Origin of the sequence: Micromonospora sp. NPDC018662, assembly GCF_044391475.1 — a bacterium.
Classification (GTDB): Bacteria; Actinomycetota; Actinomycetes; order Mycobacteriales; family Micromonosporaceae; genus Micromonospora.
In genome coordinates this window covers 167,513-222,252 of record NZ_JBISAC010000010.1, presented here as the reverse complement: position 1 = coordinate 222,252, position 54,740 = coordinate 167,513, and the positions used below count along the sequence as shown (strand labels likewise).

59 protein-coding genes (2 of these 59 running past the window's edge) are annotated in these 54,740 nt (G+C 74.5%); 33 read left to right on the top strand and 26 right to left on the bottom strand.

Annotated elements, in window-relative coordinates:
• The 4 genes in view from ACH495_RS25810 to ACH495_RS25795 are tightly spaced (at most 13 nt apart) and all read right to left on the bottom strand, a layout consistent with a single transcriptional unit that may run on beyond the window.
• Positions 1-712 carry the 5' portion of an AAA family ATPase gene (locus ACH495_RS25810; protein ID WP_396860277.1) on the bottom strand. It extends 401 nt beyond the left edge of the window, so 712 of the gene's 1,113 nt are visible here — the first part of the coding sequence; it begins with the start codon at positions 710-712; its stop codon lies off the left edge, out of view.
• Between the two features lie 13 nt (positions 713-725).
• The gene (locus tag ACH495_RS25805; RefSeq protein ID WP_396860276.1) at positions 726-2,045 is read right to left on the bottom strand and encodes a VWA domain-containing protein; all 1,320 of its coding nucleotides are present in this window, start codon (positions 2,043-2,045) and stop codon (positions 726-728) included.
• Complete coding sequence (locus tag ACH495_RS25800) at positions 2,042-3,448, bottom strand: hypothetical protein (RefSeq protein WP_396860275.1); 1,407 nt, start codon at positions 3,446-3,448, stop codon at positions 2,042-2,044. The genes ACH495_RS25805 and ACH495_RS25800 overlap by 4 nt, the downstream gene beginning before the upstream one ends.
• Complete coding sequence (locus ACH495_RS25795) at positions 3,448-3,918, bottom strand: hypothetical protein (protein ID WP_396860289.1); 471 nt, start codon at positions 3,916-3,918, stop codon at positions 3,448-3,450. The genes ACH495_RS25800 and ACH495_RS25795 overlap by 1 nt, the downstream gene beginning before the upstream one ends.
• 250 nt (positions 3,919-4,168) lie before the next feature.
• Between ACH495_RS25795 and ACH495_RS25790 the strand changes: the two genes are divergently transcribed.
• From ACH495_RS25790 to ACH495_RS25780, 3 genes are read left to right on the top strand one after another with little or no spacing between them, the layout of a single operon-like run.
• A complete protein-coding gene (locus ACH495_RS25790) occupies positions 4,169-5,311 on the top strand; it encodes an acyl-CoA dehydrogenase family protein (RefSeq protein WP_396860274.1) in 1,143 nt (380 codons plus the stop codon).
• A gap of 9 nt (positions 5,312-5,320) precedes the next feature.
• The gene (locus ACH495_RS25785) at positions 5,321-5,536 is read left to right on the top strand and encodes a DUF433 domain-containing protein (protein ID WP_396860273.1); all 216 of its coding nucleotides are present in this window, start codon (positions 5,321-5,323) and stop codon (positions 5,534-5,536) included.
• A 59-nt stretch (positions 5,537-5,595) separates the two neighbouring features.
• Entirely contained in the window at positions 5,596-6,102 is a 507-nt protein-coding gene (locus ACH495_RS25780) for an Lrp/AsnC family transcriptional regulator (RefSeq protein ID WP_396860272.1), read from the top strand.
• On the opposite strand, the gene ACH495_RS25775 is transcribed toward ACH495_RS25780, so the two are convergent.
• Positions 6,032-6,643: a histidine phosphatase family protein gene (locus ACH495_RS25775; protein WP_396860271.1), complete on the bottom strand. Its 612-nt coding sequence runs from the start codon at positions 6,641-6,643 to the stop codon at positions 6,032-6,034. The two genes, ACH495_RS25780 and ACH495_RS25775, sit on opposite strands and share 71 nt — an antisense overlap.
• A 55-nt stretch (positions 6,644-6,698) precedes the next feature.
• Entirely contained in the window at positions 6,699-7,667 is a 969-nt protein-coding gene (locus tag ACH495_RS25770; protein WP_396860270.1) for a DMT family transporter, read from the bottom strand.
• 73 nt (positions 7,668-7,740) lie between these two features.
• Between ACH495_RS25770 and ACH495_RS25765 the strand changes: the two genes are divergently transcribed.
• Together ACH495_RS25765 and ACH495_RS25760 are read left to right on the top strand one after the other, a co-directional pair.
• The gene (locus ACH495_RS25765; RefSeq protein ID WP_396860269.1) at positions 7,741-8,607 is read left to right on the top strand and encodes a LysR family transcriptional regulator; all 867 of its coding nucleotides are present in this window, start codon (positions 7,741-7,743) and stop codon (positions 8,605-8,607) included.
• Between the two features lie 121 nt (positions 8,608-8,728).
• Positions 8,729-8,923 (top strand): CsbD family protein, encoded by a 195-nt coding sequence (locus tag ACH495_RS25760; RefSeq protein WP_091057359.1) that lies wholly within the window; start codon positions 8,729-8,731, stop codon positions 8,921-8,923.
• 62 nt (positions 8,924-8,985) lie between these two features.
• Here the strand turns inward: ACH495_RS25760 and ACH495_RS25755 are convergent, their stop codons facing one another.
• The gene (locus ACH495_RS25755) at positions 8,986-10,392 is read right to left on the bottom strand and encodes a KamA family radical SAM protein (RefSeq protein WP_396860268.1); all 1,407 of its coding nucleotides are present in this window, start codon (positions 10,390-10,392) and stop codon (positions 8,986-8,988) included.
• A gap of 156 nt (positions 10,393-10,548) precedes the next feature.
• Between ACH495_RS25755 and ACH495_RS25750 the strand changes: the two genes are divergently transcribed.
• The 9 genes from ACH495_RS25750 to ACH495_RS25710 all read left to right on the top strand — a co-directional run bounded on the left by ACH495_RS25750 (position 10,549) and on the right by ACH495_RS25710 (position 20,736).
• Complete coding sequence (locus tag ACH495_RS25750; RefSeq protein ID WP_396860288.1) at positions 10,549-11,598, top strand: zinc-binding alcohol dehydrogenase; 1,050 nt, start codon at positions 10,549-10,551, stop codon at positions 11,596-11,598.
• A gap of 4 nt (positions 11,599-11,602) precedes the next feature.
• On the top strand, positions 11,603-13,174 hold the full coding sequence (locus ACH495_RS25745) for an amidohydrolase (protein WP_396860267.1): 1,572 nt from the start codon (positions 11,603-11,605) through the stop codon (positions 13,172-13,174).
• On the top strand, positions 13,171-14,730 hold the full coding sequence (locus ACH495_RS25740) for a lysine 5,6-aminomutase subunit alpha (RefSeq protein WP_396860266.1): 1,560 nt from the start codon (positions 13,171-13,173) through the stop codon (positions 14,728-14,730). Before ACH495_RS25745 ends, ACH495_RS25740 begins: the two co-directional genes overlap by 4 nt.
• Positions 14,727-15,479, top strand: coding sequence for an OAM dimerization domain-containing protein (locus ACH495_RS25735; protein ID WP_396860265.1), 753 nt, complete (start codon positions 14,727-14,729; stop codon positions 15,477-15,479). Before ACH495_RS25740 ends, ACH495_RS25735 begins: the two co-directional genes overlap by 4 nt.
• Entirely contained in the window at positions 15,476-15,874 is a 399-nt protein-coding gene (locus ACH495_RS25730; RefSeq protein ID WP_396860264.1) for a hotdog domain-containing protein, read from the top strand. The genes ACH495_RS25735 and ACH495_RS25730 overlap by 4 nt, the downstream gene beginning before the upstream one ends.
• A gap of 58 nt (positions 15,875-15,932) precedes the next feature.
• Entirely contained in the window at positions 15,933-17,267 is a 1,335-nt protein-coding gene (locus tag ACH495_RS25725) for a glutamate mutase L (RefSeq protein ID WP_396860263.1), read from the top strand.
• 541 nt (positions 17,268-17,808) lie between these two features.
• Positions 17,809-19,344, top strand: a complete 1,536-nt coding sequence (gene lnt, locus ACH495_RS25720) for an apolipoprotein N-acyltransferase (protein WP_396860287.1) — start codon at positions 17,809-17,811, stop codon at positions 19,342-19,344.
• Positions 19,345-19,366: 22 nt separating this feature from the next.
• On the top strand, positions 19,367-20,143 hold the full coding sequence (locus tag ACH495_RS25715) for a polyprenol monophosphomannose synthase (protein ID WP_396860262.1): 777 nt from the start codon (positions 19,367-19,369) through the stop codon (positions 20,141-20,143).
• Between the two features lie 56 nt (positions 20,144-20,199).
• Complete coding sequence (locus ACH495_RS25710) at positions 20,200-20,736, top strand: FxsA family protein (RefSeq protein WP_396860261.1); 537 nt, start codon at positions 20,200-20,202, stop codon at positions 20,734-20,736.
• Positions 20,737-20,803: 67 nt separating this feature from the next.
• On the opposite strand, the gene ACH495_RS25705 is transcribed toward ACH495_RS25710, so the two are convergent.
• Positions 20,804-21,145, bottom strand: coding sequence for an RNA polymerase-binding protein RbpA (locus ACH495_RS25705; protein ID WP_396860260.1), 342 nt, complete (start codon positions 21,143-21,145; stop codon positions 20,804-20,806).
• Between the two features lie 196 nt (positions 21,146-21,341).
• Between ACH495_RS25705 and ACH495_RS25700 the strand changes: the two genes are divergently transcribed.
• Complete coding sequence (locus ACH495_RS25700; RefSeq protein ID WP_396860259.1) at positions 21,342-22,823, top strand: peptide MFS transporter; 1,482 nt, start codon at positions 21,342-21,344, stop codon at positions 22,821-22,823.
• An 11-nt stretch (positions 22,824-22,834) separates the two neighbouring features.
• Here ACH495_RS25700 and ACH495_RS25695 read toward each other — a convergent pair whose 3' ends face one another.
• Genes ACH495_RS25695 through ACH495_RS25685 form a run of 3 tightly spaced genes read right to left on the bottom strand, consistent with a single transcriptional unit; the run spans position 22,835 to position 24,797 of the window.
• On the bottom strand, positions 22,835-23,425 hold the full coding sequence (locus ACH495_RS25695) for a pyridoxamine 5'-phosphate oxidase family protein (RefSeq protein ID WP_396860258.1): 591 nt from the start codon (positions 23,423-23,425) through the stop codon (positions 22,835-22,837).
• A gap of 58 nt (positions 23,426-23,483) precedes the next feature.
• Positions 23,484-24,623 (bottom strand): hypothetical protein, encoded by a 1,140-nt coding sequence (locus ACH495_RS25690; RefSeq protein WP_396860257.1) that lies wholly within the window; start codon positions 24,621-24,623, stop codon positions 23,484-23,486.
• Between the two features lie 12 nt (positions 24,624-24,635).
• Entirely contained in the window at positions 24,636-24,797 is a 162-nt protein-coding gene (locus tag ACH495_RS25685; protein WP_396860256.1) for a hypothetical protein, read from the bottom strand.
• Here ACH495_RS25685 and ACH495_RS25680 point away from each other — a divergent pair.
• The 4 genes from ACH495_RS25680 to ACH495_RS25665 all read left to right on the top strand — a co-directional run bounded on the left by ACH495_RS25680 (position 24,796) and on the right by ACH495_RS25665 (position 28,000).
• On the top strand, positions 24,796-25,305 hold the full coding sequence (locus tag ACH495_RS25680; protein WP_396860255.1) for an NUDIX hydrolase: 510 nt from the start codon (positions 24,796-24,798) through the stop codon (positions 25,303-25,305). The genes ACH495_RS25685 and ACH495_RS25680 overlap by 2 nt on opposite strands.
• 117 nt (positions 25,306-25,422) lie before the next feature.
• Complete coding sequence (locus ACH495_RS25675; protein ID WP_396860254.1) at positions 25,423-26,664, top strand: histidine kinase; 1,242 nt, start codon at positions 25,423-25,425, stop codon at positions 26,662-26,664.
• A gap of 41 nt (positions 26,665-26,705) precedes the next feature.
• A complete protein-coding gene (locus ACH495_RS25670; protein ID WP_233219694.1) occupies positions 26,706-27,302 on the top strand; it encodes a response regulator transcription factor in 597 nt (198 codons plus the stop codon).
• An 8-nt stretch (positions 27,303-27,310) separates the two neighbouring features.
• Positions 27,311-28,000 (top strand): hypothetical protein, encoded by a 690-nt coding sequence (locus ACH495_RS25665; RefSeq protein WP_396860253.1) that lies wholly within the window; start codon positions 27,311-27,313, stop codon positions 27,998-28,000.
• A gap of 11 nt (positions 28,001-28,011) precedes the next feature.
• Here the strand turns inward: ACH495_RS25665 and ACH495_RS25660 are convergent, their stop codons facing one another.
• From ACH495_RS25660 to ACH495_RS25645, 4 genes are all read right to left on the bottom strand, one after another.
• Positions 28,012-29,025: a LacI family DNA-binding transcriptional regulator gene (locus ACH495_RS25660; RefSeq protein WP_396860252.1), complete on the bottom strand. Its 1,014-nt coding sequence runs from the start codon at positions 29,023-29,025 to the stop codon at positions 28,012-28,014.
• Positions 29,022-31,442, bottom strand: a complete 2,421-nt coding sequence (locus ACH495_RS25655) for a beta-glucosidase (RefSeq protein WP_396860251.1) — start codon at positions 31,440-31,442, stop codon at positions 29,022-29,024. The genes ACH495_RS25660 and ACH495_RS25655 overlap by 4 nt, the downstream gene beginning before the upstream one ends.
• 233 nt (positions 31,443-31,675) lie before the next feature.
• Positions 31,676-32,914 carry an ROK family protein gene (locus ACH495_RS25650; protein ID WP_396860250.1) on the bottom strand — a complete coding sequence of 413 codons (1,239 nt, stop codon included), beginning with the start codon at positions 32,912-32,914 and terminating at the stop codon, positions 31,676-31,678.
• Positions 32,915-32,996: 82 nt separating this feature from the next.
• Positions 32,997-35,330, bottom strand: a complete 2,334-nt coding sequence (locus ACH495_RS25645) for a TIM-barrel domain-containing protein (RefSeq protein ID WP_396860249.1) — start codon at positions 35,328-35,330, stop codon at positions 32,997-32,999.
• 115 nt (positions 35,331-35,445) lie between these two features.
• Here ACH495_RS25645 and ACH495_RS25640 point away from each other — a divergent pair, with 115 nt between their 5' ends.
• Positions 35,446-37,455 carry a beta-galactosidase gene (locus ACH495_RS25640; RefSeq protein WP_396860248.1) on the top strand — a complete coding sequence of 670 codons (2,010 nt, stop codon included), beginning with the start codon at positions 35,446-35,448 and terminating at the stop codon, positions 37,453-37,455.
• Between the two features lie 50 nt (positions 37,456-37,505).
• On the top strand, positions 37,506-38,054 hold the full coding sequence (locus ACH495_RS25635) for a GNAT family N-acetyltransferase (protein ID WP_396860247.1): 549 nt from the start codon (positions 37,506-37,508) through the stop codon (positions 38,052-38,054).
• Between the two features lie 4 nt (positions 38,055-38,058).
• On the opposite strand, the gene ACH495_RS25630 is transcribed toward ACH495_RS25635, so the two are convergent.
• On the bottom strand, positions 38,059-38,448 hold the full coding sequence (locus ACH495_RS25630) for a YkvA family protein (RefSeq protein WP_396860246.1): 390 nt from the start codon (positions 38,446-38,448) through the stop codon (positions 38,059-38,061).
• 116 nt (positions 38,449-38,564) lie between these two features.
• Between ACH495_RS25630 and ACH495_RS25625 the strand changes: the two genes are divergently transcribed.
• Complete coding sequence (locus ACH495_RS25625; RefSeq protein ID WP_396860245.1) at positions 38,565-39,047, top strand: DUF1992 domain-containing protein; 483 nt, start codon at positions 38,565-38,567, stop codon at positions 39,045-39,047.
• An 80-nt stretch (positions 39,048-39,127) separates the two neighbouring features.
• Complete coding sequence (locus tag ACH495_RS25620; RefSeq protein ID WP_396860244.1) at positions 39,128-39,415, top strand: hypothetical protein; 288 nt, start codon at positions 39,128-39,130, stop codon at positions 39,413-39,415.
• 88 nt (positions 39,416-39,503) lie between these two features.
• Here ACH495_RS25620 and ACH495_RS25615 read toward each other — a convergent pair whose 3' ends face one another.
• Complete coding sequence (locus tag ACH495_RS25615; protein ID WP_396860243.1) at positions 39,504-39,665, bottom strand: hypothetical protein; 162 nt, start codon at positions 39,663-39,665, stop codon at positions 39,504-39,506.
• Between the two features lie 19 nt (positions 39,666-39,684).
• Positions 39,685-40,386 carry a TetR/AcrR family transcriptional regulator gene (locus tag ACH495_RS25610; RefSeq protein ID WP_396860286.1) on the bottom strand — a complete coding sequence of 234 codons (702 nt, stop codon included), beginning with the start codon at positions 40,384-40,386 and terminating at the stop codon, positions 39,685-39,687.
• 60 nt (positions 40,387-40,446) lie between these two features.
• Between ACH495_RS25610 and ACH495_RS25605 the strand changes: the two genes are divergently transcribed.
• Entirely contained in the window at positions 40,447-41,328 is an 882-nt protein-coding gene (locus ACH495_RS25605; protein ID WP_396860242.1) for an NAD(P)H-binding protein, read from the top strand.
• Between the two features lie 21 nt (positions 41,329-41,349).
• Here the strand turns inward: ACH495_RS25605 and ACH495_RS25600 are convergent, their stop codons facing one another.
• The 3 genes from ACH495_RS25600 to ACH495_RS25590 are packed head-to-tail and all read right to left on the bottom strand — an operon-like array spanning position 41,350 to position 43,184.
• Positions 41,350-41,931 carry a hypothetical protein gene (locus ACH495_RS25600; RefSeq protein WP_396860241.1) on the bottom strand — a complete coding sequence of 194 codons (582 nt, stop codon included), beginning with the start codon at positions 41,929-41,931 and terminating at the stop codon, positions 41,350-41,352.
• Between the two features lie 32 nt (positions 41,932-41,963).
• Positions 41,964-42,743, bottom strand: a complete 780-nt coding sequence (locus ACH495_RS25595) for a class I SAM-dependent methyltransferase (RefSeq protein ID WP_396860240.1) — start codon at positions 42,741-42,743, stop codon at positions 41,964-41,966.
• Positions 42,744-42,764: 21 nt separating this feature from the next.
• On the bottom strand, positions 42,765-43,184 hold the full coding sequence (locus ACH495_RS25590; protein WP_396860239.1) for a nuclear transport factor 2 family protein: 420 nt from the start codon (positions 43,182-43,184) through the stop codon (positions 42,765-42,767).
• Positions 43,185-43,433: 249 nt separating this feature from the next.
• On the opposite strand from ACH495_RS25590, the gene ACH495_RS25585 reads away from it, so the two are divergent.
• Positions 43,434-44,540 (top strand): trypsin-like serine peptidase, encoded by a 1,107-nt coding sequence (locus ACH495_RS25585; RefSeq protein ID WP_396860238.1) that lies wholly within the window; start codon positions 43,434-43,436, stop codon positions 44,538-44,540.
• Between the two features lie 686 nt (positions 44,541-45,226).
• On the opposite strand, the gene ACH495_RS25580 is transcribed toward ACH495_RS25585, so the two are convergent.
• The 3 genes from ACH495_RS25580 to ACH495_RS25570 form a co-directional block, all read right to left on the bottom strand.
• Positions 45,227-45,535: a hypothetical protein gene (locus ACH495_RS25580; protein ID WP_396860237.1), complete on the bottom strand. Its 309-nt coding sequence runs from the start codon at positions 45,533-45,535 to the stop codon at positions 45,227-45,229.
• A gap of 39 nt (positions 45,536-45,574) precedes the next feature.
• Complete coding sequence (locus tag ACH495_RS25575; protein ID WP_396860236.1) at positions 45,575-47,041, bottom strand: hypothetical protein; 1,467 nt, start codon at positions 47,039-47,041, stop codon at positions 45,575-45,577.
• 74 nt (positions 47,042-47,115) lie between these two features.
• Entirely contained in the window at positions 47,116-47,934 is an 819-nt protein-coding gene (locus ACH495_RS25570) for a TIGR04222 domain-containing membrane protein (protein ID WP_396860235.1), read from the bottom strand.
• A 159-nt stretch (positions 47,935-48,093) separates the two neighbouring features.
• Here ACH495_RS25570 and ACH495_RS25565 point away from each other — a divergent pair, with 159 nt between their 5' ends.
• The 4 genes from ACH495_RS25565 (at position 48,094) to ACH495_RS25550 (ending at position 50,371) form a co-directional block, all read left to right on the top strand.
• The gene (locus tag ACH495_RS25565) at positions 48,094-48,582 is read left to right on the top strand and encodes a GNAT family N-acetyltransferase (protein WP_396860234.1); all 489 of its coding nucleotides are present in this window, start codon (positions 48,094-48,096) and stop codon (positions 48,580-48,582) included.
• A gap of 77 nt (positions 48,583-48,659) precedes the next feature.
• The gene (locus ACH495_RS25560) at positions 48,660-49,226 is read left to right on the top strand and encodes a cysteine hydrolase family protein (protein ID WP_396860233.1); all 567 of its coding nucleotides are present in this window, start codon (positions 48,660-48,662) and stop codon (positions 49,224-49,226) included.
• Between the two features lie 74 nt (positions 49,227-49,300).
• Positions 49,301-49,825 (top strand): DUF2087 domain-containing protein, encoded by a 525-nt coding sequence (locus ACH495_RS25555; RefSeq protein WP_396860232.1) that lies wholly within the window; start codon positions 49,301-49,303, stop codon positions 49,823-49,825.
• Between the two features lie 111 nt (positions 49,826-49,936).
• Positions 49,937-50,371, top strand: coding sequence for an Hsp20/alpha crystallin family protein (locus ACH495_RS25550; RefSeq protein ID WP_396860231.1), 435 nt, complete (start codon positions 49,937-49,939; stop codon positions 50,369-50,371).
• A gap of 21 nt (positions 50,372-50,392) precedes the next feature.
• Here the strand turns inward: ACH495_RS25550 and ACH495_RS25545 are convergent, their stop codons facing one another.
• Positions 50,393-51,409: a helix-turn-helix transcriptional regulator gene (locus ACH495_RS25545; RefSeq protein ID WP_396860230.1), complete on the bottom strand. Its 1,017-nt coding sequence runs from the start codon at positions 51,407-51,409 to the stop codon at positions 50,393-50,395.
• Positions 51,410-51,491: 82 nt separating this feature from the next.
• On the opposite strand from ACH495_RS25545, the gene ACH495_RS25540 reads away from it, so the two are divergent.
• The 4 genes from ACH495_RS25540 to ACH495_RS25525 are packed head-to-tail and all read left to right on the top strand — an operon-like array spanning position 51,492 to position 54,393.
• Positions 51,492-52,478, top strand: coding sequence for a tyrosine-type recombinase/integrase (locus ACH495_RS25540; RefSeq protein ID WP_396860229.1), 987 nt, complete (start codon positions 51,492-51,494; stop codon positions 52,476-52,478).
• Between the two features lie 42 nt (positions 52,479-52,520).
• Positions 52,521-53,147, top strand: a complete 627-nt coding sequence (locus ACH495_RS25535; protein ID WP_396860228.1) for a TetR/AcrR family transcriptional regulator — start codon at positions 52,521-52,523, stop codon at positions 53,145-53,147.
• Positions 53,144-53,518 carry a VOC family protein gene (locus ACH495_RS25530; RefSeq protein ID WP_396860227.1) on the top strand — a complete coding sequence of 125 codons (375 nt, stop codon included), beginning with the start codon at positions 53,144-53,146 and terminating at the stop codon, positions 53,516-53,518. Before ACH495_RS25535 ends, ACH495_RS25530 begins: the two co-directional genes overlap by 4 nt.
• A 29-nt stretch (positions 53,519-53,547) precedes the next feature.
• A complete protein-coding gene (locus tag ACH495_RS25525) occupies positions 53,548-54,393 on the top strand; it encodes an LLM class flavin-dependent oxidoreductase (protein ID WP_396860226.1) in 846 nt (281 codons plus the stop codon).
• Between the two features lie 5 nt (positions 54,394-54,398).
• On the opposite strand, the gene ACH495_RS25520 is transcribed toward ACH495_RS25525, so the two are convergent.
• Positions 54,399-54,740, bottom strand: the 3' portion of a protein-coding gene (locus tag ACH495_RS25520) for a VOC family protein (protein ID WP_396860225.1). Its footprint extends 30 nt past the window's final position; only the last 342 of its 372 coding nucleotides appear in the window; its start codon lies off the right edge, out of view; its stop codon occupies positions 54,399-54,401.

Below are 54,740 nucleotides of genomic sequence, written 5' to 3'. Positions count from 1 at the left end.
CGATCTCGGCTTCGCTGCGCTTGTTGGTGACGACCGGGATGCGGACGAAGTTGAACCGCCGCTTGAGCGCGGAGGAGAGGTCGTTGACGCCCCGGTCACGGCTGTTCGCGGTGGCGATGATCGAGAAGCCGGGCTGGGCGAAGACGATGTTGTCCTGGTCCAGTTCGGGGATGGCGACGTACTTCTCGGAGAGGATCGAGATGAGCGCGTCCTGCACGTCGCTGGTGGAGCGGGTCAGCTCCTCGAAGCGGCCGATGACGCCGCGCTCCATCGCGGTCATGATCGGCGAGGGGATCATCGACTCGCGGGACTGGCCGCGGGCGATGACCATGGAGACGTTCCACGAGTACTTGATGTGGTCCTCGGTGGTGCCGGCGGTGCCCTGCACGACCAGCGTGGAGTTGCCGCAGATCGCGGCCGAGAGCAGCTCGGCGAGCCAGCTCTTGCCGGTGCCGGGGTCGCCGATGAGCAGCAGGCCCCGGTCGGAGGCGAGCGTGACGATGCTGCGTTCGACGAAGCTGCGGTCGCCGAACCACTTCTGCGGGATCTCCCGGTCGAGGCCGTCGGCGCGTTCGGAGCCGAGCACGAACAGCCGGACCATGCGGGGGCTCAGGCGCCAGGAGAACGGCTTCGGCCCGGTGTCGACCGACTCGAGGTAGGCCAGCTCGTCGGCGTAGGTGACCTCGGCGGGGGCGCGGAGCATGTCGGACATCAGGGGTGCTCTCCTAGGTGAGGAAGTTCTTCAGCTCGACGACGAGCTTGCGGATGTGGCCGGAGATGACCGGGGTGCCCAGGTCCTTGAGGCGCTGCCGGAACCAGGGGTTGACGCTCTGGTGGCCGGAGCTGTTGACGGAGCCCACCGGGATGAACTTCACCCCGGAGCGGTGCACGGCCTCGATGCCGTCGAACAGTGGCTGGGAGCGGTCGAACTCGTAGAAGTCGGAGATCCAGACCAGCACCGTGTTGCGCGGCTCGACGATCTTGGGGCGGGCCAGCGCCATGGCGACCGGGCCGTCGTTGCCGCCGCCGAGGTTGGTGCGCAGCAGCACCTCGAACGGGTCGTGCACCCACGGCGTGAGGTCCAGCGCCCGGGTGTCGTACGCGATGAGGTGCACGTCGACCTTGGGCAGCCCGGCGAAGATGGAGGCGAGGATGGTGCAGTTGACCATCGAGTCGACCATCGAGCCGGACTGGTCGACGACCACGATGAGCCGCGACGGCGTGGTGCGCCGCGCGGTCTGCCGGTAGTAGAGCCGGTCGACGTAGAGGCGCTCGTCGTCGGGGCTCCAGTTGGTGAGGTTCTGCCAGATGGTGCGGTCCAGGTCGAGGTTGCGGTAGACCCGCTTGGGCGGCACCGACCGGTCGACCGCGCCGACGGTGGCCTGCGCCACCTGCGTGCGCAGCACCTCGGCGACCTGGTCGACGTAGCGGCGGATCAGCGACTTGGCGTTGGCCAGCGCCACCCCGGACAGGTTCGACTTGTCACGCAGGAGCTGCTCGATCAGGGACATGCTCGGGGTCAGCCGGGCGGCCAGCACCGGGTCGGCGAGCACTTCCCGCAGGCGCATCCGGCGGACCAGGTCGCCCTCGAGGCCGGCGAGCGTGGCGCCGAGGCCGGTTCCGTCCCGGCGCAGCTCCCCGGGGGCGGCGCCGCACGCCTGCTCGAACCAGCCGGCGTCGGCCTGCCAGCGGGCCAGTTGCCCGGCGCTGACCTCGCCGGCGCCGGTGGCGAACACGTTGAGCAGCAGCTTGGACGCCAGCGCGGCGCGGCGTACCTCGGCCCCGGTGGGCTGGAACGGCCCGGCCGGCGCGTCGGGGTCGGGGGTGAGCAGGCCGCGCAGCTCGTCGGCGAGCGCCGGGAAGCGCTGGACGACGGTGTCGACCGAGACGGCCGGGTCCAGCAGCGCGGCGGGCAGGCCGAGGTCGTCGACGACGGCGACGCTGGCGGATTCCAGCGCGGGCTGCTCGTCGCTGTGGAACAGGCGGGCGAGCAGCCGCCAGTAGAGCACCTGGCGGCGGTTGGCGTGGTCGTGGTCGGCGGTCATCGGCGCAGCAACCTTCCGGCGCGTTCGCGCAGCACGGCCACCGCGTCGCCGGCGCGCGCCTCGGCCTTTGCCACTTTCGCGTCGGTGATGCCGCACGCCCAGTCGCCGTTGTGCGCCTCGACGGTCTGGCGTTTGACGGTGGCCCGCACGGCGAGCGGTTGCAGCAGCCAGCGGTCGTCGTCCCAGCGCAGCAGGCCGAGGCACGCGGTGGCGGCGTCGATGAGCGTCGGGGTGAGCGGCCCGGCCGCGGGCAGCCGGTCGGTGGCCAGCGGGATGGTCCGGCCGTCGAGCTCGAGCACCGGGTGGCCGTCGCCGTCGCGGACGACCCGGCCCTCGACGAGGACCGGTTCGGCGATCGCGGTGGGGTGGCGTTGCAGCGGCGGGGTCGCGGGCGCGGTCGCGCCGGTGAGCAGCACCCGGGCGGTGGCGAACGGGTCGGCCGGGTCGCCGAGCGCGGCCCGCTCCTCGACCCAGTGCAGGTCGCCGCCGTGCGCGGGCAGGTCGGTGACGGTCACGGCGCGCCGCTCGGCGAGGGCCTTGAGCAGCACCGGGTACGCGTCCAGCAGCCGCCAGCCGGCCGGGCCGACGATGGTGGCGACCTTCGCCGCGACGACGGTGACCCGGACCAGCCGGGTCGGGCCGCCGCCGGCCGGTTCGAGCAGGGCGTGCAGTTGCGCCTGGAACGCGGTGTCGTGCTCGTGCACGTCGACGCCGAGCGGCAGCAGCCGACCGGTCACCGGCGCCGCCGGGGTGGCCTCGGTGGCGGCGCCGGCGGCGAGCAGCACGGCCCGGGCCCACAGGTCGGCCCATCTTCGGGCGGGCGCCGGTGTCGCGGCGGTCACCGGCAGGCCGGCGCGCAGCTCGGCGGCGAGACCGTCGAGCAGCACCGCGAGGCGGCGCTGGGCCGGCTCGGCGAGCGTGGCCTCCACCGGCCCGGCGGCGCCGGAGAGCAGCTCGTGGTCGGCGCCCTGCCAGCCGGCGAGCGTCAGCTCGTGCAGCCAGGCGCGTGCCCCGGCCAGGGCCGGGGTGGTGCCCGGCCCGGGGACGGCTGCCGGCGGCGCGGCGGGCCACGGGTCGCGGGACCGGTGCAGGGCCGCGTCGAGGCGGTCCCGCAGCGCGTCGTGGGCGGCGCCGAGCAGCGCGGAACGGGCGCCGGCGAGCACCCCCAGGTGTTCCTGGGTGAGCGCGCCGGTCGTCGCGGCGCGCACCGCCTCGGCGGTGCGGTCGGCCAGCGGGGTGCCGTCGACCGCGGTGGCCAGCGCCGCCCAGGCGGCGGCGTCCGGCTCGCTCAGCCGGGCCAGGCCGCGGGTGAGCGAGTCGTCGACGCCGTCGACCACGGCGAGTGCCTCGGCCAGCCCGGCGGGTGCGCCGTCGTCGAGCTGGGTGAGCTGCGCGGCGAGCATCAGCGCACCCCGGTGGTGGCCGGGAACCAGTGCAGCTCGGGCACCGGTGTGGTGCTCGGCGGGACCTCCAGGTAGGCCAGGTGGCGCAGGAAGCGGCTGAACACCATCGCCGCCGGCCCGGGCTCGTGCCGCGCGTCGGTGCGGGCCAGCAGGCCGGCGCCGTCGTCGACGCCGTCGCCGGCGTCGATGCGCAGGTAGCGGGCGACCTGCGCGAGGCCGTACTGGAGCACGGCCTCGTCGGCGAGCGCGTGCAGGTGCTTGCAGAGCAGGCTGCCGCGCAGGCCGCCGCAGGGGCGGTTGTTGTTGGTGCTGCAGTTGACCGCGTGGCTGCCGGCGGTCACCGAGGAGACGTAGACCCGTTCCACGTCGGACCCGCTGGACACCACTCCCTGCAACCGCCCGTCGGCCAGCTCCACGAAGGGGACCTTGGCCAGCTTGCGGGCCCGCGCCGGGGGCGCGACCCGCAGCACGCTCCGCCGTCGCCGCGCGGCGTCCGTCGGCTCCGTCATCGTTTCGACCTCCCCGCCGGCGGACCGGCCGCCGGGCACGCCGGAACGCCGTCGCCGGCCCGTGTTCCGTGCCGCTGTGACGACAAGGATCATGGACCACGGGTACGACAGCGCCGCGCACTCCCGCCGCCGCCCAAACGAGCGTTAAGCTGGCAGGGTCCGTACCCCGGACGCCGCACCGGCTCACCCACCCCACGGAGCTCATCGCGCTATGAACGTCGACCGGATCCTGCCCACCGACGAGGCCCACGACCTGCTGGAGCTCGCCACCGAGCTCGCCGACCGGGAGCTGGCGCCGAAGGCCGCCGGCTTCGAGGAGCGCGCCGAGTTCCCCCGTGACGTGCTGCGCACCCTGGGCCGGGCCGGCCTGCTCGGCCTGCCGTACGCCGAGGAGCACGGCGGCGCCGCCCAGCCGTACGAGGTCTATCTCCAGGTGCTGGAGATCCTCGCCAGCCGGTGGCTGGCCGTGGCCGAGGCGGTCAGCGTGCACACGCTGTCCTGCTACCCCCTCGCGCAGTTCGGCACCGACGAGCAGCGCAAGCTGCTGCCCGACATGATCGGCGGGGAGCTGCTCGGGGCATACTGCCTCTCCGAGCCGCAGGGCGGGTCGGACGCGGCGGCGCTGACCACCCGGGCGGTCCGCGACGGCGACGAATACGTGGTGACCGGCACCAAGGCGTGGATCACCCATGCCCGGGTCGCCGACTTCTACAACATCTTCTGCCGCACCGGCGGGCCCGGCCCGAAGGGCATCTCCTGCCTGCTGGCCGAGCGGGCCACGCCCGGCATCGCACCGCAGGCCGCCGAGCGCACCATGGGCCTGCACGCCTCCCCGGTCGCGCAGATCGCGTTCGACGACGCCCGGGTGCCGGCCGAGCGGCTGATCGGCGGCGAGGGCGCCGGCTTCACCATCGCCATGGCGGCGCTGGACTCCGGCCGCCTCGGCATCGCCGCCTGCGCGGTCGGCCTGGCGCAGGCCGCGCTGGACTACGCGGTCGACTACGCGCGCCAGCGGCAGCAGTTCGGCCGCGCGATCGTCGACTTCCAAGGGCTCGGCTTCACCCTCGCCGACCACGCCACCGGCATCTCCGCCGCCCGCGCGCTGCTGCTGGCCGCCGCGCGGCTGCGGGACGCCGGCCGGCCGTACTCGATCGAGGCGGCGAAGGCGAAGCTGTTCGCCACCGACCTGGCGATGCGGGTGACCACCGACGCGGTGCAGGTGCTCGGCGGCGCCGGCTACGTCGCCGACCACCCGGTCGAGCGGTACATGCGCGAGGCGAAGGTGCTGCAGATCGTCGAGGGCACCAACCAGATCCAGCGGCTGGTCATCTCCCGCGCCCTGGCGAAGGGCTAACCTGTCGCGGTGACCTTCCCCCGGATCACCGCCGACCCCGACGTGATGGGCGGCGCGCCGTGCGTGCGGCAGTCGCGCGTCCCGGTGGCCACGCTGTTGGCCATGATGGCCGACGGCATGTCCGTCACCGACATCCTCACCGATCTGCCGTTCCTCGACGAGGAGGACCTGACGGAGGTGCTGAACTACGCCGCCGACGCGGTCCGCGACCGGACGGCGCGCTGAGCGTCACGACGGCGGGGCGGGTACGGCGTGGGAGCGCTATCTCCGGTAGGTTGCACCGCGTGGAGGAGATCGACCGCGCGATCGTGGCCGCACTGACCGGGGACGGTCGCCTGTCCTACACGGACCTGGCCGAGCGGGTGGGCCTGTCGGTGTCCGCCGTGCACCAGCGGGTCCGCCGGCTGGAGCAGCGCGGCGTGATCAGGGGATACGCCGCCCGCGTGTCGTTCGAGGCGCTGGAGCTGCCGTTGACCGCGTTCGTGGCGATCCGGCCGTTCGACCCGTCGCAGCCCGACGACGCGCCGGAGCGGCTGGCCCACCTGCCGGAGATCGACTCCTGCTACTCGGTCGCGGGGGAGGATTTCTATCTCCTGCTGGTACGGGTGGCCGGCCCGGCCGACCTGGAGCGGCTGCTGCAGGAGATCCGCACCTCCGCGAACGTCACCACCCGCACCACAGTGGTGCTCTCCACGCCCTACGAGAACCGCCCGCCGAAGATCAGTGCCGAGCTGCCTGGTCGGGGGCGGGCCCGGTCGTCGTCGGAGCCGGCAGGTTCCACCGCTGGATGACCCGCCGGCCGTGCTCGTGACCGAGCACGCTGAGCGTGGCGGTGTCCAACCGCAGCAGCCCGCCGGCCGACGGCGGCAGCCCGATCCAGCGGGCCCCGAGCGCCCGCAGGCTGTGGCCGTGCCCGACCAGCGCGACGCTGCCCTGCGCCAGCAGCGGGGTGACCCGGTCCAGCACGCGGTCGAGGCGGGCGCCCGCCTGCTCCGGTGACTCCCCGCCGGGGCCGCCGTCGGTCCAGATCGACCAGCCGGGCCGTTCCTCCTGGATGTCCGCGGTGGTGCGGCCCTCGTACTCGCCGTAGTTCCACTCGGCCAGCTCGGGGTCGGTGGCGTCCACGGTGAGCCCGGCCAGGGCGGCGGTGCGGGTGGCGCGTTGCCGCGGGCTGGACAGCACCCGCACGAAGCGCCGGCCGGCGAGCAGGGGAGCGAGCGCGCGGGCCTGGCGCTCGCCGTCGGCGGTCAGCTCCAGATCGGTGTACGAGGTGTGCCGGTGGCTGGCGCTCCAGGTGGTCTCGCCGTGCCGGACCAGCAGGATCTCATTCACCGCCCCAGTCAACCATGCCGGGGCGGGCCCGGCCCGGCGACGGTTCGCAGCGGCGCTACCGGGCCGCCGGCGTCGGTTCGGTGTCGCGTGCCGCACCCGGTCGGCCGGGCGACTGTTCCCCGGGGCGTGCGCGGCCGGGGCGCAATTCCAGGACCGCGACGGAGGACAGCACCAGCGCGCCGCCGGCGAGCTGCGCGAGCGTCAGGGCCTCGCCGAGGGCGAGCGTGGCCAGCGCGGCGGTGACCACCGGTTCGAAGGTGGACAGGATGGCCGCGGTGGACGGACCGGTTCGCTTCAGCCCGGCGAAGAAGGCCAGCATCGCCACGACGGTGGAGATCACCGCGATGGCGGCCAGCCAGAACCATCCCCGCCACCCGAAGCTCAGGTCCACGCCTCCGGTGACCAGGGCACGGCCGCCGAGGGTGCCGGCGGCGCCGGTCATCACCAGCGCCGACAACGCTACGGGCGCCAGCCGGTGCACGACGGTGTCGGAGACCAGGATGTAGACCGTGTAGGTGACGGCGGAGGCGACGGCCAGCAACGCGCCGAGCGGGTGGAAGCCGGTGCTGCCGGCGCCGAGCAGGACCAGCAGCGTTCCGCCCGACGCGGCCACCAGCGCCGCGCCGCGTCTCGGGGTGAGCCGGTCGCGGCCGAGCAGCACCGCCGCCACGGTCACCATGACCGGGTACGTGTAGAGGATCAGCGCCAGCAGGGACGCGTCCATCAGCTCCAGCGCGGAGAAGAACAGGCTCGCCTGCGTGGCGTACCCGACCGCGCCCAGCCCCAGGGCGATGGCCGTCGTCCGGCCGCGCCTCGTCGCCGGCCCTCGGTCCCCGGTGTCGCCCGGCGTCGCGCCGCGCAGACCCGGCCGGGTGAGCAGGACGAGCCCGAGCAGTACGGCGGCCAGGCCGAAACGCACCAGCAGCAGCGCGGTGGGGGAGACCCCGGCGTCGTACGCGAGCTTGCCGAAGACGGCCATCGCGCCGAAGCAGGCAGCGGACAGGAGACACAGCGCGGCACCCATGCGGCAAGGATCACCGGCGTCGACTGCCCAGGTCCAGCGATGAGTTCCGCAGGTGAATCATGAGGATTTCCGCATGATCGAGCTGGACCTGCGGCGGTTGCGTTTCCTGCGTGAGTTCGAGGAACGCGGCACGATGGCCGCGGTCGCCGCGGCTCTGGGCTACAGCCCGTCGACGGTCTCCCAGCAGCTGGCCCTCCTGGAGAAGGAGGCGGGCGTCCGGTTGCTGGGCCGGGCCGGCCGCGGCGTGCGGCTCACCGAGGCCGGGCGGGTGCTCGCCCGGCACGCCCGGGTGCTGCTGTCGGCGGCCGAGGCGGCGGAAGCCGACCTGGCCGCCCTCGGCGGTGACGTCCGGGGGAGCGTCCGGGCGGGCGGCCTGCAATCGGCGTCGCGCCGGCTGCTCGTGCCGGCCGTGGCCCGGATGCGGGCGGACCACCCGCGGGTCCGGGTGGAGATCTTCGAGCTGGAACTCGAACAGTCCCTGCCGGGCCTGCGCCTGGGCGCTGTCGACCTGGTCATCGGCGACGAGTACGACAGCCATCCCCGCCCCCGGCCGGCAGGGCTTCGTTTCACCCGCCTGTTCGAGGAGCCCCTGCGGATCGTGCTCCCCGCCGCGCATCCCCTCGCCCGGCCCGGCGGACCCGTCGCGGTCACCGACCTGCGTGCCGAGGTGTGGACCGCCTCCGCCGAGGGCACCGGGCACCACGCCATGGTGGTCGGGACCTGCCGTGCTCTCGGCGGCTACGAACCCGACCTGCGGCACCGCTCCAGCGACGCGGACGTCCAGCTCGAGCTGGTCCGGGCCGGGGCGGCGGTCGCCCTGCTGCCGGAGCTGACCCTGCCCGACGCCGACCCGGCGCTGGCGGTCCGGGGCATCGCGGAGACCGCCCTCAGGCGCCGCCTGGTGGCCGTCACGGACCGGGTACGCGACCTAGACCGGTAGACAGACCTCCAACCTATTGTCCTAGGACGGACTACGCGATGTGCGCCGCCCCACAGCGTTTGCCACCACCGACACCGGGGACGCGACAAGAGCAAGGCGCAGCCGGACAAGGGAGGGCGACATGAGCTTCACCGACAAGGCGAAGAACAAGGCCCAGGAAATGAGCGGCATGGCCAAGGAGCGCATCGGGGACGTGACCGACAACGAGCGGTTGCGGGCCGAGGGCGCCAGCGAGCAGAGCACGGCGCGCGCCAAGCAGGCCGGCGAGAACGTCAAGCAGGCCGGTCGCGACGTCAAGGACGCGTTCGAGAAGTGACGACGAGCGAAGGCGGGCCACCTGTTACAGGTGGCCCGCCTTCGGGTGTGCGGTGGCGCGGGTCAGTCGTCGCGGTGCGCGTGCCACCAGGACTGGCCGGCCTCGGGCAGCGTGTCGATCGGGTCGTAGTACGCGTAGCGCTTGTTGAGCGCCTCCAGGTCGGCGGACTCGATCGAGGTGCGGTAGTTCTTCGTCCAGTAGGAGATGCCGCGCTCGCGGTCGTAGTCGGTGAGCATGTGCACCCACCGCTTGCCGACGAACGGCACGTCGCAGACGATGCGCGGGGTGGCGTAGCCGGGCAGGTAGCCCATGATGTCGTGCTGGAGCTGCTGGGCGTGCCAGACCGGGACCCGCCAGTGCTCGGCGTTGGGGATCATGTCGCACATGTAGAAGTAGTACGGCAGGATGCCCGTCTCGCCCTGGAGCGCGAAGCAGAGGTCGAGCAGGTCGGCGCTGGTGGCGTTGACGCCGCGCATCAGCACGCCCTGGTTGCGGACGTCCCGGACCCCGACGTCGAGGGCGGTCTGGGCGGCCTTGGCGACCAGCGGGGTCAGCGACTGGGCGTGGTTGACGTGGGTGTGGATGGCGAGGTTCACGCCGCGCCGGGCGGCGGTGCGGGCGACGCGTTCCAGGCCCTCGACGACGTCGGGCTGGAGCCAGTGCTGGGGCAGGCCCATCAGGGCCTTGGTGGCGAGCCGGATGTCGCGGATGGTCTCGATCTCCAGCAGGCGCATCAGGTAGGACTCGAGGTTGCGCCAGGGCACGTTGGCGACGTCGCCGCCGGAGACGACCACGTCGCGTACGCCGGGGTGGGCCTTGAGGTAGGCGATGTGGGCGTCGTAGCGGTCGACCGGCTTGAGGGTGAGCTTGAGCTTGTCGACGGCGGGGGTGGAGTTGCCGACGAGGTCCATGCGGGTGCAGTGCCCGCAGTATTGCGGGCAGGTGGAGAGCAGCTCGGCGAGGACCTTGGTGGGGTAGCGGTGGGTGAGACCCTCGGCGACCCACATGTCGTGTTCGTGGAGGCTGTCGCGGCTGGCGTAGGGGTGTGAGGGCCAGTCGGTGCGCCGGTCGGAGGCGACGGGGATCATGTAGCGGCGGACCGGGTCGGCGAGCAGCGCCTCGGTGGTCATCGGCGCGAACGGCACCATCGTGTTGATCATCTGGGGTGGCACCAGCATGGACATGGTGGCCAGGGCCTTCTGGTCGGCCTCGAGGTCGGCGTAGAACGTCTCGTCGACGAGGTCACCGAGGACGGCGCGGAGCTGCTTGATGTTCTTGACGCAGTTGACGCGCTGCCACTGGGCGTTCTCCCACTGTTCGCGGGTGACGTGGCGCCAGCCGGGGAAGCGGGTCCAGTCGGGTTCGACCAGGGGGGTGCGCCGGTATTCGTAGGGTTGTCCGGCGGCGGGGACGGCGACCGGCGTGGAGCGGGGCGTCGGGATGGTCTCCACCGGTTGGGTCTGGGTCACGGCCCCTCCTCGTCTGCGGGTGCTGGTTGATCAACCTTGCGAAGGCTACTGGAAAATCTGCGGTGAAGAAATTAGTCTGCCGTAAGTTTTCCCGCGACGCGAACCTCGGCCAGAGGTTCGGGCGGCTGGACATAGGGGGTCGGCGTGACGTCACCGGTGGGTCTGCACCGCGTCGTGGAACCGGCGGGGGTGCTGCCGCAGGCGGCCTGGCGGCTGGACGCCGACCCGCGGATCGCGGCGAACGAGGTGCGGATCCGGGTGGAACGGCTGAACCTGGACGCGGCGAGCTTCCGGCAGTTGGCGGAGAAGCACGGCGGGGACGGGGAGAAGGTCCGCGCCGAGGTGCTGGAGATCATCTCGACCCGGGGGAAGATGCAGAACCCGGTGACCGGGTCGGGCGGGATGCTGATCGGCACGGTGGAGGAGGCGGGGCGCCGCTCCCCGTTGGGGCTGCGCGCGGGGGACCGGGTGGCCACGCTGGTGTCGTTGACGCTGACGCCGTTGACGATCTCCGACGGGTTGGCCCGGTGGGACGGGCGCAGCGAGCAGGTGCCGTGCGACGGGTACGCGATCCTGTTCGCGCGGTCGATCGCCGCGGTGCTGCCGGCGGATCTGCACCCGGAGCTGTCCCTGGCGGTGCTGGACGTGTGCGGGGCGCCGGCGTTGACCGCGCGGGTGGTGGCCGAGCAGGTGGCGCGGCGGGCCCGGGAGGGTGATCCGCGTCCGGTGTCGGTGGCGGTGATCGGCGGGGCCGGCAAGAGCGGGTCGTTGTCCCTCGCCGCGGCGCGGCGGGCGGGCGCCGGCCGTACGGTCGGGGTGGTGCCGGTGGCGGCGGAGCGGGACGCGCTGACGGCGGCCGGGCTGGCCGACGCGGTGGCGTTGGCGGACGCGCGGGATCCGGTGGGCCTGTCGACGGCGGTGACCACGGCGTTGGGGGTGCCGGCGGACGTGACGGTGGTGTGCGTGGACGTGCCGGGCTGTGAGCATGGCGCGGTGCTGGCCACGGCGGACGGCGGCACGGTGATCTTCTTCTCGATGGCGACGAGTTTCGCGGCGGCGGCGTTGGGCGCGGAGGGTCTGGCGGCGGACGTGACGATGCTGGTGGGTAACGGGTTCGTGCCGGGGCACGCGGAGTTGGCGTTGGAGTTGTTGCGGGCCGAGCCGGGGGTCCGTGGTCTGTTCGAGGCGCGGTTGGCGGCAGACTGACACCATGACGAATCCCTCGACGCTGTACCGCGGTGGAGTGTTGCACTGTCCGGCCGAGCCGAGCGCGACGGCGCTGCTGGTGCGGGACGGGCGGATCGCCTGGTTGGGTGCGGACGCCGACGCGCCGGTCGCGGACCGGGTGGTGGAGTTGGACGGCGCGTTGGTGACGCCGGCGTTCGTGGACGCGCACGTGCACGCGACGGACACCGGCCTGGCGTTGTCGGGGCTGGATCTGTCGGGGGTGCGGTCGGCCGGTGAGTTGCTGGACGCGGTGTCGGCGTTCGCGGCCGGGTTGCCGGGTGACGCGGTGGTGCTGGGGCACGGTTGGGACGAGTCGTGCTGGGCGGAGCCGGTGTTGCCGGACGCGGCGGCGGTGGGTCGGGCGGCGGGTGGCCGGAAGGTGTATCTGTCGCAGGCGTCGATCCATTCGGCGTTGGTGTCGGCGGCGTTGCTGGGGGCGTGTCCGGAGGTGTCTGCGGCGGCGGGGTACGACCCGTCGGGTTGGTTGCGTCGGGACGCTCACCATGTGGTGCGGGCGGCGGCGTTCGGGTCGGTGACGCGGGCGCAGCGGGTGGCGGCGCAGCGGCGGGCGTTGGTTCACGCGGCGTCGTTGGGGATCGCGGCGGTGCACGAGTGCGGTGGTCCGGACATCTCGGACGAGGAGGACTTCACCGGGTTGTTGGGCATGTCGGGGGCCGGGGTGCCGGAGGTGTACGGGTACTGGGGTGAGCTGCTGGGCGCGGCGAGGGCCCGGGAGTTGGGTGCGGTGGGCGCCGGTGGTGATCTGTTCGCGGACGGGGCGTTGGGGTCGCGGACGGCGCACGTGTCGGCGGCGTACCTGGACGGGGAGCCGGGGGCGTGCGGGCACGGGTACGTGTCGGCGGAGCAGGTTCGTGATCACTTGTTGGACTGTGCGGCGCACGGGATGCAGGGCGGGTTCCACGCGATCGGGGACGCGGCGATCGGCACGGTGCTGGCGGGGTTCGCGGCGGCGGCGGAGAAGGTGGGTACGGAGCGGTTGCGGGCGGCGCGGCACCGGGTGGAGCACGCGGAGATCATGAGCAAGCGGTTGATCGCCGGGTTCGTGGAGTTCGGGGTGGTGGCGTCGATGCAGCCGGCGTTCGACCGGTTGTGGGGTGGCGCGGGTCGGATGTACGAGTCGCGGTTGGGGTTGGCGCGGTCGTGGGAGTCGAATCCGATGGGTGCGATGCACGGGGTGGGGGTGGCGTTGGCGTTCGGGTCGGATTCGCCGGTGACGCCGTTGGATCCGTGGGGGTCGGTGCGGGCGGCGGCGGCGCATCACAATCCGTCGCAGCGGATGAGTGTGCGGGCGGCGTTCGCGGCGCACACGCGTGGTGGGTGGCGGGCGGTGCATCTGGACAACGAGGGGGTGTTGGCGTTGGGTGCGCCGGCGACGTTCGCGGTGTGGGACGCCCCGGCGGGGGTGGAGCGGGGGTTGCCGGTGGTGCTGGCGGCGGATCCGGAGTTGCGGGGGCCGGATGATCCGACGCCGCTGCCGGTGTGTCGGGCGACGGTGTTGCGCGGTGACGTCATCTATCAGGAAGGGTCTTCGTGACAGGCAAGCTTGGGTTGGATCCGGCGCTGGTGGCGCGGGCGCGGGAGTTGGCGCGTCGGGCGGGGCAGCCGGTGGTGGATCTGGCGCGTAGCCACACCACGGTGTCGGTGGAGCGGGCGGTGCTGCGGCTGGCCGGGGTGTCGGGCGCGGACCCGGACGGTATTCCGTGGGTGAATCGTCTGGTGGACGCCGTGGTGGCCGAGGTGGGTCTGGGGCACGGGGTGGCGTTGCCGGTGTTCGACGCGTTGGCGCGGGAGGGCCTCGCGGATGTGACGTTGTTGGCGCAGAAGGCGGCGGCGGGGTCGGTGCGGTTCGAGGTGCCGTCGGGGAGGGCGGCGACGGCGGCGCGGCGGGCGTCGCGGCGGGCGGTGGCGGCGGGGGTGCGGCAGATCGACCGGCGGCGTGCGGAGCGGGCTCGTCTCGTGAAGCGGTACGGGGATCCGCAGCAGCGGCCGTGGATCTATCTGATCGTGGCGACGGGGGACATCTACGAGGACATTCCGCAGGCGCAGGCGGCGGCGCGGGCGGGCGCGGACGTGATCGCGGTGATCCGGTCGACGGGGCAGTCGTTGTTGGACTACGTGCCGGAGGGGGCGACCCGGGAGGGTTTCGCGGGTACGTACGCGACGCAGGAGAACTTCCGGTTGATGCGGGCGGCGTTGGACGAGTCGTCGAAGGAGTTGGGCCGGTACGTGCGGCTGACGAACTACGCGTCGGGGTTGTGCATGCCGGAGATGGCGACGCTGGCCGGCCTGGAGCGGCTGGACATGATGCTCAACGATTCGATGTACGGGATCCTGTTCCGGGACATCAACCCGATCCGGACGTTCGTGGACCAGCGGTTCTCCCGGCAGGTGCACGCGCGGGCGGGGATCATCATCAACACCGGTGAGGACAACTACCTGACCACGGCGGACGCGGTGGACGAGGCGCACACGGTGACGGTGTCGCAGTTGCTCAACGAGTTCTTCGCGCACGAGGCGGGGCTGTCGGACGGGTTGTTGGGTCTGGGGCACGCGTTCGAGATCAACCCGGATCTGCCGGAGTCGTTCCGCTTGGAGTTGGCGCACGCGTTGCTGGCGCGGGAGTTGTTCCCGGACGCGCCGTTGAAGTGGATGCCGCCGACGAAGCACATGACCGGGGACGTGTTCCGGGGCAATCTGCTGGACGGGTTCTTCAACCTGGTGGGCGCCATGACGGGGCAGGGCATCCTGCTGGTGGGGATGATGACGGAGGCGGTGGTGACGCCGTGGCTGTCGGACCGGGACATCGCGTTGCAGAACGTGCGGTACGTGTTGGGCGCGGCGGGTGGTCTGCACGAGGATTTCGTGCCGGCGCCGGGCGGGTTCATCCAGCAGCGGGCGCACCGGGTGCTCGGTGAGGCGGTGGAGTTGCTGGAGCGCATCGGGGAGCAGTCGTTGTTGACGGCGATCGCCGAGGGCACGTTCGGGATCATGAAGCGGCCGGCGGACCGGGGCAAGGGTCTGGCCGGGGTGGCGCGGCACGAGGGTGACTACTACAACCCGGCGACGGAGATCCTGGAGCAGCCCTCATGACGGGGAAGACGGTGGTGCGGCCGTACGGGGACACCACGGGTGACGGCATGGTGCAGGTGTCGTTCACGTTGCCGGTGCCGCACGACAAGCGGGCCGAGGGCGCGGCGGTGCAGTTGGCGAACAAGATGGGCATGGACCCGGCGATGCTGGTGCACGCCAAGCCGATCGGTGACGGGTTCACGTTCTTCGTCGTGTACGGGCGGGTGAACCACCTCGTCGACCTGGACCGGGTGCAGGTGGTGGAGCGGGACTTCCCGCTGCTGTCGGCCAAGGAGGTCAACGCGGTGGTGAAGCAGCGGATGCGGCGCAAGTTGTCGGTGGTGGGTGCGTGCATCGGCACGGACGCGCACACGGTGGGCATCGACGCGATTTTGAACGTCAAGGGCATCGCCGGGGAGAAGGGTCTGGAGTACTACCGGGAGTTGAAGGTCAGCAACCTGGGCGCGCAGGTGAGCGTGCCGGAGCTGGTCGAGGCGGCCCGGCAGGAGAAGGCCGACGCGGTGCTGGTGTCGCAGGTGGTGACGCAGCGCGACGCGCATCTGCACAACACGCGGGAGATGTCGGCGGCGTTCCGGGAGGCGATGCCGGCGGGGAAGCGGCCGCTGCTGATCGTGGGCGGGCCGCGGTTCGACGAGACGATGACCGCCGAGTTGGGTGTGGACCGGATCTTCGGGCGGGGCACGACGCCGGGTGAGGTCGCCAGTTACCTCGTGCACGCGTTGATCACGTCGAGGAAGGCGAGCAGTTGAGCGAGCAGGATCCCCGGCTGGGGTTGACCGTCACGCACCGCCGGTATGTGCCGTACTCGCATGCCCACTACGCGGGGAACCTGGTGGACGGGGCGTACGCGTTGGGGTTGTTCGGGGACGTGGCCACTGAGGTGTGCATCCGCACCGACGGTGACGAGGGCCTGTTCGCGTCCTACTCGGATGTGCAGTTCCGGGCGCCGATGAAGGCCGGTGACGTGTTGGAGGTGCTGGCCACGGTGACGCGGGTGGGGACCCGCAGCCGCACCATCGACTTCGAGGCGCGGGTGGTGTGCCGGGGCCGCCCGGACCGGGGTGAGTCGGCCGCGGAGGTGCTCGACGAGCCGGTGGTGGCGGTCACCGCGACCGGCACGGTGGTCGTGCCGCCATCCGCGTGAGCGCGAGGAGCGAGCCGGTCTTGCGAGCCCCGCAGTCGCGACCGAGAGGCGGCCCCGCGTGAGCACCGTGGTCTGCGCCGACGTCGGGTCGACGTACACGAAGGCGGCGGTGGTCGACCTCGACGGCGGCCGGCTGGTCGGTGCGGCGTCGGCGCCGACGACTGTCGGCTCGGACGTGCTGCACGGCCTGGACGCCGCGGTCGGCGCGGCCACCGCGTCGGCCGGGGTCGGTGACGTGCCCTGGTACGTGTGTTCGTCGGCCGGTGGTGGGTTGCGTCTGGCGGTGATCGGCTACGAGCCGCTCGTCACCGCGCAGGCGGGCCGGCGGGTGGGCCTGTCGGCGGGGGCGAACGTGGTGCACGTGGCGGCCGGCCGGTTGGGCGCGGCGGAGCTGTCGGCGTTGCGGGCGGCCCGCCCGGACGTGGTGCTGCTGGTCGGCGGCACCGACGGTGGGGACGCGGACACGTTGACGCACAACGCGACGCGGCTGGCGAAGGCGCGGTGGCGGGTGCCGGTGGTCCTGGCCGGCAACGTCGACGCCCGGGACGGGCTGTCGGCGGTGCTGGCCGGGGCGGGGGTGCCGGTGACGGTGGCGGGCAATGTGCTGCCGCGCATCGGGGTCCTGGATCCGGGTCCGGCGCGCGCGGCGATCCGGGAGGTGTTCCTGCGGCACGTCATCGGCGGCAAGAAGCTGTCCCGGGGGGCCCGGTTCGCGCGGCTGGTCCGGGCGGCGACCCCGGACGCGGTGCTCACCGGCGTGGAGGTGCTCGCCGGCACGCTCGGCGGTGACCTGGCGGTGGTGGACGTCGGCGGCGCCACCACGGACGTGTACTCGGTGCTCACCCCGGACGAGCGGGAGGACGGCCCGGGTCGGGAGGTCACCGGCACGTGGTGGCGGGCCCGCACCGTCGAGGGGGACCTGGGCATGCGCTGGTCGGCGCCGGGTGTGGTGCGGGCCGCCGCCGAGGAGCGGCTGCTCGCCCCGGGTGAGCGGGAGACGTTGGGCGCGGCGGCGGCGGTCCGGGCCGCCGACCCGGGGTTCCTGCCGGTTGGGGACGCCGACCGGGTCGCGGACCGGCGGATCGCGGCGTTGGCGGCGACCGTGGCGGTGCGCCGGCACACCCGTGGCGTGGCCACCGGGGAACGGGCCGGCCGGGACCTGCGGGAGGTGCGGCTGCTGGTCGGCTCCGGTGGGGTGTTGCGCCACGCCGAGCCGGCCGACGCGGCGGTGGTGCTGGACGCGGTGCTCGGCGACCACGCCGGCGGGTGGGCGGTGCCGCGGGCGGCGCGTCCGGTCGTCGACGTCGACTATGTGCTGGCCGCGGCGGGGCTGCTGGCCGCCGACCATCCGGGTGCGGCGGCGCAGGTGCTGCGGCGGCACCTCGGCGCCTGATCCCGTGTCCACCCATCGAGACGCGCCGACGCGACACGCCGTGGCGCATCACACGACAGGCCGGGGTGGGTTGACAGCGGCGGGGGTGCACGCCGTACCGTCTTTGAGTCCTACCACGGGAAGCGGCTGTTGTTCGTTTCGTCCTCTCGTCCGCTGGCCGAGCGACCGGAAGGTTGCGGCGGCCAGGTCCAGCGGGCGGGGGTCGGCGGGGCGGCGCGAACCGGTCGCGGTTACCGGTGTACGGGCAGGGTGAGAGGAACGGCCAGTAGACAACGGCCAGGCGGGGGCAGCCAGTCCACGTCCGGTCGGTCCGAAGGTCGGCGCCGATCGTCCTCGCCCCACCGGCCGGGAAGGGCCTGGGAGCATCGGGGCGCGGCTTAGGCCGCGCCCCGATTTCCGTCACCGGGGCGGCCGCGGGCCGCCGGTCGGGTCCGCCGGGTAGCCTTCGGCCCGTGATCGTGGTGAGGTGCCGGTGACGACGCTCGACCGGGAACAGCCGCGTGCCACCGACGGGGCACGCCGCCCGGACGCCGCGCGTCCGCTGCCGTTGACGTGGGCCGTGCCGGCCGCCGTGCTGGCCGGGGTGGCGCTGCTGCTGGCGTTCCCCCCGTACGGGTTGTGGCCCCTCGCGCCGGTCGGGGTGGCGTTGCTGGCCGCCGCGGCGCACCGGCGGCGGCTGCGCGCCGGAGCCGGGCTGGGTTTCCTGGCCGGGGTGGCGTTGTTCGCGCCGCTGCTGGAATGGACGAACCTGCACACCGGCTGGCTGCCGTGGGCGCTGTTGTCGCTGTTGCAGGCCGGCTACCTGGCGTTGCTGGGCGCCGCCACCGCGTGGGTGTCGCCGCTGGCCGACCGGTGGCGGGTGGGGTGGCCGCTGCTGACCGGTGTGCTGTGGGTGGGGCAGGAGGCGCTGCGCGACCGCACCCCGTTCGGTGGGTTCCCGTGGGGGCGGTTGGCGTTCAGCCAGGACACCTCGCCGCTGCTGCGGCTGGCCGCGCTCGGCGGCGCCCCGCTGGTCACGTTCGCGGTGGCGCTCGCCGGTGGGATCCTGCTCACCGTCGCCTGGCGGGACTGGCGCCGCCCGGCCGGGCAGTGGCGGCCGGTCGCGGGGCTCACCGCCGCGCTGGTCGCGGTGCTGGCCGCCGGGCCGGCCGTCCCGGCGGGGGTACGCGGCGGCGGTGACACCGTCACCGTGGCGATCGTGCAGGGCAACGTGCCGCGTCTCGGGCTGGACTTCAACGCCCAACGGCAGGCGGTGCTGAACAATCACGCCGACGCCACCCTGGACCTGGCCGAACGGGTCGGCCGCGGCGAGCAGACGCGCCCGGACCTGGTGGTGTGGCCGGAGAATTCCAGCGACATCGACCCGCTGCGCAATCCCGCCGCTGGCTACCGCATCTCCCAGGCCGCCGACGCGGTCGGCGCGCCGATCCTGGTCGGCGCCGTGCTGCTCGGTCCCGGCGCGGGGCAGGTCCGCAACGCCGGCCTGCTGTGGCGGCCCGGCAGCGGCCCCGACCTGGCCCAGGTGTACACGAAGCGGCATCCGGTGCCGTTCGCCGAGTACGTGCCGTTGCGTGCGATCGCCCGCCGGGTCAGCGCGGAGGTCGACCGGGTGCGCTCCGACTTCGTTCCCGGTGACCGGCCGGGCGTGTTGGACGCCGGCGCGGTCACCCTCGGCGACGTGATCTGCTTCGAGGTCGCCTACGACGGCATCGTCCGGGACACCGTCACCGGTGGCGCGCAGCTGCTGGTGGTGCAGACCAACAACGCCACGTTCGACGTGGCCGAGGCCCGCCAGCAGTTGGCCATGGTGCGGCTGCGGGCCGTCGAGCACGGCCGTGCGGCGTTGATGGCCTCGACGGTCGGGGTGTCCGGGTTCGTTTCCCCGGACGGGCGGGTAGACGGTGCCACCGGGTTCAACACCGCCGAGGTGGTGGTGCGGCAGATGCGACTCGGGGACGGGCGTACCCCGGCCACCGTGGTCGGGGTGTGGCCGGAGGTGGCGCTCGCGGCGCTGGCGGTCGCGGCCCTGGCCGGCGCGGCCGTGGCGCGCCGCCGCCGGGAGGTCATCCCCGGCTGAGCCGACGGGAGGCGGTACGACGGTGGGTGCGCAAGCCGGCCATCCCGGGGTGGGGCGGGTCCTGGTGGTCATCCCCACCTACAACGAGGCGGACAACGTGCGTCGGATCGTCGCCCGGGTCCGCGCGGCGGCGCCCGCGGTGGATGTGCTCGTCGCCGACGACAACAGCCCCGACGGCACCGGCGGCATCGCCGACGCGCTCGCCGGCGTCGACCCGCAGGTGCACGTGCTGCACCGGCCCGGCAAGGACGGCCTCGGCGCGGCGTACCTGGCCGGGTTCGGGTGGGCGCGGGAGCGCGGCTACGACGCGGTGGTGGAGATGGACGCCGACGGCTCGCACGCCCCGGAGGACCTGCCGGCGCTGCTGGCCGCCGCCCGCGACGCCGACGTGGTGATCGGTTCCCGGTGGACGCGCGGCGCGCGGGTGCTGAACTGGCCGTGGCGGCGGCTGCTGCTGTCGCGGGTCGGCAACCTGTACGCGCGGGTGGCGCTGGGCATGCCGGTCAGTGACGCGACCGGCGGCTACCGGGTGTACCGGTCGGCCGTGTTGGACGCCATCGACCTGGGTTCGGTGCGGTCCCAGGGGTACGCGTTCCAGGTGGAGCTGTCCCGGCTGGCGCACCGCGCCGGGGTGCGGATCGTGGAGGTGCCGATCACGTTCGCCGAGCGGGAGCACGGCGACAGCAAGATGAGCCCGCTGATCGTGGCGGAGGCGTTGTGGCGGGTCACCCGGTGGGGGGTGCGGGACCGGCGGGCGGCGGTGCGGGGCCGCCCGGACGCGTTGGCGCGGTGGCCGTGAGCGGGGGCGTGTCATGCTGGAGGGGCGTGACGACACATCCGGGCCGATGAGGTGAGATGCGCCGAGGACTGAGATTCGTACCCCTGGCTCTGCTGCTGCTGACGCTGCTGGAGTTGGCCGTTTTCGTCCTGGTGGGCCGCGCCGTCGGGTTCGGCGCGGCGCTGCTGCTGGTGTTCGCGGCGTCGCTGCTGGGTCTGGTGCTGCTGCGCCGGGAGGGCATGCGGGCGTGGCGGCGGTTCCGGGCCGCCGCGCAGGCCGGCCAGCCGCCGGGGCCGCAGGTGACCGACGGCCTGGTGGGGTTGGCGGGCGCGCTGCTGCTGGCGTTGCCGGGGCTGGTCAGCGGCGCGGTGGGGTTGCTGCTGCTGGTGCCGCCGCTGCGGCGGCTCGCCGGCGGCGGGGTGCGCCGCACCGCGGAGCGGCGGGTGTCGTCGATGGTCGCCGGTGACCTGTTCGGGCCGCGCCGGGTGCGGGTGTACCCGGGTGCGCCGCAGCCCACGCCGTCGCCGCAGGCCGCACCGTCGCCGCAGCCGCCGCCGGCCGGGCAGCCGCCGCAGCCGGGCCCGGCCATCGAGGGTGAGATCGTGGACCGCTGACACCGTCGCGGACGTGACGAAGCGCCCCCGGGGTGATCCCCGGGGGCGCTTCGCGTGTGTTCGGTGCTCAGGCGCGCCCGCGGCGGGTGCGGACCTCCTGCAGCCGCTCGGCGAGGATGTCCTCCAGCTCGGCGATCGAACGCCGCTCCAGCAGCATGTCCCAGTGGGTACGCGGCGGCTTGGCCTTCTTCTGCTCCGGCTCGTTGCCGTCGACCAGCCGGGCGACGCTGCCGTCGAACTTGCACTCCCAGGTCGCGGGGACCTCGGCGTCGACGGCGAACGGCACCTCGAACTGGTGGCCCTTGGCGCACAGGTACTCGCGGGTCTGACGCGGCGCGAGCTCCGTGTTGCGGTCGGATTCGTAGCTGACCGCGCCCAGCCGGCTACCGCGCAGCATACGCTCGCCCATGATCGACTTCCCCTCGTTCGTGGTGCTGGTCTTCAGGTGTAACGGCCGGTCACCGTCCGCCCATTCCCCACCCACGCCGGACGGGCCGTACGGGGTCGGGAGCGTCAAGGGTAACCGGCCGGGGCCGCCGCCCGAATCGGTGGAGTGTTTCGCCCGTCACCGGGGATGTTACCGACCACGCGTGCCGGAGGTGACGATGAGCAGTGACGCGCCGGTCGGGGCCCGACCGCCCGCGGGGAAGACCTTCTTCGGTCACCCGCGGGCGCTGTCCACCCTCTTCCTCACCGAGATGTGGGAGCGGTTCAGCTTCTACGGCATGCGGGCCATCCTGGTGCTGTACCTGACCGCGGCGGTCGCCGACGGCGGCCTCGGCATCGGCGAGTCCACCGCCAACGCCGTGTACGGCACCTACAACGCCATGGTCTACCTGATGGCGCTGCCCGGCGGCTGGGTCGCCGACCGGCTGATCGGGGCCCGGCGCAGCGTGCTGTGGGGCGGGGTGGTGATCGCCGCCGGCCACTACGTGATGGCGGTCCCCGCCGCGTGGAGCGTGTTCGCCGGCATGACATTGATCGTGTTCGGCACCGGCCTGCTCAAACCCAACATCTCCACCATGGTCGGTGACCTGTACGAGCGGGACTCGCCGCGCCGCGACGCCGGGTTCTCCATCTTCTACATGGGCATCAACCTGGGCGCGTTCATCGCACCGCTGATCACCGGCTTTCTCGGCGAGAAGATCAACTGGCATCTGGGGTTCGGCGCGGCCGCGGTCGGCATGACCTTCGGCGTGGCGCAGTACGTGCTCGGCCGGCGCACCCTGGGCGACGCCGGCGCCCGCCCCGCCGACCCGCTGCTCGGCGCCGACCGGCGGCGGGCGCTGACCCGCGCCGGCGCGGTCACCGGGGCGCTGCTGGTGGTCCTGGTGGTGCTGCTGCTGGCCGGCTGGTTCACCGTGAACACGGTGGTCAACCTGCTCACCGTGGTGACCGTGCTGGTGACCGTCGGCTACTTCGCGCGGATCCTCACCGACCGGGAGATCAGCGACACCGAACGTCTCCGGATGAAGGCGTACGTGTGGCTGTTCGTGTTCGCCGCCGCGTTCTGGCTGATCTACGACCAGGCCGGGTCGGTGCTGAACATCTTCGCCGCCGACCGCACCGACCGGAACGTGGCCGGCTTCACGTTCCCGGCGTCGTGGCTCCAGTCGGTCAACCCGATCCTGATCATCATCGGTGCGCCGCTGGCCGCCTGGCTGTGGCTGCGGCTCGGCCACCGGGTGTCCACGCCGACGAAGTTCGCCGTCGGCCTGGTCCTCAACGGCCTGTCGTTCGTGCTGATGGCCGCCGCCGCGCGGGCCGCCGTCGGCGGCGACCTGGTCTCACCGTGGTGGCTGGTCGCGGTGTACGCGATCCAGGTCGCCGGCGAGCTGTCGCTGAGCCCGGTGGGCCTGTCGGCCACCACGAAGCTGGCCCCGGTGAAGTACGCCAGCCAGATGCTGGGCCTGTGGTTCCTCGCCACCGCCGTCGGCGACGCCATCGGTGGTCAGGTCGCCCGGCTGGCGCAGAGCTGGTCGCAGTCGACGTACTTCCTGACGTTCGGGCTGGCGTCGGTGCTGCTGGGCGTGGCCGCGGTGATGTTCACCCGGCACATTCGCGGTCTGATGGCCGGCATCCACTGACCGTCGACGGCTCACCCCGCCGGTGTGGGCGGCAACGGCAGCGGCAGGCCGGGCAGCCCGTCGATGCTGGTCGCCACGTGCTCCTTGCCGGCGAAGTACGCCGACAGCGATGCGTCGTCCTCCCGGGCGAACCGCCGCCCGTGCAGCTCCCGGTCGGTGTCGTAGCTCATCAGCGGCACCGCGTAGCCGCAGGTGTCGCGGATCAGCTCGGCGCGCACCACGATCACCGCCCGCAGGCCGTGCGGGCCCGGGTCGATGTCGGGGAAGTGCCGCAGCAGGTCGGGCCAGCGCGGGTCGTCGCGGAACACCGGCTCGCCGCGCCCGTGCACCCGCACGATGGTCGGCGGACCGGCGAACGCGCACCACATCAGCGTGACCCGGCCGTTCTCCCGCAGGTGCGCGATGGTCTCCGCGTTGCTGCCGGCGAAGTCCAGGTAGGCCACCGTGTGCGCGTCGAGCACCGCCAGGCAGCCGCGCAGCCCCTTGGGGGACAGGTTGACGGTGCCGTCGCCGGACAGCGGGGCGGTGGCGACGAAGAACATCGGCTGCGCCTCGATGAACTCCCGCAACCGGCCGTCGAGGCGTTCGTACGTCTTTCCCATGCCGTGATCCTCGCCCGGCCGGCCGGTCCCGCGCTGCCCCGTCCCGGTGCGTGGCCGGTCAGCCGGCGCGGGTGCCGAGCCGCGCGAGCGCCCCGGCCAGGTCGCTGACCTGGTCGGCGAGCTGCCCGGCGCGGCGTTCGGCGGCGTCCCGGTCGGTTTCCGCCGCGGCCAGCCGCGCCGCCACCTCGGCGGCCCGCGCCTGCGCGACGCCCACCGCCCGCCGCGCCTCGGCCAGCTCGGCGGCCAGCGTCTCCCGCTCGGCGGCGCGGGCCGCCGCCTCGGCGCGCGCCGCGTCGGCGGCCGCCACCGCCTCGGCGCGCGCGGCATCGGCCCGGTCCCGGTCGGCGCGGGCCCGCTGCGCGTCGGTGGCCTGCGCGTCGGCCCGTTCGGCGGCGGCCCGCGCCGACCGGCGGTCCTCGGTGGCCTGCGCCCGGGCGGCCTGCGCGTCGGCGCGTGCCGCGTCCGCGTCGGCGCGTGCCCGCTGCGCCCGGTCCAGCGCCTCGGCGGCGGCGTGGGTGGCGCGTTCGGCGTCGGCGCGGGCGGTGTCCCGGTCGGCGGTCAGCTCGGCGACGCGCTGCCGTTCGGCGTCGCGTTCGGCCCGCACGGTCCGCAGTTCGGCGCGCGCGGCGTCCCGGTCCCGTTCGGCCTGCACCCGCAGCGCCTGCGCGGCGCCGGCCTCGGCGCGGGCGGCGTCCCGGGCGGTCTCGGCGGCGTCGGCCCGCTCGACGGCCGCGCGGGCCGCCGCCTCGGCGGTGTCGGCCCGCTGCCGGGCCGCGTCGCGGTCGGCGCGCGCGGCCCGGGTCTCCTGCCGGTCGCGGGTGGCCGCCGCGGCGGCGTCCTCGGCGTCGCGGCGGGCGTCGTCGCGTTCCGCGTGCGCGGCCGCGACCTGCGCGGACGTCTCGGCGCGCAGCTCGGCGAGCTGCCGTTCCACGCCGGCCGGGGACAGCTCGGCGTGCAGCGCCTCGGTGAGCGTCTCCACGACCTGGTCGAGCCGGTCCACCGCCTCCCAGGTGCGCGCCACCTGCCCGGGCAGGCCCGGGGCGTTGCGGTGCCGCATCCGCACGTTGCGGGCGGCCCGCTGGCAGGCGCCGTCGTTGTCCCGGCAGTAGCGGAACGGGCGGCCGGCGCCGACGCGCTGCGGCACCTCCCGGGCGCAGTGCGCGCAGGGACGGGTCTCGGTGGTGGGCTCGGCGTCCATCGGGGGCGAAGTCTAGTGGCCGGCGTCGGCGCGGGCCGAGCCGTCGAGCGTGAACCGGTCGAGGGCGTGGTCGCGGCGATCCTGCGCGCCGCCGCCGGCGACCTGGACGGCGCGGCGCTGGCCGCGGGGATGGTCCGCCGGCACCGGCAGGGCGGCCGGTAGCCTGCCCACCATGCCCGTGTCGCCGTACGTCACCCGGCTGCGCCAGCACGTCGGCCACGATCTGCTCATGCTCTACGGGATCAGCGCCGTGGTGACCGACGACGCGGGACGCGTGCTGCTGGCCCGCCGCGGTGACAACGGCCGCTGGTCGGTGCCCGCCGGCACCGTCGACCCGGGCGAGCAGCCCGCCGACGCGCTGGTGCGCGAGGTCCGTGAGGAGACCGGCGTCGAGGTGACGATCGACCGGCTGGCCGGCGTGGCCACCCACCCCGTGCGCTACCCCAACGGGGACGCCTGCGAATACCTCAACGTCTGGTTCCGCTGCCGGGCCGTCGGCGGGACGCCCACCGCCGACGGCGACGAGTCCCTCGCGGTGGCCTGGTTCGCCCCCGACGCGCTGCCCGACCTGGACGACTGGGCCCGACTACGGATCGGCACCGCGCTGGCCGACGACGCCGCACCCTGGTACGCGGCGCCGGGCGACCAGCACCCGGCGCTGTGCCGCCCGGACAGCCTCTGACCGGGCGACCGCCGTGCCGGCGTCGGGTCCGCGGACCGCCGCCGGTAGTGCCAGGTCTACCCCGAGGGTCGCCCCAGCGTGCTGTCCGCGGCGAAAGGCGGCCCCTAACCTGGGCACATGACAGACACGCTGCTCAGGGCGGTGACCGGGCGACGGTTCCTGGTCTCGGCCTGGCCATGGCGTGGGTTCGCCTACTCCGCCACGACGGCGGTCGCCGCCGGCCTGCTGTGGCTCGGCCTGGCGGTGCCGCTGACACCGCTGATCTCGGCCGCCGTGCTCCTGCACACCGGGCGGACCGGTGACTACCTGATCGTGGCGGCCTGCCTCGGACTGGTCGGGGTGGGCCTGCTCGCGCTGCTGGGGCCGCAGTTGGCGCTCTCCATGGCCCGGGCCGAGCGGTGGCGGCTGCGGCTCGCCGGTGACACCCCACCGCCGCCCGGGCGCCGCGGCGCGCTCTACACCGACCCGGCCACCTGGCGGGCCGTGGCCTACATGGTCCTGCTCGGCGTCGTCGGACCGATCTGGCTCGGCGTGCTCGGGATCGTCGGGCTGCTCGTCGTGTCGACGCCGCTGTCGGTGGAACACCGGATCTCGGTCGCCGACTCGCTGCCCGGCATCGTCGCACGCGCCGGCGGCGGCCTGCTCCTGATCCCGGCCCTGCTCTACCTGACCGCGCTGTTCGGCGGCGCGCACGCCGCGCTGGCCCGGGTGCTGCTGTATCCGGAGCCGTCCGAGGAACTGGTCGAGGTGGCCCGGTCCCGGACCCGGCTGGTGCACGCGTTCGACGCCGAACGGCTGCGCATCGAGCGGGACCTGCACGACATCGCCCAACAGCGCCTGGTTGCCCTGACCATGCAGATCGGGATGGCCCGGCTCGATCTGCCGCCGTCCTCGCCGGCCGCTGCCGCGATGGCTTCCGCGCACGACCAGGCCAAGACGCTGATGGCCGAACTGCGGAACCTGATTCGCGGCATCAGCCCGCGTACCCTGCGGGAACTGGGCCTGCGCGCCGCGGTGGAGGAACTGGCCGCGGCGAGTTGCCTCGAGGTACGCGTCGACGTCGCCCCGTCACGTCTGCCGGCGGAGGTGGAGGCGGTCGCGTACGCGGCGATCTCCGAGGCCCTGGCCAACGCGGTGAAGCACGCCGCCGCCAGCGAGGTCACCGTCACCGCCCGGCGCGCGGCCGAGCGGCTGGTGGTCGAGGTCCGCGACGAGGGCGGCGGCGGCGCCGACCCCGCACGCGGATCCGGGCTGACCGGACTCGCCGACCGGGCCGCGGCGGCCGGCGGCCGGCTGCTGATGTCGAGCCCGCCCGGCGGCCCGACGATCCTGCGGGTGGAGCTGCCGTGCGCGTCGTGATCGCGGAGGACTCGGTGCTGCTCCGGGAGGGGCTGACCGCGATGCTGCCCCGGTTCGGCATCGAGGTCGCCGCCGCGGTCGGGGATGCCCCCGCGCTGCTGGCCGCCGTCCACGAGCACCGCCCGGACCTCGTCGTCACCGACGTCCGGATGCCGCCGAACCACACCGACGAGGGGTTACGGGCCGCCGTCTCGCTGCGCGCCGAGGACCCCCGGCTCCCGGTGGTCGCCCTCAGCCAGTACGTGCAGCACAGCTACGCCGGGGAACTGCTCGCCTCGGGTTCCGGCCGGTCCATCGGCTACCTGCTCAAGGACCGCATCGGCGACGTGGCCGAGTTCGCCGGGCACCTGCGCCGGGTGGCCGACGGCGCCACGGTGATCGACCCCGAGGTCGTCCGGCAACTGATGCAACGCCGCCGCGACCCGCTCAGACAGCTCACGGCCCGCGAACGCGAGGTCCTCAGCCTGATCGCGCAGGGTCACTCGAACGCGGCCACCGCCCGGATCCTGTCCCTGACCGAGGCCGGTGTCGCCAAGCACATCGGCAACCTTCTCACCAAGCTGAACCTGCCGCTGAGCGACGACACCAACCGGCGGGTCCTCGCCGTGCTCGCCTATCTGCGCAGCCGATCCGACTAGGAGTTCCCTTGCCCACCACCACCGCCCGGCGTCGCGACGTCGGGCTCCGCACCATGGCCGTGCTCCTGGCCGCCGCGTTCTTCCTCGCCCCGCTCGCGCTGGGCCCCGACCGGCTCGACGACTTCCCGCGCGCCTTCCTCGCCTACTGGTCCGCGGGCGGCCCGGACTTCCCGCCCGACCTCCAGCACGCCGTCGACCACCAGTTCCGTTACCACCTGATCCGGGTGCTGATCGCGGTGCCGCTGCTCGCGGCGCTGGTGACGCTGACCTACCGGGCCCGACGGTTCCGGCTGCCGCTCGGGGCGCTCGCGCTCGCCGCGGCGGTGCTGCTGATCGCCAACGTCCAGGGGGCCGTGTCGCCGTTCGGCACGCTCCTGCCGCATCTGACGGCCGGCCCCGCCGACACCCGACTGGTCGTGCTGGCCCAGGTTCGGGACCAGCTCGACAACGGCCCGGTGTCGCCCGCGCTGGGCGTGATGCTCGACGAGTACGTGCGGTGGCACGTGGTGAAGGGCACGCTGGTCGGCCTCCTGGCCGCCGCCCTGACCGGCCTCGCGGTGCGGTCGTGGCGGCCACGCCGGTGGCTCGGCCTGCTGCTGGCCGTGCTGGCCGTGGCCGCGCTGGTGGTCGTGGCGGCCAACGTGAGCGTCATCGCGAACCCCCGTCCGGGGTTCCTGCTCCTGCTGCAGAGCGGCTGACCAGGGCCGGCTCACCGGCTGGTGTCGCGCACGGTCAGCGTGGGTTCCAGCAGTGTCACCTCCGGCACCGGCTCGTCGCCCAGCCGCCGCATCAGCAACGTCACCGCCTGCCGGCCCACCTCCTCGGCCGGCACCGGCACGCAGGTCAACCCGGACGGTTCGGCCAGTTCGTCGGGGCAGATCGCGACCACCGAGACGTCGCGCGGCACCCGCCGGCCCAGCGTCGGCAGCGCGGCCAGCACCGGCTCGACCGCCGACTCGTTCTGCACCACCAGCCCGGTGACGTCGGGGTGGTCGGTGAGCAACGCCGCCAGGTCCCGGCGTACCGCCGCCGGGCCCTCCTCGCAGGGCCGGGTCACCGCGTCGACGCCGAGCCGGTCGGCCGCGGCCACCACGCCGGCCCGGGTCCGGTGGGCGAAGCCGGTGCCCCGGTCGTAGACGGCGGCCGGGGCGCCGAGCAGCGCGATCCGCCGGTGCCCGGCCCCCGCCAGGTGCTCGACGCATACCTCCCCGGCCCGCCGGAAGTCCAGGTCCACGCAGGCCAGGCCGGTGCTGTCGGCCGGGTGCCCGATCAGCACGCCGGGCAGCGCCAGTTCCCGCAGCAGCGGCACCCGGGAGTCCTCCAGCTCCACGTCCATCAGCAGCACGCCGTCGACCAGCGCGCTGCCGGCGATGCGGTGCAGCCCGGCCGGCCCCTCGTCGGCGGTGACCAGCAGCACGTCGTGGTCGTAGCGGCGGGCGGTGGTGACCACCGCGGTGGCGAAGCGCATCACCACCGGCACCTGCATGCCGGTGCGCAGCGGCAGCACCAGCGCGATCACGTTGGCCTTGCGGCTGGCCAGGGCGCGCGCCCCGGCGTTCGGGTGGTAGCCGAGGGCGCGGACGCTGGCCAGCACCCGCGCCCGGGTCGCCGCCGAGATGGTGCGCTTGCCGCTGAGCACGTACGACACGGTGCTCGCCGCCACCCCGGCATGGCGGGCCACGTCGGCGATCGTGACCTGCTCGCCGGCCGGCCGGCCGCTCACCGGGCCGTCCCGGAGCGACCCGCCGCCGGCGCGGCGGCCTGGTCGCCGCCGTGCACGGCGACGGCGCCGACCAGCCGGATGTCCCGGGCGGAGCGGCCCACCAGCACCGAGTGGGTGGCGTCCTCCACCACCATGGCCGCGCGGGTCTCGTCCCACCAGGCCAGTTCGGTGGTACGCAGCCGCAGCGTCACCCGGGCCGAACACCCCGGTTCCAGGGTGACCCGGGCGAAGTCGCGGAGCTGCCGCAGTGGTTGCTTGACCCGGGAGCGCCGCTGCCGGGTGTAGAGCTGCACCACGTCGGTGCCCGGGCGGCGGCCCGTGTTGGTGACCGCGACGCTCACCTCCACCTCCTCGCCGGCGTGCGCCGTGGCGGTGCTCACCCTGAGGGCAGCGTAGTCGAACTCGGTGTAGCTGAGCCCGTGGCCGAACGGGTGGAGCGGCTCGCCCCGGTGGTAGAGGTAGGTGGTGTCGGCGCCGATCACGTCGTAGTCGAGCAGGTCGGGCAGCTCGGCGGTGTCGGCGTACCAGGTCTGGGTCAGCCGCCCGCCCGGGTCCTCCGCGCCGAGCAGCACGTCGGCCAGCGCATTGCCGTGTTCCTGCCCGCCGTGGGCGCTCCACAGCACCGCCGGCAGGTGCGCCGTCTCCCGGCCCACCGCGTACGGGTAGCTGCTGGTCAGCACCAGCACGGTGCGAGGGTTCGCGGCGTGCACGGCGCGCAGCAGTTCCCGCTGGCCGGCCGGCAACGTCAGGTCGACCCGGTCCTCGGTCTCCCGGCCGTTGACCATCGGGTGGTTGCCGAGCACCACCACTGCCACGTCGGCGGCGGCGGCCAGCGCGGCGGCCTCGGCCGCGCCGTCGACGCGCAGCTCCACCGTGAACGCGGCGGGTTCACCGGCGGCGACGCTCAACCGGCCGTCCGGGTCGACGCCGACGTGCCGGCCGGTGGCGAGGTGGTGCAGCAGGACGGTGCCGTCGGGCCGGTGGTCGAGGCGGAACGTCTCCCGGACCACCCAGCCGCCGGGGCCGGGACGGTCGTCGACCAGCGCCCCGGCGTCGTCCGCGCCCACGTACCGGCCGTGGTGGGCCGCGCGCAGCGCCACCACGCCCTGCCCCCAGTCGTCCACGTCGAACTCGGTCGGCGCGGCGTCGGCGAGCGTCAGCGGCCCGCCGTCGACGCACCGGACGGCCCGGTCGCCGACGCGCAGCGTGATCCGGTCCGCGCCGGGGTGGGTGGTGACCTCGGGCAGCCGCCCGAGCAGTCCGTCGTACGCGCTGACCGCGTACGGCAGGGTGCCGCTGTACCAGTCGGTGTGCACCGTGTCGGCGAGCGGGCCGAGCACCGCGACCCGCAGGTCGGCCGCGAGCGGGAGCAGCCCGTCGTTGGACAGCAGCACGACCGACTGGCGGGCCGACTCGCGGGCCAGTTCCCGGTGGGCCGGGCAGTTCACCACGTCGGCCGGCACGTCGGCGTACGGGTCGTGGCCGGGCGGGTCCAGGTCGCCCAGGCGCAGCCGGACCGACAGGATCCGCCGGACCGCGCGGTCCACGTCGGACTCGCCGATCAGGCCGCGGGCCAGCGCCTCGGTGAGCCGTGCGACGGTGGGGCCGGGGTCCTCGTCGTCCTCGGTGAAGCTGTCCACGCCGGCGCGCAGCGCGGCGGCGAAGCCGGTCACGTGGTCGGGCAGGTATCCCTGCATGCCGGCGAGGTTGCCGACTGCGCCGGCGTCACCGACCACCATCACCTCGTCGTCGGCCCAGCCGCGCAGCTCGCCGTCGATGAGCGGGCTCAGGTGCGCGGGCACGCCGTCGACCAGGTTGTACGACGCCATCACGGCGACCGCCGCGCCGGCGGCCAGCGGCGCGCGGAACGCCGGCAGCTCGTACTCGTGCAGCACGCGTGGCGGCAGGTCGCTGGAGGTGACCGCCCGGTCGGTCTCGTTGTTGTAGCCGAGGAAGTGCTTGAGCGTCGGCGCGGTCCGCAGCCGGGTGGGGTGCTCGCCGCGCAGCCCGGACGCGTAGGCGGTGGCGAGCCGGCCGGTGAGCCAGGGGTCCTCGGACCAGCCTTCCTCGTTGCGGCCCCAGCGGGGGTCGCGCAGCGGGTTGACCACCGGGGCCCACACGTTGAGGCCGACGCGGTGCGGGTCGGCCCGGTGCTTGGCCCGCACCTCGTCGCCGACGGCGGCGCCGACGGCCCGGATCAGGTCCGGGTTCCAGCTCGTCGCCAGGCCGAGCGCCTGCGGGAAGACGGTGGCCTCGCCGAGCCAGGCGACGCCGTGCAGCGCCTCGGTGCCGGTGCGGAACGCCGGCAGGCCGAGCCGGGGGACCGGTGCCTGCCACTGGTGCAGCAGGCCGAGCTTCTCTCCGACGGTGAGGCGGGTGAGCAGGTCGTCGACGCGGTGGGGCGTGGGGTGGGTCATGGTGGGCGCCTCCGGTGGGCGTGCGGGTCGCGCACCCGGTCGTCGAAGCGCTTCAACGACCGGGCCGGTGGACGGCGGCACGCACGAAGAAAGGGGTGGGGTGGTCGGCCGGCGGGTCGGCCCGGAGCGGTGGTGAAGCGCTTCGACAACCGCCGGAAAACATGCCGCCACGGATTGCCCGGTCCGGAAGCGGCGCTACCGAGGTTGGCACCCGGGGCCGGTGCGGTCAAGGGTCAGGCGGCGGGTAGTTGCCCGGCCTCCACGGTGGCCAGTGCGGCGGTGGCGCCGCCCAGCGCGCTGGCGGCCGACCCCAGCGTGCTGGGCTCGAGCCGAACCCCGCCCGGCGGCGCGAGGGTGCGGGCGGCGACTTCGGCGCGGGCGGCCGGCAGCAGCCACGGCGCGAGCGTCGCCAGGTGCCCGCCCACCACGACCACCTCCGGGTCGAGCAGGTCGACCAGGACGGACACCGCGTGGCCGAGCTGCCGGCCGATCTCGGTGAGCCCGGCGCGCACCGGCTCGTCCCCGGCGCGGGCGAGCGCCTGGATCCGTTCGATCTCCGGCAGGTAGTCGGTGACCGGGCCGTCCTGCGCGGCGTCGGGCAGCACGCGACGCACCACGGCGTCCACGCCGGCCACCGCCGCGAGGCAGCCGCGGCGGCCGCACCGGCACGCCGGGTCGGCGGTCGCGGACGGGGGACCGTCGGCCAGGACCGGCAGGTGGCCGATCTCGCCGGCGAAGCCCCGGCCGCCGCGCAGCAGCCGGCCGCCGCTGACCAGGCCGGCGCCGACCGCCAGCCCGCCGGTCAGGTGCACCAGGTCGGCAGTGCCGGCGTACGGGCCGTGCCGCAGCTCGGCCGACACGGCGAGGTTGGCGTCGGTGTCCACGCCGACCGGGAAGCCCGGCTCACGCAGCGCACGGCGCAGCTCGGCGGCGAGCGGCACGCCGCGCCAGCCCAGCGCGGGCGCCAGCGGGACGGCGCCGTCGGCGTCCACCAGGCCGGGCACGCCCACGGTGAGGCCGAGCACGGTGCGGCCGGCGCCGGTGACCCGGCTGGTCGCCCGACGGGCCAGCGCGGCGAGCGCGCGTACGGTCTCCTCCGGGCCGGCGGTCGCGGCGGCGAACGCGCGTCGCCAGGTGAGCAGCCGCTCGCCGCTCAGGTCGGCGGCGACCACGACCAGCTCGTCGGCGCCGATCTGCAGGCCGAGCCCGACGTAGCGGGCGCCGTCGAGCACCAGCATGGTGGCCGGCCGGCCCACCCGGTTCTCGGTCAGCCCGGTCTCGCGCAGCAGCCCACGCTCGATCAGCTCGCCGACCAGGCTGGAGACGGTGGCCTTGTTGAGCCCGGTGCGCGCGGCGACGTCGGCGCGCGAGCAGGGCGCGTGCAGCCGGACGTGCCGCAGCACCACGGCTCGGTTGGCGACCCGCACGTCGCCGAGGTCGGCCGTCTGGACCGACCGGTCGATGCTGATCACGTGCTGCCCCGCCTCCTGCGCCGCCGTCCCTCGGGTTCGGCTAAAGCTTAAACTAAATCGGCACGGTTCCCGCGTGGGCGGTTCAGCCGCCGAACCACGGTGCGAACGGGGTCACCGGGACCGGCTCGCCGTCGAGCACGATCCGGCGCGGCGCGTCCGCGCCGACCACGCTGACCCGGCGCACGTCCAGCGGGCCGTCCACGCGTACCCGCAGGGTGTCGCCGTCGCGGGTGGCGGTGACAGTGGTGTCGCCGTCGTCGTCGCGGACCACGGTCAGGCCGTGGGTCCCGCCCCACGCCACCAGCGTGACGTCGCGGAACGGGCCCTCGGCGACGGTGGTCGCGGGCGGCGCCACCGGGATCAGCGCGCCGTGCCGCACGTACAGCGGCAGCCGGTCGATCGGCGCCCGCACCCGCAGGTGTCGGCCGCCGGCGTGGCGCTGCCCGGTGGCGGCGTCCAGCCAGTCGTCGCCGGGCGGCAGGTAGACGGCGCGTTCCCCGGACGGGTCGAGCACCGGCGCCACCAGCAGGTCGGTGCCGAGCCGGTACTGCAGGTCGGTGGCCCAGGCGGTCGGGTCGTCCGGGGTGTCGACCAGCAGCGCCCGCAGCATCGGGCTGCCGGTGCGGGCCGCGTCCACGGCCGCCGACCACAGGTACGGCAGTAGCCGGTACCGCAGCCGCAGCGCCGCCACGGCGTGCCGTTCCGCCTCCGGGGGGAAGTCCCACGGCAGCCGGCTGGTGGTGCCGTGCAGCCGCACCAGCGGCGACAGCGCCCCGAACTGCGTCCAGCGCACGTAGAGGTCGGCCTCCGGCGTGCCGTGGAAGCCGCCGGTGTCGTGGCTCCAGAACGGCACCCCGGACAGCCCGTGGGACAGCCCGCCGCGCAGCGTGCTGGCCATTCCCGGCCAGGTGGCGTTGACGTCGCCGCTCCACTGGGCGCTGTGCCGTTGCCCGCCCAGGTACGACGAGCGCGCCCAGACCGTGCGGTGGCCGGCGACCTCCTCGGTGACGTCGGCGACCGCGTCGTTGAACAGCAGCGCGTACACATTGTGCAGCTCGACGCCGGTCATGCCGTTGTACGCCACCGCGTCGGCGGGCACCGCCTCGGCGAAGTCGGTCTTGAACACCGCGACGCCCTGCGCCAGCAGCGGTCGCAGCAGGCCCTGGAACCAGCGCACCGCCGCCGGGTTGGTCAGGTCCACGATGGCGCAGACCGGATAGCTGCCGTGCCAGGTGTCCGCGACGTACGTGCCGCCGTCGGGCCGGCGCAGGAAGTAGCCGGCGGCCTCGGCCTCGGCGTAGAGCGGGCTGTCGGTCATCAGGTAGGGGTTCATCCACAGGCACACCCGGAAGCCCTGCTCGGCGAGGTCCTTGAGCAGGCCGGCCGGGTCGGGGAACGCCTGCTCGTCCCAGCGCAGCTCCGACCAGCGGCCGGCGACCTGCCAGTAGCAGTCCAGGTGCAGCACGTCGCACGGGACGTCGCGTTCGCGGATGAGGCGGGCCCGCTCCCGCACGCGCTGCTCGTTGTCCGGGAAGAACCCGGAGGAGATCCAGGCCCCGAACGCCCACCTCGGCGGCAGGTACGGCCGGCCGGTCAGCGCGTCGAACCGGTCCAGGACCTCCGCCGGCGTCGGGCCGGCCAGCACGTAGTAGTCGAGCAGGTCGTCCGGGACGAGGAGCTGCACGCTGCTGTGGGTGCTGGCGCAGACGTCGAACTGCACCGGCAGGCCGCTGTCGACCAGCACGCCGTAGCCGCGGTCGGACAGGTAGAACGGCACGTTCTTGTGCGACCGGTCGGACTCACCGCCGAACGCGTCGAAGTTCCACATCAGCGGGCGCTGGCCGCGCTTGTCCAGCGGGGTGAACTTCTCGCCGAAGCCGACGAACCGCTCGTCGCCGGGCGCGACGAAGCTCTCGTGCCAGGCGACCGGGTCGCCGTCGACGGTGGAGCGTCCGAGCGGCAGCGTGCGCCGCCGGCCGCTGATGTCCCGGGTGCCGCCGTCGGCTTCCACCAGCAACCGGCCGTCGACGCCGAGGAAGCGCAGCCCCCACGGATCGAGGCGGACCTCGGCGCACACCCCGCCGGCGTCCACCCGGACGTACGCGTCGTCGACGGTCACCTCGGCCGGGCGCGGTGCGGGCCGGGTCAGCACCAGCGCCCGGGCGGAGCGGCTGCGCACCGAGAGGTCGTCGGTGAGGCGTACCCGGACGATGCCGTCCCCGGCGGCCTCGACGCGCGCGACCAGAGTGCGGCCGGAGGCGCAGGTGGCGGTGAGCGTGACGCCGTGCGGGTCGGTCGCGGCCACCTCGGCCCGCAGCACGTCGTCGGCGCCCTCCTCGCCGGGGGTGCGGACCGGCAGGTCGGGCGGGTCGGCCACGAACGTCTCGTACGGGACCAGGGGCGGGCGGTACGGCATGGGGCGTCTCCTCGCGGCCACACGGGCGGTCCCGCAAGTTTCTTGGGAACCACAACTAACTGTCAATGATCAGTCGCATTGACTTTCGTCCTCACCTGTTCTTATTTTGACGGGGATGACAACTAAAGCGCTGTGGAGCGACGGTCGGCTGAGCTACGGCGGAGACTGGAACCCGGAGCAGTGGCCACCGGAGGTGTGGCGGGAGGACGTCGCCCTGATGCGCGCGGCCGAGGTCAACCTGGTCACCGTGGGCGTGTTCGCCTGGTCCCGCCTGGAACCCGCACCCGGCCGCTACACCCTCGACTGGCTCGACGAGGTGCTGGACCTGCTGCACACCGCCGGCATCCGGGCCGCCCTGGCCACCCCCACCGCGTCCCCGCCGCCCTGGTTCACGCTGCACCACCCGGACGCGATGCCGGTCACCGCCGACGGCGTACGCCTGCACCACGGCAGCCGGGACACCTACTGCGCCGCCGCGCCCGCCTACCGCGCCGCCGCCCTCCGCATCGCCGGGGTGCTGGCCGAGCGGTACGCCCACCACCCGGCGCTGGCGCTGTGGCACGTGCACAACGAGTACGGCACCACCTGCCACTGCGCGCACGCCGACACGGCGTTCCGCCGCTGGCTCACCGACCGGTACGCCGACCTCGACGCGCTCAACGACGCCTGGGTGACCAGCTTCTGGGGCCAGCACTACTCGGACTGGGCGCAGGTCGGCGCGCCCCGCGCCACCCAGTACCTGGCCAACCCGGGCCAGCTGCTCGACGTCCGTCGCTTCTGGTCGGACACGCTGCTGTCCGCGTACACCGAGCAGCGGGACCTGCTGCGGGCGGCGAACCCGGCGGTGCCGGTCACCACCAACTACGTGCTCGGCGACTGGGTGCCGGTCGACCACGCCCGCTGGGCGCGCGAGGTGGACCTGGTGGCCGTCGACCACTACCCGGACCGCGTCGACGGCGGCGCGGAGGAGCAGACCGCGCTCGCCGCCGACCTGGCCCGCGGCTGGGCCCGCCACGGCGCCGGCCACCCCGCGCCGTGGCTGCTGATGGAGAGCGCGCCCAACCAGATCCACACCGCCGGGCGGATGCACACCAAGGAGCCGGGCCGGATGACCCGGCACAGCCTCGCGCACGTCGCCCGTGGCTCCGCCGGGGCGATGTTCTTCCAGTGGCGTGCCCCGGCCGGCGGCGCCGAACGGTTCCACTCCGCGGTGGTGTCCCACGCCGGCGCGGACACCCGCGTGTTCCGCGAGGCCACCGGCCTCGGCGCCACGCTCGGCCGGCTCGCCGGCACCGCGACCGGCCAGGTGGAGGCGCGCGTGGCCATCGCCCACGACGCCGCCAGCGGCTGGGCGCTGCGGCACCCGGGCATGCCCCGCGACGGCCTCGACCACCCGGCCGAGGTGGCCGCCGCGCACCGGGTGCTGTGGCACGCCGGCATCACCACCGACCTGGTGGTGCCCGGCGACCCGCTCGACGGCCACCGGCTGCTCGTGCTGCCCGCCCTCTACCTGGCCTCCGACGCCACCGCCGACTGGGTGCGCCGGCACGTCCACGCCGGCGGGCACCTGCTGGTCACCTGGCTCAGCGGCGTCGCCGACGAGCACGCCCGCGTCCGCCTCGGCGGCTACCCGGGCGCCTACCGGGACCTGCTCGGCGTGCGGGTCGAGGAGTTCCACCCGCTCGCCGACGACGAGCGGGTGCCGCTGACCAGCGGCGGGTACGGCCGGATCTGGTCGGAGACCGTGCACCTGGCCGGGGCGGAACAGATCACCGCGTACATCGGCGGGGTGCTGGACGGCCGTCCGGCGGTCACCCGGCACCGGGTCGGCGCCGCCCGCACCTGGTACGTCTCCACCCGACCCGACGACGACACGTACCGCCGGCTGCTCATCGAGGCGGCCCGGCTCGCCGGCGTCACCCCGACCTGCCCGGCCGCGCCGCCCGGCGTCGAGGCGGTACGCCGCCGCGACGGCGACCGGAGCTGGCTGTTCCTGCTCAACCACACCGACCGTCCGCAGCGGGTGCCGGCCGCCGGGCACGACCTGCTCACCGGCGAGCCGGTCGACGACCAGGTGATCGTCGCGCCCGGCGGCGTGGCGGTGCTGCGCGAACCGTCACCCTGACCCGCGTGCCGGCCTCGCGTTCACCCCCGGTGACGCGCGACACTCGGACGATGTCCGTCGTGTTGTCCGCCGCCGCCACCCCGACCGCGCCCGGCCTGCTGCTGCGACCGTGGCGCGACGGTGACGCCGACGCGCTGCTGGAGGCCTACCGGGACCCGGTGCTGCGCGCCTGGACCCGCCGGCCGGTGACCACCCGGGCCGAGGCGCGGACGTTCCTGCACCGCAGCCGGCAGGGCTGGGCCGCCGACCGCCGGTTCAGCTTCGCCGTGCTGGAGGACACGCCGGCGGGGGAGCGGCTGGTGGCCTGCGTGGTGCTCAAGGAGGTCCAGCCCGGGCGGCCGGCCGCCGAGGTCGGCTACTGGACCGCGGCCCCGGCCCGCGGCCGGGGCGTCGCGCCCCGGGCCGTCGACGCGGTCACCGGCTGGGCGTTCGCCCGCTTCGCCGCCGCCGGGCTGACCCGCATGGAACTGTTCCACCAGATCGACAATCCGGCCTCCTGCCGGGTGGCGGAGAAGAGCGGGTACGCGTTCGCCGAGGTGATGCCGGCCCGTCCGCCGTTCCCCCGCGACGGCCACCGGCACGTCCGTCTGCGGTCCTGACCGGTCACCGGCCGCCGAGCAGGCGCAGCAGCAGGCGCGGCTCGCCCGGCCACGCGTCGAGCAGCACCTGCCGGGGCACCTGCCGCCCGGCGTAGCGCAACGCGAGCGCCACCACGACGATGTCGTCCAGCGGACCGATCACCGGCAGGAACTCCGGGATCAGGTCGATCGGGCTGGCCAGCCACACCCCGGCGACGACGATCGCGATCCGGGCCCGGCGCGGCACCCGCGGGTCCCGGCGCAGCCGCCGCACCGTGGTCAGACAGTCGGGCACGAACGCGGCGAGGTCACGCAGCAGGCCGGGCGGCAGTCGCCGGGCCGCCAGCACCAGCACCGCCCAGCTCGCCACCATGCATCCCGCCGCCACGCCGAGGCCGATCAGCCAGTCGCGCACGCCGCCGCTCCCTTCCGTCGGCGGAACACTACGCGCCGCCGGGAACACCTCCGCACGCTCCGACGCTGACCATGGTCGGGAACCGACGGATACGGTGGGAGCGGGAGGTGACGGCGGTGACGACAGGCTGGGAGGCGGCGGTCGAGGCGCAGATCCGCTCGGCGCAGGAGCGCGGCGAGTTCGACAACCTGCCGGGCGCCGGCAAACCGATCCCGGGCCGCGACCAGCCGTACGACGAGGGGTGGTGGATCCGCAGCTTCATGGAACGGGAGCAGATCCCGTCCGACCTGATGCTGCCCACCCCGCTGCAACTGCGCCGCCGCGTCGAGCAGCTCCCCGCCGAGCTGCGCGACCTGCCCACCGAGGAGGCGGTCCGGTCGTACGTGGCAGTGCTCAACGCCGAGGTGGTGGCCTGGCTGCGCGCCCCGACCGGCCCCCGGGTGGTGGTCCGCCCGGTCAACGTCGACGAGGCGGTACGGCGGTGGCGGGCCGACCGCCGGCGGCCTGTGGTGACCGCCGCGCCGGTCGAGCCGGCGCCGCCCGCCGCGCGTCCCACCCGCACCCGGCGCCGGTGGCGTTGGCGTTGGTGGCGTCGCTGACGCCTACCGCAGGTCAGAGCGGTTGCCCTGTACGCAGCTCGCGTAGACCCTACGAGGCCCGCCCGGGACGCCGCGCGGTCGTGGCGGACGATCCGAGCGAGCTGAACGGTCCGACCGCCGGGATCGTCGAGCTGCCGCATCGCTTGTTCTGGCAGCCCGACCGGCACGTCAACCTCGACCAACCCGGGGTGCTGGCCTGGATGCACGAGACGGTGCTGACGGAAGCCGTCCGCATCGACGAGCTGCGGAGCTGGTTGCACGGGCCGACCCTCACGAGGCTCTGGTCCACCCTCTACCTGCCTCGCGGCGTCCGCCGCGCCTGGGAGGAACGCCACCGGGTGCTGCGCGTCCAGGACATCGCGGCCTGATGCCGCTCATCCCCGATCCGTTCCCGCACGAGGTCGCCCGCATCGCGCTGGCCGCGGCCGCTCGCCACGGCTTTGCTCTCGCCGGCGGTCAGGCCCTCATCGCGAGGTTCATCGCCACGAACAAGCCGTCCGCGTCCAGCTTGTCCGCTTCGCCCGTGCGAGCAATCCTGTGGTGCTCGACATCGGGCCGGTCCTGCATCTCGACGATGTCGTCGGCACCAAGGTGGTTGCCATGATCACACGCGCTCAACCACGATGCCGTTTTCGCGCTATACCGCCTCACGTCCGCCCAGATCGACGGGGTCCGTAAGACTCTTGCCGACTGGCCCCGAGGGTAGCCGTGCTGGCCGGCCATCGGCAGCGCCCGCCGCCCGGCTCAGTTGGGCGAAGGCACGGTCCGCGTCGGTGACCGCCTCCGGGTGGACCTCGCGCGCGGGTCGCCCGTCGGCGATCTTCTGCCAGTTGCCGCGCGCCAGCACGCGGTGCACGGCGACCACCTGGGCGGCCTGCAGCCGCGCCCCGATGCCCGGCCCGAGGGCCGCCGCCAGCGCTTCCTCGTCGTCGAGCTGGTACTGCATGAGCCGTCCCGCCAGGCTCGGCGTGCCGAACACCAGCCGGTGGAACTCCACCACCTGGGGGTGGTCGTTGAGGCCGGTGACCGGCTCGAAGCGGTCGAGGCCGGCCCGGAAATGCCGGTGCAGCGCCGTCATCGGCGCGACGTCGGGCTGACGGTCGCGTACCACGCGGGCGGCCTCACCGTTGTGGTCCGCGAACCGGTGCAGGACCAGGTCCTCCTTGTTGGCGAAGTAGCGGAACAGGGTCGGTTTCGACACCTCGGCCGCCGCCGCGATGTCGGACACCGACACCGGCTCGAATCCGCGCGCCAGGAACAGCGCGATCGCCGTGTCGGCGATCGCGCCCCGGGTCTGCGCCTTCTTGCGGGCCCGCAGCCCGCCCGGCTCGCTCACCATGGCAGGGTAACAAAAGTTACCGGGTTGCATTTTTAACCCGGTAACGATTTCATGGTTTCCATGGAACGTACCGACACGGTGCTCGTCACCGGGGCGACCGGCCGGATCGGCCGCGCCGTGATCCACCAACTGATCGAGGCGGGCGTGCCGGTCCGTGCCCTCGTACGCCGCCCCGAGTCGGCGGCGACGCTGCCCACCGCGGTCGAGGTTGTCACCGGTGACCTCACCGTGCCCGAATCGCTCGACACCGCACTGACCGCCGTCAGCTCCGTCTTCCTGGTCTGGACCGCCCCACCGCGGACCGCGCCGGCCGTCGTCGACCGGCTGGCCGCCCACCCGCGACGGGTCGTCTACCTGTCCGCACCACACCGGACCCCCCACCCGTTCTTCCAGCAACCGAACCCGATGGCGGCGCTGCATGTCCAGATCGAGCAGCTCATCGCGGCGACCGGCCTCGACGCGACGATCGTCCGACCCGGGATGTTCGCATCGAACGCCCTGCACTGGTGGGCCCCGGCGATCCGTCGCGACGGTGCGGTCCGGTGGCCGTACGGCGCCGCCGAGACAGCCCCGGTCGACGATCGGGACGTCGCCGCGGTCGTCGCGCGGGCCCTGTACGAGAACGGGCACGCCGGCGGCGACTACGTCCTGACCGGCCCCGAGTCGCTCAGTCAGGCCGAACAGGTCAGCATCATCGGCGACTCCCTGGGCCGGCCGATCGCGTTCGAGGACCTGTCGCCCGACGAGTTCCGGCGCGGGGCCCCGGAAGCCGCCCGCCCCGCCGTGGACATGCTGCTGGCCGCATGGCGCGCCACGGTGGGACATCCGGCACACGTCACCGCCACGGTGTCACACGTTCTCGGCACGCCGGCGCGGACGTTCCGCCAGTGGACCGCCGACCACGTCACCGCGTTCACCAGCGCGCCCGACCCGACGAACTGACCGTGCCCCGGGCAGGGGCAGTCAGCCCGGCCCGCCCCGGTCGAGCGCGGCCCGCCACGTCCACGACGTCCGGCGCGGCCGGTCGCCCAGCGGCGCGCGGCCGGTCAGCCACCGCAGCACCGGCACCGGGTCACCGGCGGGCGCGTCGGGGAACAGCCGTTCCACCACCCCGGCGCACAGCGCGGCCGGCGGTGACCAGCGCAGGTCGAGGCCCTGGGTCACGTCGTGGGTGTGCAGCAGGATCTCGGCCACCCCCATCGCCGCGAAGCCACCCGGGTCGCAGGGGCCCCAGTGCCAACCCCGGTCACCGGGGCCGGCGGCGTCCACCGACGCGGCGAGCATCCCGGCGGCCGCACCCGCCACGGCCAGCACCTCGGCCGGCGGCGCGTCCGGGTGCACCCGCAGGTCGAACGGGAGGTAACCGTCGGTGGGGCGGCCGGCCACCTGACCGGCGTACCCGGCCAGGTCGTGCGCGACGTGCGCGGTCGTGGTCCAGCAGGACCAGTCCAGGTCGCCCGCGCGTACCGTCCAGTCCCGGCCGGCGGCCGGCAGCAGCACGGCGGTCATCGCGGCGGCGGCGGCCCGGACGTCCGCGCCGGTCATCCCGGACTCGGGGGAGGGACCCTCGTGCGGCGTCACCGTCGCCGGACGCGCAGCACGCAGGTGAGCATCGGGAGCGTGAACTCGCCGTGCCCGGTCTCCGGCCGGCTGGCCAGGAACGCGCGGATGCGGTCGAGCGTGGCCTGCCGCTCCGACGCCGGCATCACCAGCAGGCCCGCCCGGGTGGCGAGCGTCGCCGCCAGGGAGTCGGCGGTGCGGCGCTGCCCGTGCCGGAACGCGGCCTGCTCGGGCGCGTCGAAGCGGGCCGGCGCGTCGTTTGTCGGCAGGTGCATCCGCGCCGTCTCGGCACGCCAGCCGGCCGGGGTGTCGCGCGGTCCGATGGCCGCGCTGCCGCTGACCTCGGCCAGACCGGCGACCCAGTCGACCTCGTCGTCCAGGACGTTCCACAGGCCGGCCAGGACGCCGCCGGGCGTGAGGACCCGGGCGATCTCGGGGCCGGCGGCCGCCATGTCGAACCAGTGCATGGCGTTGCCGGCCAGCACCGCGTCGACGGACGCGTCCGGCAGCGGGACCGCCTCGGCGCTGCCGGACAGCGCGGGCACGCCCGGCAGCGCGCGGCGCAGTTCGGCCAGCATCGCCGGGTCCGGCTCGACGGCGGTGACGTCGGCGCCGACCGCGTCCAGGGTGGCGGTCAGCTTGCCGGTGCCGGCGCCGAGGTCGAGCACCCGCCCGCCGGGGGCGGGCTCGATCGCCCACCGCACCGCGGCCTGCGCGTAGTCCGGGCGGTGTTCGGCGTACGCGGTCGCCGCCGCGCCGAACGACGAGGAGTGCCGGCGCTGTTCGTCCTGTTCCACGGGGTCCTCCTGTCGTCCGTGTCAGCGCCCGTCCGGTGCGCCGGCCAACGCCGCCATCAGGGGCAGCGGGTTGATGTAGTCGCGGTAGGACACGATCAGGCCATCCCGGACCCGGAAGACCGCGATCACGGTCTGCGTGAACGGCGCGCCGGTCGCGACCACGGTGCCGTGGGCCTCGTACTCGACGACGACCACCTCGGGATCGGTGCTCTCGTGCAGCACCATGTCGCGGTGCTCGTCGAACGTGATCAGGGACCCGGCCGTCTCGGTCAGGTGCCGGCGGATCGCCGCACGCCCCTGCACGCGGCCGGGCACGCCCGGTGGTCGGAACGGCCATTCGAGGTATCCGTCCGGGGCCATCAGGCCCACGAACGTCTCGGCGTCCTGCTCGCGGCCGGCGCGCAGGACCCGCTCGACGACCTCGCGTGACAACGGTGCCATGCCTACCTCCTGAATGGTCCCGTCGGCATGACCCCACCGTAGGGAATCGGCGGCGCGCCCGCTGCCCGCGCCGACCACGGGGCCGAGGAGGAGCGGCGCCGCGTTCAGCGCTGAGCATTGCTGTCCAACCGCGTCCAATCCTGTCCAGCCGTGTCCACAATCGGCCCTCCCAGACGTGCCGAGGGCTCAGGGTCTCGGTATGCAGAGGCGCTGCGACAGGCGACGCCCGCAAAGGGGAGGACCGCCCAGATGAGAGTTTTGTCGACCGGATCACGACGGGCCCTCCGGGCCCTGGCGATCGCCGCAGTCGTCGTGCCCGTGCTGGGCGTCGGGCCGGGAGCCAACGCGGCCGAACGCGACACGGTGGTCGACGCGCCCGGCGCCGCCGCCGCCGGGATCACCGGCTTCACCCCGACGATCACCGCGGACGCGACCCGGGCCGCCGAGGCGGCGGCGGGACAGCGGCTGTCGCGCGACGAGGTGCTGGCCGCGTACTGGACGCCGGCGCGGATGCGCGCCGCGCGCCCGGTCGAGGAATCCGAGCAGTACCGGCGGGCCCTGGCGGTGCCGCAGGCCGGCCTCAAGTCCGCGCCCGCGCCGCGCAACAGCGGCCAGGAGCTGATCGTCCCGCCCGCCCGCGGCGCCACCACCACCGGGGGGATGGGGACCCAGGCGACCGACCCCAACCTGCCGAGCAGCCACCCGACCGCGTTCACGGCCGGCAAGGTCTTCTTCACCATGGACGGCAAGAACTACGTCTGCTCGGGCACGATCGTGAACACGGCCGCCGGCAACGAGGTCTGGACCGCCGGTCACTGCGTCCACGGCGGCCGGGGCGGCACCCTGGCCTCGAACTGGACCTTCGTCCCGGCGTACAACGGCGATGCGGCCAACCCGCGTCCGCTCGGCACCTGGACCGCAACGGGGCTGTGGACCATGACGGCGTGGATCAACGACTCGAACTTCGCCGAGGACATGGCCGTGGCCGTCATGGGCACGCAGGGCGGTCAGCACATCAACCGGTACGGCTCGCAGGGCCTGTGGGTCAACGCCGGCGTGAACCAGTTCATGAACGCGTTCGGGTACCCGGCGGAGGCGCCGTTCAACGGCCGCCGGCTCAAGCAGTGCGCCGCGAACTCCGTGCAGGAGAACCCGGCGGTGTGGACGCAGACCATCAAGATCACCCCGTGCAACTTCACCGGCGGGGCGAGCGGCGGCTCGTGGCTGATCAACTACGACGGGCAGTGGGGTCTGGTCAACGGCATCAACAGCCGGGCCGACCGGGCGACCTGGGTGGCGTCACCGTACTTCGACGACACCGCGCTGGTGCTGTACAACTTCACGACGAACTTCTGACCGACCGGCCGGAACGGGATCCCGGCTGACCGGAGCACCGGGGCGGCGCACAGCCGGCGCCCCGGTGCCAGTCGTGGTGCCGGGGCCGCCGACGGGTCCTCGACGCCGCACCCGACGTCGAGGAGTCGACCCCGAACCACCCGACTCGATTTACTGGATTACCGGTTACGACATTACGAAAATTGGCCGGTCCAAAAGGGGCATATCGTCGCTACATCATAATGACAGTTATGTTGCCCGGGATGGTCGGTTGGGCGGGGTCGTAGGACGACCCGCGCGGGGTTACTTTTCGTGATCGGCGGGATACCCATGGTCGTCAAGGTGGGTCCGCAGGGCAGCGACCGTGAAAAGCTGCGAGTCCGTCCAGAGTCGAGGCTCAGGCGCTTCGATCCTCGCGTCTGGCGACGACCCGGGTAAGGGTGGTCCCGACAGAGCAAGCCGAGGCCAGACCCGATCCTTGGCAACGTCTCGTGGCCGTCGGCAGCATCCTGTCGGTGTTTCTCGTAGCCGTTGGCCTGTACATCACCAACGAGGCCAACCGGGAGCAGCAGCGGATCACTAGTCAGGGACAGATCGGCCAGCCTGGACCCGCCGGCCGGACGGAGTTCGGGTCGCATGTGCGCGGCTGACCCGAGACACCGGCCGTCCCGGCTCAGCCGCGCACGCCCCGGAGACGGGCTGGTGCGTCAGCGCTGCCTGCGGTCGTCGATCTCGGTGCCGGACTCGCCGGGTCGGGCGCCGATCGCCTCCTCGGCGGCGCGTCCGCCGGTGCTCTCGTCGCCCTGCCGCAGCGAGCTACGGGGCAGTCCGGCCAGGTGCGCCGGGTCCTCGATCGGCTGGTCCGGCCAGGCGTCCGAGGTGCCGTCGGCCAGGCCGGCCCGGCGCAACACCTCGACCAGGTCGTCGTGCGACAGGTGCTCGGCCTCGGGAATCCCGGCCCCGCGCGCCATGGACCGCAGCGTCTTCAGGTCTTCGCTCGCGAATGTCTCGGCCATGCCGGAGCCTTCCCGGCGCCCAAGACAAGGAAACCCGCCTCAGGCGCGGGCCCCACCGAGGCCGAGGAGCACGGCCAGGCCGAGCGCGCTGCGCGGCGCGTACGGAATCCGCCACAGTCCGCCGTGCGCCGCCGCGTACGCTTCGTCCCGCCATGGGTGCTCCTGCGCCGGCCCGCCGCCGGTGCGCAGGTCGTGCACGAGCAGCGCGGCCATCAGCGTGTTGCTGGTGGCCGGCTCGAACACCTCGACGCCGAAGCGGTGCGCCCCGGCGTACGCGGCGGCGAGCGCGCGGTTGCGCAGCACGGACCGGGTGCGGGTGGGTGGCGCGACGGTGAACGACACCGTCGCGCCGGCGTCGCGGGCCACCGCCGCGCGCCAGCGTTGCAGCCGCTTGGCCAGCGCGTAGTTGGGTCCCTGCTGGGGGACCAGGCTGTCGTTGACGCCCGGGTCGGCGTCGGGTGGGTAGTTGCGGCGCAGCAGCCGGCCACCGGAGATCAGCCGCAGCGACCGGCGGGCCGGGCCACGTGCGGCGTATCCGCGTTCGGCGTGGTCGACCGCGTCGCCGGGTACCGCGTACACGTCGGTGGGGGTGGCCAGGAACGCCAGCGCCGCGTCCGGGCGTTGCCGGGTCAGCTCGACGGTGAGCGCGTCGACGGCGGTGGCCACCCGGACGTTGGTGGCGCCGTCGGCGTAGACGTAGTTGCCGAGCACGAGCCGGCCGTCGATCCCGGCCAGCCAGCGGGCGGCCTGCGGCAGACGGTGCAGCAGGTCCGCGCCGGCGGCGGCGGTCAGCGCGGCGTCGTCGCCGGTGCCGGCCGGCACCGGCTGGTGCAGGCGGCCGCCGTGACGGCGTGCGGTGCGCAGCACCCGGCGCCAGATCTCCGGGCGGGGCAGGTCGAGCGCGACCACGTCGCCGCCCCAGCGCAGCACCGACGGCAGCGGGCCCATCTCGGCGCCCGCGCCGAGCACCACGACCCGCTTGTCGCGCAGGTCCAGCCAGTCGGGGTTGGCCAGCACCGCGCCGACCGCCTCGGCGCAGCTCGGCTCCACCACCCCCGCGTCCACCCAGGCGTCGAGGCGGCGGCGCAGGTCGTCGCCGCGCAGGCGTTGCCCCCGGTACGGCAGGGACAACTCCCGTTCCACCGGCCCGGCGCCGGTGACCGTGACGGTACGCAGCGGCGGTGCCGGGTCGGTCGAGGTGACCGCCGCGTCGAGCGGGACGTCGGGGCCGCCGCCGGGTGGGGCGTACCGCATGCGGGTGTGCAGCGCGGCGAGCCCGTCGCGGGCGACGGTGAGCGCGGCGGCGCGGGAGAGCAGGCCGGCCTCGACCAGGCGGCGGAAGTGGGTGAGGTAGCCGCGCCGCCAGTCGGTCTCGTGCTCGGCGGAGCGGGCGCCCACCGGGTCGACCGCGCGTAGCGCGTCGGCGACCACGGCGCGACCCAGCGCGGTCGTGCTGCGCCGGCCGTCGGCGGTCGCGGGGAACACCACCCCGGTCGGGCCGTCCACGGGTCACCTCCCTGCCCTGCGGTCGTGGGGTCACTCTGCCGCATCGGCGCCCGCGCCGCCCGTCGAGGGTGCGTTCAGCGGCGGGCGAGCTTGCGTTGCGGTCGCGGCCGGTCGCGCTCCGGGTCGACGCCGACCTGGACGGCGAAGGCCGGGTCGACGGCGAGCAGCGGTCGCGGGCCGAACAGCGCCATGGCGGTCAGCAACGCGTCGGTGTCCCGGCCCTGCCAGGTGGGACGGCGTTCCGGGTCGAGGTCGGCGTGCTCGTGTCGCAGCCGGCGCAGCAGGCGGCGCGCGGCGGCGCCGGTCTCCGGCACCTCGGTCAGCCACCATCCGCCGAGCGCGGTGGCCAGGCAGCAGAGCAGCAGCCCGGCGACCGAGGCGGGGCCGCCGGCGGTGCGGCCCTCGACCGCGCTGTCCACCAGCCGGGTCACCCCGACGGCGGCGACCAGGAACAGCGGCAGCGTGCCCAGGGCGACCCGTCGGCGCTGGGCGCGGGTGAGCAGCCAGCCGTCGCGGACCAGCCGGCCGACCATCCGGCGCAGCGCCCGCCCGACGTCGGGGTCGGCCAGCACGGCGGCCCAGGTCTGCGGCCGGCGCAGCGCGGTGTGCAGGGCGCGGACCAGTGCCGGCGGCCGGGCCGGCGGCGGGCCCCCGGCGTGCAGGGTGGCGAGTTCACCGACGGCCACCCCGCCGGTGCGGCGCAGCGCGGCCACACCGACCTGGCAGGCGAGCAGCGCCCGGTCGGTGAGGTACGCCAGCTCGACCCGGTCGGGCGTCGCGCCCCGGGCCCGGTGGCCGGTCAGTTCCCGTACCGCCAGGGCGACCGCGGCGGCCACCGCGACCGCGCCCAGGTAGTCGAGGAGGAAGATCGGCCCGCTGACACCCCAGAGCATGGCGACAAGTATGGCCCGGTGGTGATCAGGCGGCGTGGCGGACCTCGCGGTCCCCGACCATGATGGCCCGGCGGGGTGGGTCGCCGCCGCCCCGCCACCGCCGGCCGGGCGGACGGAAACCGGTGGCCGGCCGGACCCGGTAGGGCTAGCGTGCCGGCCGTGCGCATCCGTGACCACGTCGACGCCGACTGGGGCCAGGTCTGGCCGATCGTCGAGGGCGTCATCACCGCCGGCGACACCTTCCCCTACGACCCGGCCTGGCCGGCCGGGGTGGCGCGTGAGGTGTGGGTGGAACGGCCGCCGGGGCGTACCTCGGTGGCGGTGGACGACGACGGCGTCGTGCTCGGCACCGCCAAGATGGGCGCCAACCGGCCCGGCCCGGGTTCGCACGTGGCGACCGCGAGTTTCATGGTGGCCGTCGGCGCGCGGGGTCGCGGCGTGGGCCGGGCGCTGTGCGAGGAGGCGCTGGACTGGGCCCGGCGGCGGGGGTTCGCCGCGATGCAGTTCAACGCCGTGGTGGAGACCAACGCCGCGGCGGTGCGGCTCTACCGGCGGCTCGGCTTCACCGTGGTCGGCACCGTGCCGGAGTCGTTCACCCATCCCACCCTGGGCCGGGTGGGCCTGCACGTCATGCACCGTTTCCTGTGACCGCTGCGCGGGGCGGCGGAAGTGTCGGGGGTGACGGCTAGGTTCGACCGGTCGACAGCCGCCGAAGGAGTCCCGCCATGACCACGCTCACCGACCGTCCACACACCGCCCTGCTCGTCGTCGACGTGCAGCACGGCGTGGTGCGCGGCGCCCACGACCGGGACCGGGTGGTCGCCAACATCGCCGCCCTGGTGGAGCGCGCCCGCGACGCCGGGGTCCCGGTCGTCTGGGTGCAGCACCGCAGCGAGGAGCTGCCCACCGGCAGCGAGCCGTGGCAGATCGTGCCGGAGCTGGCGCGTCGTGACGACGAACCCCTGGTGCACAAGGCCTACGGCGACTCGTTCGAGGCCACCGACCTGGAGCAGGTGCTCGCTGCCGGGGGCGTGGGGCGGCTCGTCGTGACCGGCGCGCAGACCGACGCCTGCGTCCGGTCCACGCTGCACGGCGCGTTCACCCGCGGCTACGACGTCACGCTGGTGGCCGACGCCCACACCACCGAGGACCTGTCCGCCTACGGGGCGCCGCCGCCGGCGCAGGTGATCGCGCACACCAACCTCTACTGGGGTTTCCAGCGCGCCCCGGGGCGCAGCGCCGGCACGATCGACACCGCCGACGTCGACTTCACCGCCGGCGTCCCGGCCTGACCGCCGAGTCGCCCGGGGCGGCCATGAAGGAAAACGCGTGGCCGTCCCGGGTGGCTGCTGGCAGGCTGCCGGCCATGACCGCTCAAGCTCTCGCGGGGGCGCTCGCCGACGAGCGTCGCCGCGCCGTGTTCGCCGCGATCGTGCTCGGCGCCCGGGACGTCCCGGCCGTGGTGACCCGCACCGGCCTGCCCGCCCGGGAGGCCGCCACCGCCGTGCGCCGGCTCACCGACGCCGGTGTGCTGGTCGACGACGACGGCCTGCGGGTCGACGGTGAACGGCTGCGCGGGTTCGCTCGGGCCGGGGCGTCGTCACCGGCGCTCCCGGCGGCCGATCCGCGCGAGACGATCCTGCGCACGTTCCTGCGCGACGGCGCGCTGATCCGGCTGCCGGCGCAGCGCGGTCGCCGCCGGGTGCTGTTGGAGCACATCACCGAGCGGACGTTCGAGCCCGGGCGCCGCTACCCGGAACGGGTGGTGGACGAGGCGTTGCGTCCCTGGTGCGAAGGCGGTGCGGCGGACCATGTCACGCTGCGCCGCTACCTCGTCGACGACCTGCTGCTCACGCGCGACCAGGGCGTCTACTGGCGAACCGGGCCGTGAGCCCGGGGGAGGTTGACGACGGCGTGCCGCCGCGCTAAAACAGAAACCGGAGGTTGAGTCACCCCGACTCAACTTGAGATCCTGGGTCAGGAGAACCGAGGAGGCTGGACCATGTTGATGCGTACCGACCCGTTCCGTGAGATCGACCGGATGGCCGAGCAGTTCTTCGGCACCACCGCCCGGCCGGCGATGATGCACCTGGACGCCTACCGCGACGGTGACCACTTCTACGCCGCCTTCGACCTGCCGGGCGTCGACCCGGACAGCATCGACTGCACGGTCGAGCGCAACGTGCTGACCGTCCGCGCCGAGCGGCGTCGGCCCACCGGCGACAACGTCGAACTGGTCGCCGCCGAGCGGCCGATGGGCACCTTCACCCGTCGACTGTTCCTGGGCGACACGCTGGACACCGACCGGCTGGAGGCCGGCTACGACAACGGCGTGCTGACGCTGCGCATCCCGGTCGCCGAGCGCGCCAAGCCGCGCCGGATCGCGGTCACCACCACCACCGAGGGCAACGGCCACCGGCAGCTCACCACCGTCTGAACGCGCACGCCGCGCACGTCGTCACGCCGACGCGGGGGAGGCCGGAGCGCCGGTCGCCCCCGCGCCAGCCGGATAGAGCCGGGCCAACGCACCCGCCGTGGCGGTGAACCGGTCGCGCAGCTCCGCCGGGGCCAGCACCTCCACCTCGGCGCCGAGCTTGAGCAACTCCGCGTGGGCGTGCCGGGCCGACTCGATCGGCACGGTGGTCTCCAGCCAGCCGTCGGGGCCGGGTTCGCCGGCCGCCGCCCGGGCCGCCCGCGCCATCTCCGGCGGGAAGACGTAGGGCATGAACTCCAACGCGGCGATCGTGAGCCGGATCCGCGCTTCGCCGCGGTAGACGTCGCGCTCGTACCGGGCGGTCCACTCCCGCCAGTAGGCGGCCAGGTCGAAGCCGTCCGGCCGCTCGTGCCGCTCGTCGGTGACCACCGCGTCGAGCACCGCGCCGACCCGGTAGGTGCGCACCTGCTCCTCGCACCGGGCCACCAGATACCACCGGCCGGCCTTGAGCACCACGCCCAGCGGGGCGACCAGTCGGGTCACCTCCCGCGGGGCGCGCCAGCGCCGGTAGCGCAGGCTGACCATCCGGTCCGACCAGACCGCGCCGGCCAGCGCGGCCAGGTGCGGGGTGGGTTCCGGGTGCCGGAACCAGCCGGGCGCGTCCAGGTGGAACCGGTGCCGGAGCCGGCCGCTGCGGTCGGCGAGTTCCTCGGGCAGCGCGGCACGCACCTTCAGTTCGGCGGCGGCCACCGTCGTCGCCAGGCCCAGCTCGGCGGCGGGCCCGGGCAGGCCGGTGAGGAACAGCGCCTCGGCCTCCGGCCCGGTCAGGCCGGTGAGCCGGGTGCGGTAGCCGGCCAGCAGCCGGTAGCCGCCGGCCGGGCCGCGATCGGCGTACACCGGGACGCCGGCGGCGCCGAGCGACTCGACGTCGCGGTAGACCGTCCGCACCGACACCTCCAGGGCGTCGGCGAGCTCCTGGGCGGTCATCCGCCCCCGGGCCTGCAGGAGCAGCAGTAGGGAGACCAACCGGCTGGCGCGCACCGGACGACGGTAACCCGTGCCGGGCAACCGGATCCGGCGCGCCTCGTCGCGAAACGCGCCACCGACTGAGAACCTTTCTCACATGCTGCGTCCCGAGGTTCTACCCCGCGCCCGTGTCGCCGTGTCCGGCGCTCCGGCCGACTTCACCGAGGCGTGGCTGCGTAACCGGCGCCTGTCCGAGCACACCCGCGACGCGTACCGGCGGGACGTCACCGGCTGGCTGCGCTGGTGCGCCGAGCGGGGCCTGGAGCCGCTGCGGGTCACCTTCCTCGACGTCAACGCGTACGGCCGGGACCTGGAGTCCACCCCGCGCGGACGCGAGGGCCGCCCGCTGACCCCGGCCACCGTGGCGCGCCGGCTGTCCGCGCTGTCGAGCTGGTACGACTTCCTGGTCAAGCTGGGCGCGGTGCCGGCGAACCCGGTCGCCGCGGCCGACCGGCCCCGGGTCGACCGGGACCACTCCGCCACGATCGGCCTCAGCCCGGACGAGGTCGACGCGCTGCTCGCCGCCGCGGAGGCCGACACCGGCCCGACCGCCGTCCGTAACCGGGCCACCCTCGCCCTGCTGGCCGATCTGGGGCTGCGGGTCGGCGAGCTGGTCTCGCTGAACCTGGCCGACCTGGGCGCGGAGCGCGGTCACCGCAGCGTCCGCTTCGTCGGCAAGGGCGGCAAGGTACGCCGTCGCGCGCTCACCCCGGGCACCGCGTACGCCCTGGACGCCTACCTGGCGGACCGGGCCGCCGCCCAGGGCGTCACGGTGCCGGAGCTGACCGGCCCGCTGCTGGTCACCGCCACCGGCGGGCGGCTGGACCGGCACGCCGTGTTCCGGCTGGTGCGCCGCCTGGCGCAGACCGCCGGGATCGCCGCCTGGGCCCGGTTGTCGCCGCACTCGCTGCGCCACGCGTTCGCCACCACGGCCCGCTCGGAGGGGGTGCCGTTGGAGGACGTGCAGGACGCGATGGGCCACGCCGATCCGCGGACCACCCGCCGCTACGACCGGGACCGGCACAACCTGGACCGCGACCCGGCGTACGCGATCTGGGCGGCCCGCGCCCGCCGTCGCGGATAGCCCCCTTGACGGAGTGAGTGCTCACTCCGCATGCTCGACATCATGACCGACCCGCCCGCCCGCCGCCGCCGTGCGCCCGGCCTCAGCCCGGCCGACCGCCGCGCCATGATCATCCACGCCGCCCTGCCGCTGCTCGCCGTCGACGGCGCCTCGGTCACCACCGCCCAGGTGGCCCGCGCCGCCGGCATCGGCGAGGCCACCGTCTTCCGGGCCTTTCCCGACAAGGCCGCGCTGCTGCACGCCTGTGTCGCCGAGGCGCTGCGCCCCGATGCCGCGCTGGCGGAGCTGGCGACGATCTCCCTCGATCAGCCGCTGGCCGACCGGCTCACCGCCGCCGCCGAGACGCTGCTGGCCCACCTGGACCGGCTCGCCGCGGTGCTCGCAGCCGTCCACGGCGCCGGCCGCCCCGCCCGCCGGGGCCGGGGAGAGACGCCGCCGCACGTGTCCCGGGAGGACGCGGGCGCCGCCACCCGGGAAGCCGTCGCGGCGTTGTTCGCCCCGGAGCGCGACCGGCTGCGGCTGCCACCGGAACGTGTGGCCGCGCTCTTCCTCGCCGTCCTGCTGCCGGGCCGGCCCCCGCACGCCGACGACCGTCCGGCCCCCGCCGACCTGGTCGACCTGTTCCTGCACGGCGCGCTCGCGCCCGGCTCCGGCACGGAGGACCGATGACCGTCACCCTGAACCACACCATCGTCCCGGCGCACGACCACCACGCCGCCGCCCGGTTCTTCGCCGGGCTGATGGGGCTGCCGGTGCTGCCCCCCACCGGCCGGCACGGTCACTTCGCCCCGGTACGGGTCAACGACCAGCTCACCCTGGACTTCATGAGCGTGCCCGCGCCGCAGGGACACCATCTGGCCTTCGACGTCGACCCGGGCACCTTCGACGGGATCCTGGCCCGGCTGCGCGCCGCCGCCGTGCCGTACGGCAGCGAGCCGGGCGCGCCGGACAACGGGCGCACCGACCATCCGCTGTGCGCACGCGGGCTGTTCTTCCGCGACGACGCGGGCAACCTCTACGAGGTGATGTCCCCGGCCTGAGCGTCGTACCCCGACCGTAGGGTGCCGGGATGCGACACGGCCTGGAGATCTCCTGCGGCGGCGCCTCGGTGACGGTGGCCGACCTGGTCGCGCTCGGCGAGTTGGCCGAACGGTGTGGCTGGGACGGCGTGTTCCTGGAGGACTACCTCATCCACCACGCCGGTGACGACCCGCCGACCTGGGACCCCTGGCTGGTGCTGGGGGCGGTGGCCGGGCGCACCGAGCGGGTCCGGCTGGGCACCACGGTGACCGCGCTGCCCCGGCGTCGCCCGGCGAAGCTGGCCCGCGAGGTGCTCACCCTCGACCACCTGTCCGGCGGTCGGGCGGGCGTCGCGGTCGGGGTCGGCGACCCGGCCGACCGTGGGCTGGCCGCGTTCGGCGAGCCGACCGACCTGAAGACCCGCGCCGCCATGCTCGACGAGGGCCTCGACCTGCTGGTCGCGCTGCTCGGCGGCGATCGGGTCACCCATCGGGGCGCCCACTACCGCGCCGAGGGCGTGGCGCTGCGGCCGGCGTCGGTGCAGTCGCCCCGGGTGCCGGTCTGGGTCGGGGGCAGCACCCAGGCCAGGGCGGTGCTGCGGCGGGCGGCCCGGGCCGACGGGATCGTGCCCTACAAGGTGACCGACACCGACAGTTGGTCCGACTTCACCGCCGACGAGGTGGCCGCCCTGGTCGCCGCGCTGCCGGCGACCCGCGCCGACGGTGAGCCGTTCGACGTGGCGATCGGAGGCCGGCGGCGGCGTGCGGACGAGCGCGCCGAGCGCGCCTACCTGGCCGACCTGGCGGCGGCGGGCGCCACCTGGTGGTTGGAGTACGTGCCCGCCGGTGACCCGGGCGCGATGCGGGCCGCGGTCGCCCGCGGCCCGCTGCGCTGAGCCGGTCAGCTCTGCCGGCGGGGGGACAGGCAGAACGGCTGCCCGATCGGGTCGAGCAGCACGGTCCACCGCTCGCCGCCGGGCTGGAACCCGGGCCGGGTCGCGCCGGCCGCCACCAGGTCCCGCTCCGCGACCGCCAGGTCGTCGACGGTCAGGTCCAGGTGGTAGCGCTTGACGCCGGTCTCGTCCGGCCAGGCCGGCGGCGCGTAGTCGGGCACCAGACCGAACCCGATCGACGTGCCGCCGGAGGTGATCATGGCGTACTCGGTCTCACTGTGGGTGATCTCCCAGCCGAGGGCGTGGGCGTAGAACGCCGCGTGGGCGGCCGGGTCGGAGCTGTCCAGGTT

Bases quoted from the DNA above. Each gene is read 5' to 3' on its own strand.
- ACH495_RS25805 (WP_396860276.1), bottom strand. From the start codon at position 2,045: ATGACCGCCGACCACGACCACGCCAACCGCCGCCAGGTGCTCTACTGG.
- ACH495_RS25800 (WP_396860275.1), bottom strand. From the start codon at position 3,448: ATGCTCGCCGCGCAGCTCACCCAGCTCGACGACGGCGCACCCGCCGGG.
- ACH495_RS25790 (WP_396860274.1), top strand. From the start codon at position 4,169: ATGAACGTCGACCGGATCCTGCCCACCGACGAGGCCCACGACCTGCTG.
- ACH495_RS25770 (WP_396860270.1), bottom strand. From the start codon at position 7,667: ATGGGTGCCGCGCTGTGTCTCCTGTCCGCTGCCTGCTTCGGCGCGATG.
- ACH495_RS25765 (WP_396860269.1), top strand. From the start codon at position 7,741: ATGATCGAGCTGGACCTGCGGCGGTTGCGTTTCCTGCGTGAGTTCGAG.
- ACH495_RS25760 (WP_091057359.1), top strand. From the start codon at position 8,729: ATGAGCTTCACCGACAAGGCGAAGAACAAGGCCCAGGAAATGAGCGGC.
- ACH495_RS25745 (WP_396860267.1), top strand. From the start codon at position 11,603: ATGACGAATCCCTCGACGCTGTACCGCGGTGGAGTGTTGCACTGTCCG.
- ACH495_RS25735 (WP_396860265.1), top strand. From the start codon at position 14,727: ATGACGGGGAAGACGGTGGTGCGGCCGTACGGGGACACCACGGGTGAC.
- ACH495_RS25710 (WP_396860261.1), top strand. From the start codon at position 20,200: ATGCGCCGAGGACTGAGATTCGTACCCCTGGCTCTGCTGCTGCTGACG.
- ACH495_RS25705 (WP_396860260.1), bottom strand. From the start codon at position 21,145: ATGGGCGAGCGTATGCTGCGCGGTAGCCGGCTGGGCGCGGTCAGCTAC.
- ACH495_RS25700 (WP_396860259.1), top strand. From the start codon at position 21,342: ATGAGCAGTGACGCGCCGGTCGGGGCCCGACCGCCCGCGGGGAAGACC.
- ACH495_RS25695 (WP_396860258.1), bottom strand. From the start codon at position 23,425: ATGGGAAAGACGTACGAACGCCTCGACGGCCGGTTGCGGGAGTTCATC.
- ACH495_RS25690 (WP_396860257.1), bottom strand. From the start codon at position 24,623: ATGGACGCCGAGCCCACCACCGAGACCCGTCCCTGCGCGCACTGCGCC.
- ACH495_RS25680 (WP_396860255.1), top strand. From the start codon at position 24,796: ATGCCCGTGTCGCCGTACGTCACCCGGCTGCGCCAGCACGTCGGCCAC.
- ACH495_RS25685 (WP_396860256.1), bottom strand. From the start codon at position 24,797: ATGGTGGGCAGGCTACCGGCCGCCCTGCCGGTGCCGGCGGACCATCCC.
- ACH495_RS25675 (WP_396860254.1), top strand. From the start codon at position 25,423: ATGACAGACACGCTGCTCAGGGCGGTGACCGGGCGACGGTTCCTGGTC.
- ACH495_RS25670 (WP_233219694.1), top strand. From the start codon at position 26,706: ATGCTGCCCCGGTTCGGCATCGAGGTCGCCGCCGCGGTCGGGGATGCC.
- ACH495_RS25655 (WP_396860251.1), bottom strand. From the start codon at position 31,442: ATGACCCACCCCACGCCCCACCGCGTCGACGACCTGCTCACCCGCCTC.
- ACH495_RS25645 (WP_396860249.1), bottom strand. From the start codon at position 35,330: ATGCCGTACCGCCCGCCCCTGGTCCCGTACGAGACGTTCGTGGCCGAC.
- ACH495_RS25640 (WP_396860248.1), top strand. From the start codon at position 35,446: ATGACAACTAAAGCGCTGTGGAGCGACGGTCGGCTGAGCTACGGCGGA.
- ACH495_RS25635 (WP_396860247.1), top strand. From the start codon at position 37,506: ATGTCCGTCGTGTTGTCCGCCGCCGCCACCCCGACCGCGCCCGGCCTG.
- ACH495_RS25610 (WP_396860286.1), bottom strand. From the start codon at position 40,386: ATGGTGAGCGAGCCGGGCGGGCTGCGGGCCCGCAAGAAGGCGCAGACC.
- ACH495_RS25605 (WP_396860242.1), top strand. From the start codon at position 40,447: ATGGAACGTACCGACACGGTGCTCGTCACCGGGGCGACCGGCCGGATC.
- ACH495_RS25600 (WP_396860241.1), bottom strand. From the start codon at position 41,931: ATGACCGGCGCGGACGTCCGGGCCGCCGCCGCCGCGATGACCGCCGTG.
- ACH495_RS25590 (WP_396860239.1), bottom strand. From the start codon at position 43,184: ATGGCACCGTTGTCACGCGAGGTCGTCGAGCGGGTCCTGCGCGCCGGC.
- ACH495_RS25585 (WP_396860238.1), top strand. From the start codon at position 43,434: ATGAGAGTTTTGTCGACCGGATCACGACGGGCCCTCCGGGCCCTGGCG.
- ACH495_RS25580 (WP_396860237.1), bottom strand. From the start codon at position 45,535: ATGGCCGAGACATTCGCGAGCGAAGACCTGAAGACGCTGCGGTCCATG.
- ACH495_RS25570 (WP_396860235.1), bottom strand. From the start codon at position 47,934: ATGCTCTGGGGTGTCAGCGGGCCGATCTTCCTCCTCGACTACCTGGGC.
- ACH495_RS25560 (WP_396860233.1), top strand. From the start codon at position 48,660: ATGACCACGCTCACCGACCGTCCACACACCGCCCTGCTCGTCGTCGAC.
- ACH495_RS25555 (WP_396860232.1), top strand. From the start codon at position 49,301: ATGACCGCTCAAGCTCTCGCGGGGGCGCTCGCCGACGAGCGTCGCCGC.
- ACH495_RS25550 (WP_396860231.1), top strand. From the start codon at position 49,937: ATGTTGATGCGTACCGACCCGTTCCGTGAGATCGACCGGATGGCCGAG.
- ACH495_RS25540 (WP_396860229.1), top strand. From the start codon at position 51,492: ATGCTGCGTCCCGAGGTTCTACCCCGCGCCCGTGTCGCCGTGTCCGGC.
- ACH495_RS25535 (WP_396860228.1), top strand. From the start codon at position 52,521: ATGACCGACCCGCCCGCCCGCCGCCGCCGTGCGCCCGGCCTCAGCCCG.
- ACH495_RS25530 (WP_396860227.1), top strand. From the start codon at position 53,144: ATGACCGTCACCCTGAACCACACCATCGTCCCGGCGCACGACCACCAC.
- ACH495_RS25525 (WP_396860226.1), top strand. From the start codon at position 53,548: ATGCGACACGGCCTGGAGATCTCCTGCGGCGGCGCCTCGGTGACGGTG.